Genomic DNA, 55,515 nt, shown 5'->3' with positions numbered 1-55,515 from the left:
GGCCGACATGGAGCGAGGAAGCGGTCGCGTCGAAACCGGCGTAACCGGGAACGACCTGCTTGCCGGCCAGCGCATCGAGAGCGCCCGCGTCGGTAACCTGGTGGATGTAGCCGCGCTCGCTAAGGAGGCGGAGCAGGGAAGAGCTGAATTCGGTCATGGTGGCGCGCGCCTAGCACGGGCGCTGGTGAAGGCAAAGCACCTGTTACATGCGTGATTGCCACTGGATCGAAACGGGCGCTAGATAGAGCGGATGCACACCCTGATCCCCCATCCGGCGCACCCGCCGGTGAGCGTCCGCAGCGTAGAAGCGGAAGTGATCTTTCCCAAACCCGGCATGGCCATGGCCCGGTACCGTATCGAAGGTATCGACGAGTTGATCCTGCCCGAGTTTACGGGGCGCGGAAAGCAGGACGAGCTTTGGCAGACGACCTGTTTCGAACTGTTTCTGCGGCGCGGGGACGGATCGTACCGCGAATTCAACTTTGCCACGTCGGGCCGCTGGGCGATCTACGATTTCGAAAGCTACCGAGCGGGGATGAGCGAGTTCAACCCCACAACGATGCCCGAGGTGTCTGCCCGCGCCGGCGATCGCATACTGGCGGTGAACGTGACGCTGAGCGCGCGGGATCTGGCCGGGTTCGAGGCGATGGGACTGAGCGCGGTGCTGGAGGAGAACGGTGATACCAAGACGTTCTGGGCACTCGAACAATCCACCGATCGCCCTGATTTCCATGATGCGGCTTGCTTTGCACTGCCGGTTGAAGCAGCAGCAGCCAAATGAAGTTCGGTATCGATCGCCTGCTCGCCGACGCGAGCCTTCGCGCGCCCCTTGAAGGAAAGCGTGTCGCTCTCGTCGCCCATCCCGCCTCGGTCACCGAGGACCTGACCCATTCGCTCGACGCGCTGATCGCGGCGGGGGTGAATGTGACCTCCGCGTTCGGCCCGCAACACGGGCTCAAGGGCGACAAGCAGGACAACATGGTCGAAACCGAGGACGAGACCGATCCCGTCTACGGCATCCCGGTGTTCAGCCTTTACGGCGAGGTCCGGCGTCCGTCGGGTCAGATGATGTCGTCGGCCGATGTCTTCCTGTTCGACCTTCAGGACCTCGGCTGCCGGATCTATACCTTCGTCACCACGCTGCTCTACCTGCTGGAAGAAGCGGCGAGGGCGGGCAAGGAAGTCTGGGTCTTGGACCGTCCCAATCCCGCGGGTCGACCGGTCGAAGGCACATTGCTTTTGCCGGGGCAAGAGAGCTTCGTCGGGGCAGGACCAATGGTCATGCGCCACGGACTGACGCTGGGTGAAATGGGCCACTGGTTCATCAAACATTTCGGCCTAGACGTCGGATACCACGTGATCGGGATGGAAGGCTGGGAGCCTGAGGGCGCCGGTTTCGGCTGGCCCGACAGCCGCATCTGGATCAACCCGAGCCCGAACGCCGCCAATCTCAACATGGCGCGCGCCTATGCCGGCACCGTCATGATCGAGGGCGCGACGCTGAGCGAGGGTAGGGGCACGACCCGGCCGCTCGAAGTCCTGTTCGGCGCGCCCGATGTCGATGCGAAAGCGGTGCTGGCGGAGATGAATTCGTTCGCGCCCGAATGGCTGGAAGGCTGCGCCATCCGTGAATGCTATTTCGAACCGACGTTCCACAAGCACGCAGGCCAGCTTTGCAACGCGCTGATGGTCCATGCCGAGGGCGCCTTCTACGACCACCATGCCTTCCGCCCGTGGCGGCTTCAGGCGCTGGCCTTCAAGGCGATCCGGCGGCTCTATCCCGACTATCAGATCTGGCGCGACTTCCCCTACGAGTACGAGTTCGACCGGCTCGCTATCGACGTCATCAACGGCGGTCCGGCCTTGCGCGAATGGGTTGATGATGCGGGAAGCCTGCCGGGCGATCTGAACGCGATTGCCGGTGCGGACGAGGAGAAATGGCGCGAAGTGATCGCGCCGCTGCTGCTCTACTAGAGCCCTTCGACCAGCGCGGCATCGCCCCAGATGACCGAAGTCATCGTCAGCGCGCCGTCCATCGTGTCGTTGAAGACAGCAACGTCGTCATCCGTCTGACGCGTGCCGAGCGGGTAGAGCAGGGGCACGTAATGTTCCCCGCTGTTGATCGCGGCCTGCGCGGCCTTGTCGTCAGGCGCAAATCCGGTGAGCGCCGCGTCCCGACGTTCCAGCAGGGCCGTATTAGTCCGCTTGCGGAAGTCGACGGCCCAGTCGGGCTCCGTACCCGCGGTCTGGCGCCAGAGCATCAGGTTGTGAATCACGTTGCCGCTACCCACGATCAGCACGTTCTCGTCACGCAGCGGAGCTAGCCGTTCACCGATCTGGCGGTGGCCTTCGCCGTTCAAGGTCATGTCCACGCTCATCGCGACCACGGGGATGCAGGCATCGGGGAACATCGGCATCAGGGTGCCCCAGACGCCGTGGTCAAAACCATGCGTTTCGTCGAGGACCGCATCGTCGCCGATCAGCTCGGCAGCACGGCGCGCCAGGTCGGGCGATCCGGGTGCGGCATAGCGCATGTCGTAGAGCTCTTGCGGAAAACCCCGAAAGTCGTGGATCGTGTGCGGGGCGGTGCCCGAAGTCAGCCGCGTTTCTCCGCGTGTTTCCCAGTGGGCGGTCACGGCAAGGATCGCGTCGGGCCTCGTAAGGCGGCGGCCAAGCTCCTCCATGCCGCGACGTTCGACGTTTTCGGTGATCATGGTCATCGGTGAACCGTGGCCGATGAAAAGGGCAGGTTGTCGTGTCATGCCGCCGATATAATCGGACCCGCAACCATCCCCAAGAAGGTACAGCAGTGTGCCTATTCCAGCTCGAGGTAGCGTCCTTCGTCCTCCCACCATCCGAAATGGCTGTCGTAAGGCGCATCGATCAGGTCGATCCAGCGGTCGTCGGCGTTCAGCACTTTGCCGATTGCGATATAGTGCGGCTCCCGTCCGTTCTTCTCGTCATCCTCGACCGCGGCTTCGGTACCCCGGATGCGCCAGCCGCTATCGGGATACTTGTCACCCTCGCGCGTCATGTCGGGTTCCTCGCGGTAGAGGTAATCGACATGGCTGCGGCCCGCGAGGACGCAGTCGTCGACGAAGCACCGCTCCCAGTATTCGCGGCGCTCTGGCGCTGCGGGGCGCGGATTGTCCTTGTGGAAGGCTGTTGAAATCGCGTGGGTGAGGGGAATGCGGACCCTGTCGCCCAGCTTGATGCGGTCCATTCCCGAAGGCTCGTTGTCGAGCGTGCCGATCACGTCGCCGTCCTCTATCCTCTCGATCAGCACCCACATCCGCTCGGCCGGAAAACCCGGCTCACCGACGGTCTGCCGGAAAATGGCTTTGATGCCGTCGAGCGGCTTCAGCGCGGCCAATTCGATCTCGAAGGGCATGAAGAACGTGTAAGGCGCGTCCGCCACGATGGGACGCGGATCGTCCAGTTCGATGCCTTCGGGTAGCTCGATCATCCCTGCTTCCGGCTCAACTCGCGCATGGCATCGTCGAGCCCCTCCAAGGTCAGCGGATACATCCGGTCGTTCATCAGCTGGCGAACCATTTTGTTCGACTGGCTGTAGTCCCAGATTCGCTGCGGCTCGGGGTTCAGCCATACGCAGGCGGGGTAGGTATGGGTCACGCGCGAGAGCCAGACGTGTCCGGCTTCCTCGTTCATATGCTCCACGCTGCCTCCGGGGTGGCTGATTTCGTAAGGACTCATCGTCGCATCGCCGACGAAGACGATCTTGTAGTCGTGCCCGTACTTGTGAAGCACGTCCCATGTCTTCGTCCGCTCGGCCCAGCGGCGGCGGTTGTCCTTCCAGACGCCTTCGTAAAGGCAGTTGTGGAAGTAGAAGAACTCAAGGTTCTTGAACTCTGCATTGGCCGCGCTGAACAATTCCTCGCACAGCTTGATATGAGGGTCCATCGAGCCACCGACGTCGAGGAAAAGCAGCAGTTTTACCGCATTATGCCGCTCGGGCCGCATATGGATGTCGAGGAATCCCTGACGCGCCGTGCCGCGGATCGTGGCATCAAGGTCAAGCTCGTCCGCAGCCCCTTCACGCGCGAACCGGCGCAGACGGCGCAGCGCCATCTTGATGTTGCGGGTGCCCAGTTCCTTCGTGTTGTCGAGGTTCGCGAACTCGCGCTTTTCCCAGACCTTGATCGCGCGCTTGTGCCGGCTTTCCCCGCCGATCCGCACGCCTTCGGGATTGTAGCCGCCGTTGCCGAAGGGGCTGGTCCCGCCCGTTCCAATCCACTTGTTCCCGCCCTGGTGGCGTCCCTGCTGTTCCTCGAGCCGCTTTTTCAGCGTCTCCATGATCTCGTCCCAGTCGCCCAGCGACTTGATCTTCTCCATCTCCTCGGCGCTGAGGAATTTCTCGGCGACGGCTTTCAGCCAGTCCTCGGGAATGTCGACGGCTTCCTGTCCATAGTCGGTGAGGACGCCCTTGAAGACTTTCTGGAACACCTGGTCGAACCGGTCCAGCAGCCCTTCGTCTTTCACGAAAGTAGCGCGGGAGAGGTAATAGAACGCCTCGGGCGTCTGCTCGATAACCTCGCGGTCGAGCGCCTCGAGAAGCGTCAGATGCTCCTTGAGACTGGCGGAAATACCCGCGGCGCGCAGTTCGTCGAGGAAGTTCAGAAGCATGTCGGATCCACAGCTGGATAGAACGTGGTTTTATGATCCGGGGATAGAGACATTGCTGTTGCCTTCCGCGTCGCGTGCGTAACTGGCTTTCGGGTCTTCGGACTTCAAGGCAGAAGCGAGTTGATCTGGGCTGGGAAGCGACCGGTATGGATCGAAGAAATAAGTGATCTGTCCGTTACTGAGCATGGGCCAGAACTTCTTGCCGCCACCAAGAAGTTCGGCGGTCTCGATGCGAAGTGCCTGACCGGTGAACCCGGAATCGCCAAAAACGATAACCGTCTCGTCGCCCGATTTGTTCTGATACGCGAGAAGGGGCGCGCTCATTTTCGTGTCGCGGCACCATTCACGGCTGGCCGGACCATCATCCTCATCGGTCGAATCGAGATATGCCTTCCATAGCGTGGTCACCATCAACCATTGTGTGGCATCGGCCTTGGACCGTTTTGCTGGCTTGAGGTCAGCATCCGTATCGCAACTTTCGATCAATTGGGCGACCGGCGCGCGGCGTTTTGGATCGTGCAATGACATCATGGCCACGAATTGGGCCAAGGCCTGGTCCAGTTCGTCAGTCGAAAGAGTTTCGGATGTCATGCGCGTCTTCATGACCCACTCATCGGTAGTGAAGACCGCGACACCGGTTGCTGTCGATCGGCTTTCCGGCGTTGGTATCGAAATGCGAACGCCACTGTCCGGCCCGATCGCATCAGTCCCGAAGCGTGTAAGCACCTGACCATCCGCATCGACGCTCGAATACCTGTCATGCGCCATGATAGCCTGAATCGCGCGATCTGCCTCGATGCTCGCGTCCGCGACACCCATCGAATAGATGTACAGGCTCACGTCGGTCTTCGTCGTCTCAGACCAGTACCGGATGTAGAGGTTTATCTCGTCATCGCCAAAATCGACAACTCTGTTGCGCTTATAATCGAGCAAGGCAGGCGGCGCGACAAGACCCGTATCGGCGTGGGTATAGACTTCGTTCTCCACGCCGATCTGCCGAGGCTCCGCTGATGCTGGAGCCGAAATCAGGGCCGCTGCGAGAGCAAGCAGAACCTTGCCTTTCAAGTTCACCGGCCCTGCCTCCGCGCCATGAAGGCGAGGCGTTCGAACATCATCACGTCCTGCTCGTTCTTCAGCAGCGCGCCATGCAGCGGCGGGATTGCCTTGTTCGGATCGCGATCCTGCAGGATGTCCAGCGGCATGTCCTCGACCAGGAGCAGTTTCAGCCAGTCGAGCAGTTCGCTGGTCGACGGCTTCTTCTTCAGCCCCGGCACTTCACGCAGTTCGTAGAAGATCTCCATCGCCTTGGTGACGAGGTTCTTCTGGATATCGGGGAAGTGCACGTCGATGATTTCGCGCATCGTGTCAGCGTCGGGGAACTTGATGTAGTGGAAGAAACAGCGACGCAGGAACGCGTCGGGCAGTTCCTTTTCGTTATTTGACGTGATGACGACGATCGGGCGCTCCTTGGCCTCGATCCGCTCTCCGGTTTCGTAGACGTCGAAGCTCATCCGGTCGAGTTCCTGAAGCAGGTCGTTCGGAAACTCGATGTCCGCCTTATCAATCTCGTCGATCAGCAGGACGGGCAGTTCGGGCGATGTGAAAGCTTCCCACAACTTGCCCTTGCGGACGTAGTTCGAAATGTCGTGAACCCGCTCGTCGCCAAGCTGGCCGTCGCGCAGGCGGGCAACAGCGTCGTATTCGTAAAGGCCCTGCTGCGCCTTGGTCGTGGATTTCACGTTCCATTCGATGAGCGGCGCGCCGGTCGCCTTGGCAATTTCGTGGGCCAGCACGGTCTTGCCGGTGCCCGGTTCGCCCTTGACGAGCAGGGGACGGCGCAAGGTGACCGCCGCGTTTACCGCGACTTTCAGGTCATCGGTTGCGACGTAGTTCTTCGTGCCGGTGAATTTCTGATCCATGCCCAATAGCAGTCCTTGCGCTTTGTTTGTTCCTGTTTGACCGCACGCTAGATTGTGCAGTGCAACCAGACAAGGCGCATAGGTGACAGGTCGGGCTCAGGCGTCGATCAGATCGCGGTCGATCTCGCTGGCGCGGTTCTGGATGAAGTTGAACCGGTGTTCCGGATTGCGACCCATCAGTTCGTCGACAAGGCGGCTGACGCTGGCGCGCTGTTCGAATTCCTGCGGCAGCGTGATGCGGATGAGGCTGCGACTCTCAACGCTCATCGTCGTTTCGCGAAGCTGCTGCGGGTTCATTTCGCCAAGACCCTTGAAGCGCGCGACTTCGACCTTCTTGCCCTTGAACACCGTTTCTTCCAGTTCGGCGCGGTGTGCGTCGTCGCGGGCGTAGCGGCTCTCCTTGCCCGCAGTCAGGCGGTAAAGCGGAGGCTGGGCGAGGAAGAGGTGACCGCGCCGGACGATTTCAGGCATTTCGCGGAAGAAGAAGGTCATCAACAATGTCGCGATATGCGCGCCGTCGACGTCCGCGTCGGTCATGATGATGATTCGGTCGTAGCGCAGGTTTTCCGTGTCGCAGTCCTTGCGAATGCCGCAGCCTAACGCGAGCGTCAGGTCCGCGATTTCCTGGTTGGCGCGAATTTTGTCCGCACTGGCCGATGCGACATTCAGGATCTTGCCGCGGATCGGCAGGATCGCCTGTGTCTTGCGGTTACGCGCCTGCTTGGCGCTGCCGCCTGCGCTGTCGCCTTCAACGATGAACAGCTCGGTCTCGCCATCGCCTTCACCCGAACAGTCGGTGAGTTTGCCCGGAAGGCGCAGCTTCTTCGCATTCGTTGCGGTCTTGCGCTTGACCTCGCGCTCCTGCTTGCGGCGCAGCCGTTCGTCCATCCGCTCCATCACCGCGCCGAGCAGCGCCTTGCCGCGCTCCATGTTGTCGGTGAGGAAGTGGTCGAAGTGATCGCGGATCGCGTTCTCGACAAGTCGTGCAGCCTCGGGCGAGGTCAGGCGATCCTTCGTCTGCGACTGGAACTGCGGGTCGCGGATGAAGAGCGAGAGCATGACCTCGCTGCCGGTCACCACGTCGTCGGGCGTGATGTCCTTGGCCTTCTTCTGGTTCACCAGTTCGGCAAAAGCGCGCAGCCCCTTGGTGAGCGCAGCACGAAGACCCTGTTCGTGCATACCGCCATCGGGAGTTGGAATCGTATTGCAGTACCAACTGTAAGACCCGTCCGACCATAGCGGCCAGGCGATGGCCCATTCGACGCGGCCCATCTGCTGGCCCTGTTCGTTGGCGGGGAAGTCCTGAGACCCGGCAAAGAAATCGGTCGTCACGCACTCGCGGCTGCCGACCTGTTCCTTCAGGTGATCGGCAAGACCGCCGGGAAACTGGAATACCGCCTCTGCCGGAACGTCCTCGCTTGCCAGTTCGGGCGCGCATTTCCAGCGGATTTCAACACCTGCGAACAGGTAGGCCTTGGAACGGGCAAGGCGGAACAGGCGGGCAGGCTTGAACTTCTGCGCGCCAAATATCTCCGGGTCGGGCGTGAAAGTGACGGTGGTGCCGCGCCGGTTGGGGGCTGCACCGATCTTCTCGATAGAGCCCTGCGGCAGACCCTTGGAGAAGACCTGCGCGAACAGTTCCTTGTTGCGTGCAACCTCGACCCGCGTCTCGATCGACAAAGCGTTGACGACCGAGACGCCGACGCCATGCAGGCCGCCGCTGGTAGCATAGGCCTTGCCCGAGAACTTGCCGCCCGAATGCAGCGTGGTGAGGATGACTTCCAGCGCCGACTTGCCCGGATATTTCGGATGCTCGTCCACCGGAATGCCGCGGCCGTTGTCGCTGATCGTCACCGTGCCGGCTGTGCCATCGGGCCCGACGTCGAGCGAGATCTCGATACGGTTGGCATGTCCCGCGACGGCTTCGTCCATCGCGTTGTCGAGCACTTCGGCAACGAGGTGGTGCAGTGCGCGTTCGTCGGTGCCGCCAATATACATGCCGGGGCGGCGGCGGACGGGTTCGAGGCCTTCGAGAACCTCGATCGCAGAGCCGTCATAAGCCTCGCCGGAGGTGGCGGGTGCGTTCTCGAAAAGGTCGTCGGACATAATAGGAACGCTAACGCCCGGCGCGCCTGTCAGGCAAGCGCGCCGGGGAAGTTATCGCCAGTGCCGAGGGTCGGCGGTCGTTCGGATCAGAACTTGGCCGGGGCAGGTGCGATGACCTTCACGCCCGTCGAAGTCACTTCGCGCACCTCGAAAGCGCGTTCGATCACGCCATCGTCGAAGCGGAATGCGCCGTCCAGGCCGATGAAGCCGTCGTCTGCCGAAAGGCCGCTGACAGGGAAGCGCGAACCGACTTTCCAGTCGCGGGCGATATTGATCGTCAGCAGAACCGCGTCGTAGCCCAGCGTCGAGATGCGGTAGGGTGCCGCGCCGAACCGGCTGCGATAGCTGTCGGAATAACGCTTGAACCGGCCGTCGCTGATCGCAGAGAACCAGGCTCCTCGCAGCGCTGCGGACTGGGCGATCTGTTCCTCGCCGCTCCACAGTTCGGTGCCGATGATCTTCGCAGCCTTTTCGGCATCGCGGATCATCGGGCCGGCGCGGACGGCCATGCGCGAACCATCGGCGATTACCACGGCCTGATAGTCGCCCTTGTCGGCGAGCCGCCTGATCGCATTACCAAGCGAAGTCGCGTCGCGGTCGTAGGTTTCGATCGCGAGGACGCGCGCACCCGTATCGCGGGCGGTCTCGAGGATCGCATCAGATGCGCTGCGACCATATTCGCCGCTTGGCACGATGGCGCCGAAGGTCTTCATGCCCTGACCGACCGCGTACTTCATGGACCGTTCGAGCGACTGCGAAGGCACCTGGCCCATGATGTAGACGCCGTCGCCCGCGATCTCCTTGTTGTTGGAGAAGCTGATGATCGGCACCCGCGCAGGGGCCGCAACCGATTTCACCGCCTCGACATTGTCGGACAGCAGGGGGCCTAGAATAAGGCGGTTGCCGTCCGCGATCGCGCGCTGCGCGGCGGCGCGGGCACCGCTGGCGGTGTCATAGGTCGTGATGCGGATATTGGCGGTGTTCGTGTCGAGCAACGCCATCGTCGTCGCGTTGGCAAGGCTCTGCCCCACGCCGGCGTTCGACCCCGACTGCGGCACGAGAAGAGCGATCCGGTGGCGGGTTTCGTCCTGATCGGGAAGCTGACCGGCGGTCGGCCCCTGATCTGTCGGCGGGGGCGGCGGGGCCGTGCTGTCCGGAATGACGCCGGCGCAACCGGCCAGCATCATTGCCGTGAAAGCAACGACGCCGTTGCGGATCATGCCCCTGCGATTGGCGGTGGTCCGCGTGTTCATGCTTGCATCTCCCTGAAAATCCCGTGCAATGCGTTTCCATATGGCTGATGCACAAGAAAAGTCCGTGACTGAACCCGGCCTGTATATAGTGGCGACCCCGATTGGCAATCTCGGGGATTTGACTGCGCGCGCGCTTGCGGTGCTTGGAGAGTGTAGCGCGGTAGCGTGCGAGGATACGCGCGTTACCGGCAAGCTGCTGCACCACGCAGGGCTGAAAAAGCGGCTGATCCGGTACGACGACCACGCGGACGAGGCGGTGCGCGAACGCCTGCTGGCAATGGCGGCGGAACAGCCGGTTGCGCTGGTTTCGGACGCGGGCACGCCGCTTATTTCCGATCCGGGTTATCGGCTCGTGCGTGATGCGCGGAACCGGGGAATCGCAGTTACCAGCATTCCGGGGCCGAGCGCGCTGATTGTGGCGTTGACGCTGTCGGGGCTTCCGACGGACCGGTTCCTGTTCGCAGGTTTTTTCCCCGCCAAGGAGAAAGCGCGAGCCGAGACCTTGGCCGACCTTGCGCCGATCAAGGCAACGCTCGTTTTTTACGAGACCGCGCCGCGACTGGTCGCCAGCCTCGACGCCATCGCCGAGGCATTGCCCATGCGCGAAGTCGCCGTCGCCCGCGAACTGACCAAGAAGTTCGAGGAATGCCGGACCGGCGTCGCGTCCGAACTCTCCGCACATTACGCGGATACACCCGCCAGGGGCGAGATCGTCCTGATGATCGGCCCGCCGAACGAGGACGAGGGCAAGGTCGATCTCGACATCGATGCCCTGCTTAGGGCCGAGCTGGCCGATCACAAACCCTCGCAGGCGGCGGCCCGGCTCGCCAAGGCACATGGACTAGACCGCAAGACGCTCTATGCCCGAGCCATGGAACTGAAGTGAGCGAGGGCGCACCCAGCCGCGTCCGCGCGGAGCGGCAGGGTCGCAAGGGAGAGGCCGCCGCTGCGATGTACTTGCGCGCGAAGGGCTGGCGCATTCTGGCCGAGCGTGTCCGCAATCCCGCTGGCGAGATCGACCTGATCGCCAGGCGCGGTTCGATGGTGATCTTCGTCGAAGTGAAATGGCGCGCCAAGGCAGAGGCCCTTGATCTCGCCATCGATCAACGCCGCCTGATGCGCGTCTGCGCAGCCGCCGAAGCAGAGGCGCACAAGTATTTGATGGACGGTGACGACATGCGTATCGACGTCCTCCTCCTTGCGCCCGGCCGCCTGCCTCGCCATCTGGCCAATGCCGGACAGTTCTGACCGGCGATCATAGGGAAATAATCGTGACCAAACCGCTGCGCGTCGCCGTCCAGATGGACCCGATGGATTCGATCAACATCGGCGGGGATTCAAGCTTCGCGCTCATGCTATCGGCGCAGGCGCGCGGTCATGAACTCTATCACTATGATGTTCGCACGTTGGCATGGAAGTCGGACGGGAAGGGAGGAGGCCGCGTTACCGCATGGGCCGCGCCTGTAAATGTTCAACGCGTCGAGGGCGATCATTTCGAATTGGGCGAGCATCGGACCGTCGACCTTGGTAGCGAGATCGACGTCATCCTCATGCGCCAGGATCCGCCGTTCGACATCGGCTATCTCACCGGCACCTGGCTGCTCGAAAGGATCAGGCACGAAACCCTGATCGTGAACGATCCCGTCTCGGTAAGGAATGCACCCGAGAAGGTCTATGTACTCGATTTTGCACGATTCATGCCGCCGACACTCATCACCCGCCGGATCGAGGATGTGCGCGACTTCATGGCCGAGCACGGCGGCATCGTGATCAAGCCGCTCCACGGCAATGGCGGCAAGGCTGTCTTCCGCGTGGGCGAGGACCGGGCAAACCTTTCCGCGCTGGTCGAAATGTTCCTCCAGACCTGGCCCGAGCCCTTCATGGTCCAGCCGTTCCTTCCCGACGTATCCAAGGGCGACAAGCGCATCGTTCTGGTCGACGGCGAAGTCGCGGGCGCGATCAATCGCAAACCGGGCGAGGGCGAATTTCGCTCCAACCTCGCACAGGGCGGTTATGCCGAAGCGACGGACCTTACCGAGACCGAGAGGGAAATCTGCGCCGCCATGGGCCCGCAGCTGAAGGAACTGGGCCTCGTCTTTGTCGGCATCGACGTCATCGGCGGCAAGTGGCTGACCGAGATCAATGTGACCAGCCCAACCGGCATCGTCGCGATCGACAAATTCAACGGCACCGACACCTCGGGCATGATCTGGGACGCGATCGAAGGCCGCGTAGCAGCGCGGCAGGCGGACTGAACTTCGGGGCAGGGCGCCGGAGCTTTCTGCGCTCTTGCCCGTTGGAACGGTTATGAACGACCTAATCGTCCAGCTTATCGAAGGCGGAGGCTATCTCGGCATCGCCATCCTGATGGCGCTGGAAAACGTGTTTCCACCGATCCCCAGCGAAGTCATCATGGGCGTCGCCGGTGTGGGCGTTCATGCGGGTCGTTTATCGTTCTGGCCGGTCCTGTTCTGGGGCACGCTTGGCGCGACGGTCGGCAACTACATGTGGTTCTACATTGGCCACAAGCTCGGTTACAAACGGCTCCAGCCCTTCGTTGAAAAGCACGGCCGCTGGCTGACGCTGGAGTGGTCCGATATCGAACGCAGCTCTCGGTTCTTTCAGAAGCATGGCCAGTGGGTCGTGTTCTTCCTGCGTTTCTCGCCATTGATGCGTACCATCATCTCTCTCCCGGCTGGCCTTGCCTGCATGGGGACCTGGCGTTTCCTGATCTTCACGTTCCTTGGCTCGGCGATCTGGAACGCTGCCTTGATCGGCAGCGCGACGCTGCTAGCCGGCTGGATTACCGGGTTCGAAGATGTGCTCGGTTACATCGTTCTCGGCCTGATCGTGCTCGGAGCCATCTGGTACGCCTACCGCGTGATCACATGGCAGCCAAAGTCGCCCCCGGGCGAGCCTGCGGAGTAATCAGTCCGCGTCCTCGCGCGGATGCGCGTTGCGATAAACGTCCAGCAAGGTCGCCGCGTCTACTTTCGTATAGATCTGGGTCGACCCAAGGCTTGCATGGCCCAGTAGCTCCTGCAGGCTCCGCAGATCCGCGCCCGCCGCCAGAAGGTGTGTCGCAAAACTGTGCCTGAGCGCATGGGGCGTGGCCGAGGGTGGGAGACCCAGCGCCTGCCTCGCCCGTGCCGTTGCGCGCTGAACCACCCCCTGGGCAAGCCTTCCGCCCCGTGCGCCGCGGAACAGCGCCTGTTGCGGATTGAGCGTATAGGGCGTCGCCTGAACGTAAGCGGCAACGGCATCGCGGACGAGGGGGAGGATCGGAACCGTGCGCTCTTTCCCGCCCTTGCCCTTCACGACCAGCGTATCGCCCAAAGGCAAGGCATCGCCGTTCAGCGATAGCGCCTCGGCAATACGAAGTCCCGAACCGTAGAGCAGCAGTAGAACCGCCCGATCCCGCGCGCCGATCCAGGGTTCGGCGGCGTCTTCCTCGACCGTCATCGCAAGGTTCACGGCGTCGTCCGGCGTTACGGCACGGGGAATGCCCTTTTTCACGCGCGGCCCGCGCATACGCGGCGGAGAAAGACGTTCCAAACCAGTCTGTTGTTGGCAGAACTTTACAAAACTTCGAATTGCGGACAATTCTCGGGCTGCCGATGTGTTTGATAGTCCATCGACGCGGCGGGCCGCCATAAAGCGGCGCAGCAGGGTCTGATCAGACATTCCGAGGGGCTGCCATTCGGGCTCGACACCGTCGAATCGCAAGAGCCGCTCTGCCGCTGCAACATAGGCGCGCACCGTATGTTCGGACCGGCGCAAGTTGTGAGAGAGGTGGCTGTGCCAGGTCGACAAGATACGCTCGGCTCGAAAGTCCAGGTCGGGCCCGGTCATCGCGTATCCATGAGGTCCGGTCCGGCGATCTCGGCCAGCACGCTATCGAGAACTACCATGCCCCTGCCGGTCACGCGCAGACGACCACCTTCACGCGCAATAAGGCCGAGCCTGGTGCAAAGCTCTGCGCGCATCTGGTCGACGACCGCATCCTCTCGCAAGCCGAATCTGCGGGCGAGGGCGGGGGCGTCTATCCCCTCTGCAAGGCGCAGGCCCATCATCAGCGCCTCTGCCGCCTGTTCGGCAGCGGGAAGGGCGCGTTCCTCGGAAATGCCGTGGCCCATTTCAGCGGCTGCCTTGAGGTAGTTTTCGGGCTTGCGATGGCGCTGCGTTGCCACCCCGCCACGCCGGCCATGCGCGCCGGGGCCGATCCCGGCATAGTCCCAGTAATGCCAGTACGTCAGGTTGTGGCGGCTCTCTTCGCCGGGCCTTGCGTGATTGCTGATTTCGTAGGCTGGCAGTCCCGCTGTCTTTGTGCGCGTGCGGGTCATTGCATAAAGATCGCTGGCCAGATCCTCGTCCGGAAGCTCGAATTTGCCCTGCCTGAAGTCGGTCGCAAAGCGCGTGCCCGGTTCGATCGTCAGCTGATAGAGCGAGAGGTGCCCCGTGCCGAATGCCAGCGCCGTGCCCAGTTCCGATTGCCATTGCGCCATCGTCTGACCCGGGCGGGCATAGATGAGGTCGAAGCTCACCCGCTCGAAGTGGTTCTGCGCGACTTCGAGCGCGGCAATGCCTTCCTTGGCATCGTGCAAACGACCAAGAAATTTCAGAGCGTTGTCATCAAGACTTTGCAGGCCGAGTGAAGTCCGATTGATCCCAGCAATGGCCAGATCGGCGAAGCGCGCTGCCTCCACGCTCGACGGGTTTGCTTCCAGCGTGATCTCGATATTCGGGGCAAAGTCCCAGAGTTCGCTGGCCCGCTTGATCAGTTTCTCGACCAGCGCCGGAGGCATCAGCGAAGGTGTGCCGCCGCCAAAGAAGATCGAGCCCAGTTTCTGCCGGCCGGTGATCGCGGCCTCATGGGCCATGTCGGCCAGCAGCGCCATTTCCCATGTGCCGGTGTCGACTTCTGCGCGCACGTGGCTGTTGAAGTCGCAGTACGGGCATTTCTTCAGGCAGAAGGGCCAGTGAATGTAAAGCGCGAGCGCCATGAGTTCCTTTCAGCGCCTGTTAACCGGCTGGAGTCAATATCCTAGCCCATGGGACGGGTCACAGCAAAGACGCTCGCCGTGGCGGGCGCAGTCGCAATCATATCGACATTTGCAGCCGGCGTCGCATCGTCGCGCGAACGGGGCTGGGTTGAAGAAGTCGGTCCCGGCAATTTCGCCGATCGCCTGCTCGAAGCCCACAACGAGGAACGCCGCCGCGTCGGTGTGCCCCAACTCCGCTGGAGCCCCAAGCTCGCTGCTGAGGCACAGGGCTATGCACGCAAGTTGTCCAAGGGCAAGACGCTCGTCCACGCCAACCACGCCGAACGAGGCGGGGCGGGCGAGAACCTTTGGGCAGGCCGTGCCGGTTTCTACTCCGCCGAGGAGATGATCGAGGGCATGGTCGACGAAAAGCGCCACTTCAAGCGCGGTAATTTCCCCAACGTCAGCCGCACCGGCCAGTGGCGCGATGTCGGCCACTACACCCAGCTGATCTGGCGCGAGACGACCGAAGTCGGCTGCGCCGTCGCGCCGGGTGGCGGCAACGACTGGCTCGTCTGCCGCTACTGGCCCGCCGGTAACACTTACGGGAAACCCGTTCTCTAGGCTCCGAACTGCTCGGCGACGAGCTTGCGGAATGCGTCGGCGCGGTGGCTCATGCCGTGCTTTTCCTCGGGCTGAAGCTCGGCGAACGTCACGTCGCGGCCTTTTGGCACGAAGACCGGATCGTATCCAAAGCCCATCGTTCCCCGCGGCGGCCAAGTGAGCGTGCCATCGACACGGCCCTCGTAAACCGCCTCGCACCCGTCGGGCCATGCGATGGCCAGAACGCACGAGAACCAAGCATCGCGCGGCGCATCGGGGCCTTGCTCGGCCAGCATACCCTCGACCTTTCCCATAGCCATGTACCAGTCGCGGCCCGCCGATCCTTCGAACCACTGACGCTCCGCCCAATCGGCGGTATAGACGCCGGGGCGCCCGTCGAGCGCTGCGACTGACAACCCCGAATCGTCGGCAAGGCTGACAATCTGCGAAGCCTGAGCCGCCGCCCGCGCCTTGATCAGCGCGTTTTCGACGAAAGTCGTCCCCGTCTCGGGCGGTTCGGGCAGGCCCAGAGAGCCTGCCGAGATGCAGTCGACGCCATAGGGCGCAAGCAGGGCCGAGATTTCCTTCAGCTTGCCCGCGTTGTGCGTGGCGATGACCAGCTTGCCGGAACCGAGACGGGGATTATCGGTCATCGAACCGCGGCGTCCTGTGCCTTGAAGATGTCGTCACAGCCGGTGCGGGCCAGACGCAGGAGGCGCAGCAGGCCTTCCTCGTCGTAAGTCGCGCCTTCCGCGGTTGCCTGAACTTCGGCGATCTGGCCGCCTTCGATCAGGACGAAGTTCGCGTCGGCATCGGCGTTCGAATCCTCGTCATAGTCGAGGTCGAGGACCGGCGTGCCCTTGAAGATGCCGCAGGAAACCGCCGCGACTTTCCGGGTCAGCGGGTCTTCCTTGATCGCGCCACTGTCCATCAGGCCTTGAACCGCAAGGCGCAGGGCAACCCAGGCACCGCTGATCGAAGCGGTACGTGTGCCGCCGTCGGCTTGCAGAACGTCGCAGTCGAGCGTGATCTGGCGCTCGCCCAGCTTCTTGAGGTCGGTCACGGCGCGCAAACTACGGCCGATCAGACGCTGGATTTCCTGCGTGCGGCCCGACTGCTTGCCCTTGGCCGCTTCACGGCTGCCGCGGGTATGCGTGGCGCGGGGCAGCATCGAGTATTCGCCCGTGACCCAGCCTTCGCCCTTGCCGCGCAGCCAAGGCGGTAGACGCTCTTCGATGCTGGCGGTGCAAAGCACGCGGGTTTCGCCAAAGCTGATCAGGCAGGAGCCTTCAGCGTGCTTGGTGAAGCCGGTTTCGATGGTGATCGCCCGCATCTCGTCTGCGGCGCGGCCGGATGGGCGCATTTTCAGTGATTCCTTGTGATGTCCTCAGGTATTCCACGCGGCGTTAGGCTACACGGGCTTGAGGCCGCAAGGGGAGGCCTTAAATAAGGCCTATGCCAAGCTTGCCGCTCAACGAGATGAACGACCGTGCACGCGAGATCTTCCGTCTCGTGGTCGAGGGCTACCTCGATTCCGGTCAGCCGGTCGGATCGAAGGCGCTGGCAACGGCGGAGGGGATCAACCTGTCGCCTGCCTCGATCCGCTCGGTCCTTGCCGATCTTGAACGGCTTGGGCTGCTCGCCGCGCCTCATACCAGTGCGGGCCGGATGCCGACCGAATCGGGGCTGAGGCTGTTTGTCGATGGCATGATGCAGGTGGCAGAGCCCAGTCAGGCAGAGCGTATCGCGATCGAGCGCGAACTGGCGCGGCCCGGTCCTGTCGAAGACGCGTTGGCAAAGACGTCGGCTATGCTGTCGAGCCTTTCGGCATGTGCGGGTGTCGTCATGGTCCCGGCGTGCGAACCGAGCCTTTCGCAGATGAGTCTCGTACCGCTGGGCAATGGACGTGCGCTCGCAGTTCTCGTCGGGGAAGACGGCGCGATCGAGAACCGCGTTTTGGACCTGCCGCCGGGCACCGATTCTTCGGCGCTGGAGCAGGCGGGGAACTACATTTCCGCGCAGATGGCAGGGCGCACGCTGGCTGAGGCTGTTGCGGCGGTTAAGCGCGAGTTGGCAGGAGAGCGCGCCTCGCTCGATGCCGCGGCTCGCGATCTTGTCGAGCGGGGGCTGGCGGTCTGGACCGAGGATGCGGCGCGGCGTCCCGTGTTGATCGTGCGCGGTCAGGCGAACCTTCTAGATGAAACTGCGATCGAGGATCTGGAGCGCGTTCGTTCGCTGATCGACGATATCGAACGCTCGGAGCAGGTGGCCGCGCTCCTCGCTTCGGCGCGCGATGCGGATTCGGCGCGGATTTTTATCGGGTCGGAGAACAAGCTGTTCTCGCTTTCCGGCTCGTCCGTGATCGCTTCACCCTATCGCGACAGGGAAGGGCGAGTGATCGGAGTCGTTGGCGTGATCGGCCCCACGCGGTTGAATTACGCGCGGCTCGTCCCCATGGTGGATTTCACTGCACGGAGCCTCGGGCGAAGCCTCGGGCGTTTTTCCGGTCCCGGCTGAGTTCGGGGCAGATTTTAGTTACAGGACATATCTAGAGCGATGAGCGAAGAACGCACCCGCGACGAAGCGGTTGAAAACGAACTCAAGGGCGTGCCCGAAGAGATGCTGGACGATACCGAGGCGACCGAGGAACTGGCCGCGGACGAAGAACGTATCGCAGCGCTTGAGGAAGAGCTGGCAGAGGCCAAGCAGCAGGTTCTTTACGCCCGCGCCGAAACACAGAACGTGCGCCGCCGGATGGAAAAGGACGTGGCGGACGCGCGCGCCTATGCCGCGACCGGCTTTGCCCGCGACATCCTTTCGGTCTCGGACAACCTTGCCCGCGCGCTCGATGCGATCCCCGCCGATATGCGCGAGGACGAGAAAATGAAGGGTCTTGTCGCAGGGATCGAGGCCACGGGCCGCGAGATCGAGACGGTTTTCGGCCAGCACGGCATCACGCGCATCGCCGCAATGGGCATGCCGCTGGACCCGAATCAGCACCAGGCGATGGTCGAGATCCCGAGCGACGATGCCGAACCCGGTACGGTCATCCAGGAAATGCAAGCCGGCTACATGATCAAGGACCGCCTGCTCCGCCCCGCCATGGTCGGCGTCGCGCGCAAACCTTGATCGCTTCGCAAGGCTGATACAAAAAAGTCCGGTCTTTTTCGGAACTTCCCTGGCCCCGTTCCGTAAGGTTCATGAACGGGGGCGAAGGAGACGTTACGATGAAGACCAGGACTTTTGCCATTCCCGCCCTTGCCGCCGCCGCGCTGGCGACAGCAGGCTGTGCGGATAACTACGCCGTCGAAGGCGCCGCTGTCGGCGCCGCTGCGGGTGCTGCCGTTGGTGCCGTGACCGGCGCCGATGTCGGTACGGCGGCTGCAGTCGGTGCCGCCGCTGGTGCAGCGGGCGGCTATTTCATCGACAAGGACGACAACTGTGACGGCTACGACCGTGATGGCCGTCTTGACGACGATTGCTACGGGACCGCGGGCTATCCGGTCGATCCGCGTTATTGAGCTTCGACGCGAATTGGAATGACGGTAGGGGCGCCGCTTTGCTGCGGCGCCTTTGCTTTTGGTTTGGTGGGCAAACCAAGCTTCTTGAGCTGGTCTGCAAGCTTGTTTGCGCGTGCCGCGGCCTGAGAAAATCCATCGAGGGAAATCATGCGGACCAGTTGTGACTGGTCTGTTTTCGCAGACTGCGGATTGCTGAAAAGAGCCATGGCCTCGCCATCGATCTTCACGATACGTAATTGACCATGAACGATGTCGGCGCGTTCCTCGAGGATTGAGGCGAGTTCCTCCGCGATCCCTCCCAACTTGGCGAAATGTTCTTTTGAAAGCCTGCAGGACGGTTTGGCGTTCTTCAAGCTGCGAAGGTTCAAGCCAAGTCCAAGCTTTTCGACCTTGAGATCGGCAAGGCGCATTATGCGCACAATCTGCTGTTCGACCTTCGAGATCGAGTTCAGATAACGGCTACGGCTCACATGGAAATCGTCTTCGGTCATGACCGAACGTGTGCGCGGCTATTCTTTAAGCCCCAGTAAACGGCAGAATAGATTCTAGCTGCGCCAATGGCGGAGCGCCCCGCAACTTGTAGCCATTGCGCAACAGGAACGCGTGACGCACGATTTCCGCCTGCTGCTCGATGCCGTATTTATGAAGCGGTTGCCCAGGGCGCACCGCGTAGTCGTAGCGGCAGAACGGATGCCGCATAAGGGGAAGCCAGAATCGTCCCTTTTCCTGCGCCTGCCAGACATGCGTCATCTCGTGAATGAACAGGCCCTGTGAAGTCACCGGTCCGGCAGAAAAGTCGTCGTGATAGGCGACATGCTCTGCCGGAAAGTGGATGTGTCCCATCGGGGCCATCGCGGTGTTGGCGGGCTGAAACGGGAACCAGCGTTTGCGCCTGATCGTCACCGGTTCGACATCGACCGCCGCGCCGAAGACCGAGCGGACGAGGGCTTTCTCCCCGTCCGTCAGTCCCCGCGTTCCGCCGGCAGGGCAGGCGTGAACCGGCTTCGTCATGCCGCTCAGTCCATGCCCTCCATGGCGGAGTGATCCATCCCGCCAGCGCCGGTGACCGGCGCCTGGATTGAGGCCTTGTCACCGTCGGCGAAAGAAATCGTGACATCGGCGGTACTGCCGGGGGCGATCGTCGCGTCCATGTCGAACAGCATCACGTGATAGCCGCCGGGCTGAAAGTTCAGCGGCTCGCCCGGCTGCAGATCGATCGTATCGACTACGGCCATCGTCATTTTGCCATCGACCATATTGGTTTCGTGAATCTCGCTACGCTCTGCCCCCAGCACGCTGACCGATGCGATCGTGCGCGGCGTTTCCGATGCTATGGTGAAATAGGCGACGCCCGGTCGGCCCGAAACGGCGGGCATGCGGACCTCGGCGCCGGTCAGCGAAACGCCTTCTGGCGCATCCGCAGCGACAGGAACGTCGACGGCTTCGGTCTCCACCGGCTCTGGCGCGTCCGATCCGCAGGCCCCGAGGGCGAGCGGCGCGCACAGGGTCAGAAGAAGCGTCGCGGTCTTGGTCTTCAATAGCATTTTCAAAGGTTCCACAGCCTGTTCCAATTGGTTCCCAAATAGGACGTGCACAGGTCTTGTGCCACTGAAAAGCGCCCCTATATCGCCGTTGCAGTCACGAGCCGCGCGGCGGGCCTGCCCGCTATAGGGGGGCCCCGAAAGCGCGGTGTCAAACAAAGGATGGAAAGTACAAGATGGCTAAAGTTATCGGCATTGACCTCGGCACGACCAACAGCTGCGTCGCGGTGATGGACGGCGACAAGCCCAAGGTTATCGAGAACTCGGAAGGCGCGCGCACCACGCCCTCGATCGTTGCCTTTACCAAGGACAACGAGCGTCTGATCGGCCAGCCGGCAAAGCGCCAGGCCGTGACCAACCCGGACAACACGCTTTTCGCGATCAAGCGCCTGATCGGCCGCCGCTTCGACGACCCCATGACGAAAAAGGACATGGAACTGGTCCCCTATGACATCGTCAAGGGCAAGAACGGCGACGCATGGGTCAAGGCCGGCGGCGAAGACTATTCGCCCTCGCAGATCAGCGCCTTCATCCTTCAGAAGATGAAGGAAACCGCCGAGAGCTACCTTGGCGAGACCGTTTCGCAGGCGGTCATCACCGTTCCTGCATACTTCAACGACGCGCAGCGCCAGGCAACCAAGGACGCGGGCCAGATCGCTGGCCTTGAAGTCCTGCGCATCATCAATGAACCGACCGCGGCCGCGCTTGCCTATGGCCTCGACAAGGAAGACGGCAAGACTATTGCCGTTTATGACCTTGGCGGCGGTACATTCGACGTTTCGATCCTCGAGATCGGCGACGGCGTGTTCGAAGTGAAGTCGACCAACGGCGACACTTTCTTGGGTGGTGAAGATTTCGACACTGCGGTCGTAGAATTCCTCGCCGACGGTTTCAAGAAGGACGAAGGCATCGACCTTCGCGGCGACAAGCTCGCCCTGCAGCGCCTTAAGGAAGCGGCCGAAAAGGCCAAGATCGAGCTGTCGAGCGCGCAGTCGACGGAAGTGAACCTGCCGTTCATCACCGCCGACCAGAACGGTCCGAAGCACCTCGTGAAAACGATCAGCCGCACCGACCTCGAAAAGATGGTCGAGCACCTGATCGCCCGCACGAAGGAGCCGATGAAGAAGGCGCTGGCCGACGCTGGCGTCACGGCGAAGGAAATCGACGAGGTCGTTCTTGTCGGCGGCATGACCCGCATGCCCAAGGTTCGTGAAGCCGTGAAGGACTTTTTCGGCAAGGAACCGCACACCGGCGTCAATCCGGACGAAGTCGTTGCCATGGGTGCAGCGATCCAGGCTGGCGTGCTTCAGGGCGACGTCAAGGACGTGCTGCTTCTCGACGTTACCCCGCTCTCGCTGGGTATCGAGACGCTGGGCGGCATCATGACCAAGATGATCGACCGCAACACCACGATCCCGACCAAGAAGAGCCAGGTCTACTCGACTGCCGACGACAACCAGCAGGCCGTGACGATCCGTGTCTTCCAGGGCGAGCGTGAGATGGCGAGCGACAACAAGCTGCTCGGCCAGTTCGACCTTGTCGGCATTCCGCCCGCACCGCGCGGTGTTCCGCAGATCGAGGTCACGTTCGACATCGACGCCAACGGCATCGTGAACGTGTCTGCCAAGGACAAGGGCACCGGCAAGGAACAGCAGATCCGCATCCAGGCATCGGGCGGCCTGTCCGACGCCGACATCGATCAGATGGTGCAGGACGCGGAGAAGTTCGCCGAGGAAGACAAGAAGCGCAAGGAGCGTGCCGAGGCCCGTAACCAGGCCGACAGCCTTGTCCACTCGACCGAACAGCAGCTCAAGGAACATGGCGACGCGATCGACGCTTCGCTGAAGTCCGAGATCGAATCTGCCGTTGCCGAGGTGAAGACCGCGCTTGAAGGCGACGATGCCGACGCGATCAACGCCAAGTCGCAGGCTCTGGCCGAAAAGGCCATGAAAATGGGTCAGGCGATCTACGAGAAGCAGCAGGCCGAAGCGGCACCGGCAGACGGAGCGGCAGCGGGCAGCGAAGGCGCTGACGAAGAAGTCGTCGACGCCGAGTTCTCCGAAGTCGACGAAGGCGAAGGCAAGAACTGATCGGCTCAGGCCGACGGTGAAACCGTGATAAGTCCGGCCCGTTTCTTCCAGAGGATACGCAGCTGCGTTAACCAACGGGAGAGCGGGCCGGAATTATATGACGAAGGGCCAGATGCGCGGACTGCCCCGATGGGCGATCCGACGTACGCCGGCACGCTGCGACAGGGCAGTGTTTGTGATGAATTCCAAATCATGAGGACGGGTTAGTCAGTGGAAACCGAGGTCGACTTTTACGAGCTTCTCGAAGTCGAGCGAACGGCGGACGACAAGACGATCAAGTCCGCGTACCGCAAGCTTGCGATGAAATATCACCCCGACCGCAATCCGGGTGATGCCGGTTCAGAGGCTCGGTTCAAGGCGATCAGCGTCGCCTACGACTGCCTTAAGGATCCGCAGAAGCGCGCAACTTACGACCGGTACGGCCATGCAGCCTACGCGCAAGCCCAGCAGGGCGGAGGCGGCGGTGGGGGCGGCGGCTTCTCGGACATCGGCGACATCTTCGAGACGATCTTCGGTAGCGCCTTCGGTGGCGGTGCCGGCGGTCGTCCGCGCCGCGGTGCAGACCTTCGCTATGACATGGAAATCAGCCTTGAAGAGGCGTTCCACGGCAAGGAAACCGAGATCGAGATCGAGGTTTCGCAGACATGCGAGCCGTGCTCCGGCTCGGGCGCCGAACCCGGCACCGACCGTACCCGTTGCCCAACCTGCCAGGGCCACGGCAAGGTCCGTGCGCAGCAGGGTTTCTTCATGGTCGAGCGTCCCTGCCCGACCTGCCATGGCCGCGGCGAGATCATCGAGAAACCTTGTGCCGCCTGCCGCGGCGAAGGCCGTATCGATCAGGCACAAAGGCTTGAAGTCACGATCCCGCCGGGCGTCGAGACAGGCACCCGCATCCGCCTTTCGGGCAAGGGTGAAGCCGGTCCGATGGGTGCGCCTCCGGGCGATCTCTACATCTTCATCCACGTGCGCCGTCACGACGTTTACGAGCGTGAGGGCACGACCCTTCTGACCCGCGTGCCGATCACGTTCACCAAGGCTGCACTTGGCGGCACGGTCGGGCTTCCGGGCCTTGACGGCGAATGGGTGACGATCAACATCCCCGCTGGCATCCAGTCAGGAGAGCAACTGCGCAAGCGCGGTGACGGGATGCCCGTCCTGCAAGGTCGTGGACGCGGTGACCTTGTCGTTGAGGTGAAAGTCGAAACTCCGCGCAAGCTCTCGACCAAGCAGAAGGAGCTTTTGCGCGAGTTTCAGCAGAGCGAAACCGATGCCCAGTGTCCCGAATCGCAGGGCTTCTTCGAACGCATCAAGGCCGGTTTTTCAAAGCGCTAACCCAGCGTTTCGATGATCTCGTGTTCGATGCGCGAGATCAGGTGGCGATTGAGATGTCCGGCCTCGCGCTCCTCGGCCAGAACGCCGAGGAAAGCCTCACGCTTGATCGCGTTGATCTCGCCGATCGGCACCGGTCCTTCGCTACCTAGCGTTGATGCCGTGATGTCGATCAGGCGCTCCGCACCGTGCAGACGTCCCCACAGATAGTCGTTCTCCCGGTAGGCGCGGCTGAAGAAAGCCCCGAAATTGTAGAACTCGATGCCTCTCAGGGTGTCGACCGCACCGCCCTTGCGGATCGCGCTCGCATCTTCGGGCGAGATGCGGTCGACCTTCACGGGATCGAATTCGTCCATGCCCCTTGCGCCCAGCAGGGGCAGTGTGGCGAGGTCGTAGAATGGAAAGCCGAGGTAGGCGAGCAGCAGCTTGCGGCGTTGTTCGCGGGGCAGGGGGGCAAGCCCTTCGGCCAGCAGGGCGTCGACCTGGGGGTCCGTTTTCGCAAGGTCGCGGCGCTCGGCAATAACGGACAGTACCGCTTCGGGATCCTCGAGGATGCTCTCGGCGATAGCGGGGAAGTCGGGGCCGAGGGATTCTGCCTGCTCAAGCCGCGTATACATTGCCAGCGCCTTATAGATCGCGTCGCGGGCCACCTCGCGATCTTCAGGATTGAGTTCTCCGCCGATATCGCCCGGTGCCAGCCTTCGTGCCAGAAGGCGCAGCCGGCGTATGCGAAATCCGATGTCATGCGTGCGGAAGAACGAGATCGCCTGTTCATTCGCGCCGCCGCCTTGTGCTGATAGCGTCGCCAGGCCCTGGCCGTCGAGAAAGCGCGTCAGGCTGGTGACGATGTCGACGCGTTTGGGCGGTTCGCTGTCGATCGCGCGTCTCACGAGATGCGAAATATGGTCCAGGATCTGCGCGTACTTTGCCTGTGCGTAGCTGTGGAAGGCATAGCCCGCTTTTTCCGCGGCCTCTTGCTGCGCCTTTTTGCGCCACTTGCCGAGCCGTTCCCGATTGGGCCGGTCGAGAAACAGCGTGCGCCCAAGCAGCTTGTCGATCGTCGCCTCGACCTCCGGGCGCAGGGCGTCGACGATGTTGCGCGCCCTTATCGCCTCTGCCGAGTGTCTGGCGATGCGTTCGATGTCGTCGCGGATCGGCTGTTCGCGGGGGATCGACGACAGCGCTCCGAAGATCGCGCTGAAGAACCCGATTGGGCGGTTGTCGGTCGTCGTCTCGGCCATGCGGAAGTCGGGGTGAGGGTCGATGTAGACGAAGCGACGGTCGACCTCGCGCGTCGCGGGACGGTTCTCAAGCGCGCGGATAGCCTCGGCAAAGGGAGCGCCGACCAGCACCGCTCCGTCGATCAGCGCCACGCTGTCTAGGTCGCCTGCGTGGACGTGGTGAGGCATCACGCGCCGCAGGAATTTGTCGCGATCCGGCCAACCGATCCCGCGTTCGTCGGCCAATTCGTCGATCTCTTCCAACTGCAGCGGTGGGAAGGCGCCGGGGAAGCTGGCCGTCGCCCGTGCGGCCAGGACCAGTTCGGGCCGGTCGGCCAGGACTTCGTCTCCGCCATGAGCGCGAAACGCGATGGGCAGGCGGTGTTCGGCCTCCGACGCATCGGCGGGGCTATGAACTTGCAAGGGCGCGCGATAGCCGCGGAAATCGGTGGTCGTGACGAAGAGGTCGATCGGATGGCCTGCCGGGATAAGCGGGCGACCGGCGGGCTGGGCCTGCATCGCGACAAGCGCATCGTCGATCAGGCGCGAGAAGCCGGGACCGGAAAACGGCGGCGCGAACCAGCGGCTGCGCATGAGGCGGGAGAGCTTGGCACGGACTTCTGCCCGAGTTTCAGGGGCGACCGTGCGCGACACCGCGTTGCCGGGGCGGCGCAAGGTCCACTCGACAAGCGGTTGGGCCCAGATCTTGGAGAACTTGTGGCCGGGCCGAGCCTCCGGCGCGAGCAGAACGTCGCTGTCCGCACATTGGAGCCAGAGGTGCGTCAGCGGATCGAGCGAGCGGCCCGTCAGCAGGGCCTGTCCGAGGAAGATGGCGTTCATTCCGCCCGCACTTGCGCCGGATAGGATGTCGGGCACGACGCGCAGGCGTGTGTTGCCGTATTTCTCGATCGCCGAAAGCAGCCGGTAATATGCACCTTCGGTTCCGTCCGGTTGCGGCTCCCGATCACGGTGCTTCTGGCTGGCTGCGGCGATCTTGAAGACCTCTTTCGTCACGCCATGCATGTAAACGGCGAGGCTTACCCCACCGTAACAGACGAGCGCGATGCGCAGTTCCTTCTCCCGCATTCGCAGACGATGGCACGGCAAGGCGCGGGATGGAAAGCGCTTTTCCCCAGCCAATCGCTATTGCGTTCCATTTATGTTCCGGTTACGCGAACGTCATGGCCAAACCAAAGCGTCGATACGTCTGCCAGGCATGCGGCAGCATCAGCCACCGATGGCAGGGCCAGTGTCCGGACTGTGCGGAATGGAACACGCTGATGGAAGAGGCGCCGGCCACGGTGTTTTCGGCCAAGCACGACTTGTCCGGCGGCGGCAGGGCCATTGATTTCGTCGCGCTCGACGCGCCGACGCCTTTGCCGGTGCGGCGCAAGACGGGCCTTCCGGAATTTGACCGTGCGCTGGGCGGCGGGTTGGTACCGGGAAGTGCGGTCCTGATGGGCGGCGATCCGGGGATCGGTAAATCCACGCTGCTCCTGCAGACCGCCGCCAGCATCGCGCGCGGCGGTGGCAACGTCGTTTATATCAGCGGTGAGGAAGCCGCCGGCCAGGTCAGGTTGCGGGCGGAACGGCTTGGCCTTGCCGATGCGTCGATCAAATTGGCGTCGGCGACCTCGGTTCGCGACATCCTGACCACGCTCGGCAGCATGGAATCTCCAGACCTCTTGGTGATCGATTCAATCCAGACCATGCACTCAGACCAGATCGAGGGCGCGCCGGGCACGGTCAGCCAGGTGCGCGGCTGCGCACTCGAACTCATTCGCTATGCCAAATCCAGCGATTGCGCACTGGTGCTTGTCGGTCACGTGACGAAGGACGGCAACATCGCGGGCCCGCGCGTCATGGAGCACATGGTCGACGTGGTTATGAGCTTTGAGGGAGAACGCTCGCACCAATACCGTGTTCTGCGTGCTCTCAAGAACCGTTTCGGCGCGGTGGACGAGATCGGGGTGTTTGCGATGGAAGGGCAAGGGTTGGCCGAGGTATCGAACCCCTCTAGCCTTTTCCTGTCGGGCCGTGACGAACCTTTGGCTGGCAGCGCCGTCTTCCCCGCGCTTGAAGGCACACGTCCCGTGCTGGTCGAGATACAGGCGTTGATCGTGAGATTGCAATCGGGCGCAACGCCGCGCCGTGCCGTTGTCGGGTGGGACAATGGCAGGTTGGCCATGCTTCTCGCGGTTCTGGAGGCGCGGTGTGGACTGAATTTCTCGTCCGCCGAAGTGTATCTCAACGTTGCCGGTGGCTACCGGCTTACCGATCCGGCAGCGGACCTTGCCGTGGCAGCGGCATTGGTGTCCGCTTTATCCGACAGGGCGCTCCCGCGCAGGTCCGTTTGGTTCGGCGAAGTTTCGCTTGCTGGTGAGATCCGTCCGGTGGCTCATGCCAATCTCCGGCTGCGTGAATCGGCAAAACTGGGGTTCGACAGTGCTGCAGGCCCGACGAACGGAGCCGGTAAGGAGGGGAAAGGAGATTTTCCCGACTACCGCCCCATGTCGAGTTTGCTTAACTTGGTGGACAGGGTCGTAGGTAGTTCATAGCGTTCCATCATGATGTATTTCGATATCGCGGTCCTCGTGATCGTCGGGCTTAGTGCGCTCGGGGGACTTTCGCGCGGCTTCGTACACGAGGTCCTGGCGCTGGCCGCGTGGGTTGCGGCTATTGCCGCCGTTTATGTGCTGCATGCGCCGCTCAGCGACATCATCATGGGGTTCTTTCGGGACAACCAGACGAACGCGGCTCTGCTTTCGTTCGTGATCCTGCTGATCGTGCCTTTGGTCGTTATGCGGCTTATCGCGCGCTGGGCGGGCTCGAAAATGCGGCAGTCGGCGCTGGGCTTCATCGATCGCGTTCTCGGTTTCGGGTTTGGCCTCGTTAAAGGTTTCATTCTCGTCGTCCTGACCTTCACAATCATTACCCTGGGCTACGACACGGTCTGGAGTGCGGAGGGCCGCCCTGAGTGGGTGACCGAGGCCCGTTCCTATCCATTCGTCAACGCGGCAAGTGCGGCATTGGTCGACACCGTGTCCGAGCGCGAGGAACAGCTGGCGGAACAGGACCTGGAAGCCGAGGCGTGAGCGGCCACCGGCTCTACACTTCCGATGTGCTTGCAGCCGCCGTTTCGCTTGCTGCACATCCGCTGACAGATGACCTGCCGTTAAGGGGTTCGGCACGCTCTGCGTCGTGCGGGAGCCGGATCGAAATCGGCATCGCACTCGATTCCAATGGCCGGATCGAGAAAGTGGGCATGGCATCGCACGCTTGCGCGATCGGACAGGCGAGTGCGGCGATATTTGCCGATGGTGCGGTTGGCAGGAACCGGGAACAGATATCCGATGCACGCGATAACCTTGCAGCCTGGCTGTCAGGCGATGGCGAAATGCCGGACTGGCCCGGCCTCGGCCTTGTGGAGTCCGCCAAGGAATATCCCGGGCGGCACGGTGCCATGCTGCTCGCGTGGAACGCCGCGTGTGAGGCTCTGGCGCTCTGAAGTCAGGTAAAACCGCGCCTGTGCATCTTGGCAAAGGTCCGTGCCCCCGCATAAGTCTCTGGCACAGGGATTGCGGGAGGTATGAATGACAACGGCGCAAGCTGCCGAAGGGAATGAAAACGACCTGAGCGGATCGGAAGTCCGGCTTGTTGTCGGCGCATCGTCTGTCGGCACGATCTTCGAATGGTATGATTTCTTCATCTACGGCACACTTTCGGGCCTGATCGGAGCGGCCTTCTTCCCCGGGGAGAACGCGATCCTGCAGACACTGCTGGTCTGGGCCGGTTTTGCCATCGGCTTCGGCTTTCGTCCGCTCGGCGCGATCCTCTTCGGCTTTCTGGGCGACAGATTGGGGCGCAAGTACACGTTTCTCGTCACCGTCACGCTGATGGGTGTGGCGACTGCGGGGGTCGGTCTCGTGCCCTCTGCCGAGAGTATCGGCCTGTTCGCACCTGCCATCGTGATCGTCCTTCGCATCCTGCAAGGGCTGGCCCTCGGTGGCGAGTATGGCGGCGCGGCCATCTATGTCGCCGAACATGCCGCGCCTAGCCGGCGCGGGTTCTACACCTCGTTCATTCAGGCCAGCGTGGTGGGCGGGTTTGTCCTATCGATCGTCGTCGTGCTCGCCTGTCGGATATTGATTCCCGAAGATGCATTCGCAGACTGGGGCTGGCGCGTTCCTTTCCTTCTTTCGCTGCTGCTGCTTGCGGTTTCGCTGTGGATGCGGTTGCGCCTGTCGGAAAGTCCGGTCTTCAAAGCTATGAAAGAAGCGGGCGAAACGTCGGGCAATCCTTTTGTCGAAAGCTTCACCTATCCCGGCAACATCAAGCGGATCATTGTCGCGCTAGGCGTCACGGCGGGCCTGACGACGATCTGGTACACTGCCTTTTTCACGACGCTGTCGTTCCTGAAAGGACCGATGCGCATGGAGGACCGGCCGGTCGAGCTAATCCTGCTTGTCGCCGCGGTTCTGTCGATGGGGTTCTACATCTACTTCGGGCGGCTGTCCGACCGGATCGGGCGAAAGATTCCCATCCTGTGGGGTAACGTCGCGATTTTGGTGCTTCTCTTCCCGGTGATGTGGGGCATAGGCGCGCTGGCCAATCCGCAACTTGCCGAAACTTCGCGAACCGCACCCGTGAGCGTAAGTGGCCCCGAATGCGTGTACAATCCCTTTGCCGATCTGACGGGTGCCGACCAGTCACAGTGCGGTCAGCTGCTCGAAGTGCTGACGGGGTACGGCATCAGCTATGAACTGGAAGCGGCGGACTCCGTCGGTATGCGCGTTGCGGACCGGGCCGTCGCTTTCGACGGGGTGGACTGGCAGGACGGCGCTGCGCGGAAAGCTGCGATCACCGTGGCGCTCGAGAGCGAGGGATATTCCTTTGCCAAGCAGACGCCCCCGTTCATCAACGTCATCGGGATCGTCGCGCTGATCGTGGTGCTCGGCATCCTTTCGGCCGCGAATTACGGACCGGTCGCTGCGCTGTTGTCCGAAATGTTTCCGGCCAAGATCCGCTACAGCTCGATGTCGATCCCCTATCACATCGGCGCGGGGTATTTCGGCGGATTCCTGCCGCTGATCGCCGCATATATCGTAGCGCGCACGGGTAATGTCTATGCGGGGCTCTGGTACACTTGGGGCTTCGTCGCTATGGCCGTCGTCATCTGCGCATGGGGCCTGAAAAGCGGCCCGCCGCGCGATTTCGAAGACAGCGAACCGACCACCTGATGCCTTCCGATCCCGTACTGCCTCCCCCTGCGCTGCGCCTTCGTATCGACAGCGGGGCGATTGGCGCCAACTGGCAGGCACTCGACCGTATGTCGGGCTCTGCCGATGCAGGGGCTGCGGTAAAGGCTGATGCCTACGGGGTCGGCGTGGACCGGGCAATGCCTGCCCTGTTGAAGGCCGGTTGCCGGAACTTCTTTGTCGCCCACTGGTGTGAAGTGCCAGAAGTGCTGCAGCATACCAGCGGCGCGAATATCTCGGTCTTGCACGGTCCGACGTCGCAGGCCGACGGCGTATTTGCCCGCGATGCAGGTGTGCGTCCGGTGCTGAACAGCCTTGCGCAAGTCAGGAACTGGCAGGCGACGGGCGGCGGGGCCTGCGACCTCATGGTCGATACCGGCATGAACCGGCTCGGACTGCGTGTTGAAGAACTGGGCGATTCGCTCCTCGACGGGCTCGAGGTAGAGGTTCTCATGTCGCATCTCGCCTGTGCGGACGAGGACGGTCCGCAAAGTGCGCAGCAACTCGCCAGGTTTCGCGATGTCCTGGCCAAAGTGCCCCATCGGCGGGCCAGCCTTGCAAACTCTGCAGGTCTTGCGCTTGGCAGCGAATACGCATTCGATCTGACCCGCCCCGGCCTCTCGCTCTACGGCGGGATTGCCCGACCCGAACTGGCAGGCCGCATCCGGCAGGTCGTCACTCCGCAGGCCGCGATCATCCAGACGCGGACGGTGCCGGCGGGGGAATCCATAGGATATGGAGGGACTTACCGCGCAGAACGCGACACGCGCATTGCCATTCTCTCGATCGGTTACGCCGACGGATACCTTCGCTGCTGGAGTGGGAAGGGCGCGTTTCGGCATGGCGAGGCGGTTCTGCCCGTGCTTGGCCGCGTCTCGATGGACATGACCGCCATCGATATTTCTGCCGCACCGCACCTAGCAGAGGGTGACTGGGTCGATGCGGAATATGACCTTGCCGAGGCTTCGGCGCGTACCGGATTGACCCAATACGAATTGTTGACGCTATCCGGCCCCCGATTGCGCGGGTAATTGGTTGCCGCAGATATTGTGCGTGTGCTAATAGCAGTTGCAGCATAATCGCGGCACCAATGCTGCAAGAACAGGAGGCACGGATATCTGTGGCTGAGTCCGAGAAGAAAGATGATGTCATCATCATCAAGAAATACGCCAACCGGCGCCTCTACAACACGGATTCGTCCAGCTACATCACGCTGGATCACCTTGCAGAAATGACGCGGAACGGCGTCGACTTCCAGGTGATCGACGCGAAGAGCGGCGCAGATATCACGCACCAGATCCTGACCCAGATCATCATGGACGAGGAAGCGGGCGGCTCGCAGATGCTGCCGGTCTCGTTCCTGCGCGATCTCATCGGCATGTACGGCAATTCGATGCAGTCGATGATTCCGCACTATCTCGAAATGTCGATGCAGCATTTCCGCGAAAATCAGCTCAAGATGCGCAAGGCGCTGGAGGACAGCCTCGGCACTAATCCGCTGGCAAAGCTGGCGCAGCAGAACATGGCGATGTTCCAGGCCGCGACCGAGGCTTTCATGGCCGCGCGCCCCGGCATGCCCGGCGCGGAAGGTTCGGCGGGAGAGCCCGAGAAGAAAACCGACGACATCGACACCCTGCGCAAGCAGATGGAAGAGATGCAGAAGCAACTCGACAAGCTGGGCAAGTAGCGAGAGCGCTTGGCAAACGGCTTCGCCCCGCATAGGGGCGAAATGCCGGCAAGACGGGGCGGCTTCGGCTGCCCCGCGTTCTTTTTCGGCCTTACAGGTTCACACGAGAATTCAGGCAGACCAACCCCGTGTCCAATTCCAAGATCCGACATGCCCTCGACATCACGCGCGAGGCCGATTTCGCCGGTTGGTACCAGGCCGTCGTCGCCCAGGCAGATATGGCCGAAGAGTCGGGCGTTCGCGGCTGCATGGTCATCAAGCCGTGGGGCTACGGTATCTGGGAACGCATCCAGCGCGTACTGGATGATGCGATCAAGGCGACGGGTCATCAGAACTGCTATTTCCCGCTGTTCATCCCGCTATCCTATTTCGCAAAGGAAGCCGAACACGTCGAAGGCTTTGCCAAGGAAATGGCGGTGGTCACGCACCACCGTTTGAAGGCGGAAGATGGCGGTCTCGTCGTTGATCCCGACGCAAAGCTGGAAGAACCGCTTGTCGTGCGCCCGACGTCCGAGACCGTAATCGGGCAGGCGATGAGCCGCTGGATCCAGTCGTGGCGCGATCTGCCGCTGCTGACCAACCAGTGGGCGAACGTCGTGCGCTGGGAAATGCGGACCCGCATGTTCCTGCGGACCAGCGAGTTCCTCTGGCAGGAAGGGCATACCGCCCACGCGACCCGGGAAGAGGCGATGGAGCATACGCTGCAGTCGCTGGAGATCTACCGCAGCTTTGCCGAAGACGTGATGGCCATGCCAGTGATTGCGGGCGAAAAGCCGGAGAATGAACGCTTCCCCGGCGCTGTCTCGACCTTCTCGATCGAGGCGATGATGCAGGACGGCAAAGCGCTTCAGGCAGGTACATCGCACTACCTTGGCACCGGTTTCGCCAAAGCCGCCAACATTCAGTACCAGGACAAGGAAGGCCAGCAGACGCTGTGCCACACGACCAGCTTTGGCATGTCGACCCGCATGATCGGGGGCATGATCATGACGCACGGTGATGATGACGGCCTGCGCGTGCCGCCGCGTCTGGCGCCGCACCAGATCGTGATCCTGCCGATGCTGCGCGAAAAGGAAGGCGATGCCGAGGTGCTCGCCTATTGCGAACACGTAAGGATGGCACTGGCCGAACAGGATGCTTTCCGCGAGCCCGTTCGCGTTCTTCTCGACAGCCGCCCGGGCAAGGCCGCGCAAAAGCGTTGGGACTGGGTCCGCAAGGGCGCGCCGATCATCGTTGAAGTCGGCCCGCGGGACATGGAGAACAGCAAGCTTGCCGTCCTGCGGCGCGATCGGCTCTGGCGCGAAGACGGCAAGCCCGACTTCGATTTTGTCGATCGCGACGACTTCATCTTTGGCGCAGCATCGATGCTCGAAAGCATCCAGTCTTCGCTTTACGAAGAAGCCCGCAAGCGCCGCGACGAGAACATCCGCCACGATATCGAAACGTTCGAGGCGCTGGCCGAGCATTTCAGCGAAACCGCGAAGAAGCCGGGCTGGGTGAAGATAGCATGGTCGAGGCCGAGCGGCGACGCGCTGGAAGCCGTGGTCGAGAAGCTGAAGAGCCTGAAGCTGACCATCCGCAACACGCCGATGGATGAAGACAAGCCCGAAAAGCCGTGCTTCTTCACCGGCGAAGACGCGGTCGAAACGATCTACGTCGGGCGATCCTACTAATCGCCTGGCTCAGGCAGTAAGGGCGACCCCCTCCGCCTGGGCTGCGTAAAGTTCGAACATGTCGCGTACGGGGCAGCCAAGTGCCGCCTCGAACGCGGCTTGCGTGCCGCCCTGCATTGCATTGTCGCGTGCATCGTCGCCGAGATTCGACTGGAAAATGCCCGCCGCGCTGACGGGCAGGAAGTCTTCCCAAACGATCGGCACGACGCCGCTCTCGTCCTCGCGGAAATAGGCGAGGCCTTCGCTGCGCAGCATATCCCAGTCATCGGGGAAGTCCGCAAAGGACGCGGCAAGTGCTTGTTCGTAGTCACCGTCTGCAGCAAGCGCGCGGTTGAGGCAGGTGTCATAGAGATCGCGCCCCTTGGGCGTCAGTGCAGCGCCGCGCTGCTCGATCTCGCCGAAACGTGCGGTATGCGCGCCTTCGCTGCCATCCTTGAACGTGACCGCTTCGGAAAGCGCCTTGAAGCTCGTCTGGCGCAGCAGGATGGGGCATTTCCGGCGTGGCGGGCCTTCGATACGGTCTTTCGCATCGATACCGCGCGCAATCATTTCGCCCTGTACCGCGTCGATGTCGAGAGTGCGCGGCGTCAGGTGATTGATGTGCGGCCCCTTGAAGCAGACGATGTCGGCAACAAGGCCATGCTGCGCTTTCATTGCGCGGTAATCGGCTGACGACACCTGCGCTTCGGAGTGCCAGCGGAACACCGCCAACCCCTCGGCCAGAAACGCTGTGCCGTCGTCATCGCCAAGCCCGCCATCGCTTTCGGTCTTGGCGATGAGGTCGAGCAGACGGTCGGAACAGATCTGTCGTTTCGACAGGGCTTCTGCGGCACGGTCCCGAAGCCCAGCATCGTCGATCAGTTCCAACCGCAGCAACGAGCAGAACATGCGAAACGGATTGGCGGCCAGCGCCTCGTTCGTCACCGGACGGAACGCGGTTGAGTGGACCGGAACGCCCGCGGGCGACAAGTCGTAATAGCCGACCGGATCCATTCCCATGACCGCGAAGAACCGCCGCATCTGCGACAGCTCTTCCGCCGTGCCCACACGGATCGCGCCGTGACGCTCCGCCGAAAGGCGCGCACCATCGCGGCTTGCAAGATCCGCGTCGGTCTTCGCATTCACGTCCGCCACGATGTCCAGAAGGGTCGCGTAAAGCGGCACTTCCTCGCGGTACATAGCCGACATTGCCGCGCTGAAACGGGCGCGCAGCAGATCGCTGGAAACGAAGGTCATTCAGATCAGTCCTTCTTCGTGCCTTGCGCGACTTCTTCTGAGAAAGCCTCGAAGCTGACGGGACGACCAAGGAAATCTTCGACCAGTTCGGCCGCGGGACGCGTACCGCCTGCACCCAGAACCTTTACGCGGTAATCCATCGCGGTCCGCGGATCGCGCAGCCCCGCGGTCTTGAAACGGGTGAACAGGTCAGCCGCGATCACGCGCGACCAGCCGTAAGTGTAATAGCCCGCAGAATAGCCGTTGAGATGCCCGAAACGGCCCTCGCTATGGGTACCTTCGGGGAAGGGCAACATCGAGTATTCGTTGACCCAGGTGCGGTATGCTTCCGAAAGATCGTCGGGCGCAGGGCCGCGATAATAGTTCAGCGAGGCGTTCGAATAACCGGCCTGGCGGCGTTCGTACTGTCCGCGCCCGAAATAGCGGGCGGCTTGCATCTTCTCGACCAGTTCGCGCGGGATCGTCTCACCCGCCTCGTTTTTCGCAAACCGTGCCAGCGTGTCGTAGTCGTAGACCCAGTTTTCGAGCATCTGCGAGGGGGCTTCGACGAAATCCCGCTCGGTCGCGACGCCAGCCTGTCCGTACCAGCGCTGGTTGCCGCCGAGGATGTTATGAATGAGGTGGCCGAATTCATGGAGGAAAGTCTCCACGTCGGCATGTTCCATCAGGCCGGTGTCATAGCCGCCCTTGGGCAGGTTCATGACCAGCGCCGACACCGCAGGGGCATCGCCCACGCCGTCGCGCATCGTGACATGGTTCGCGTGGCTGTACTTGCCGTCGCGCGGATGGGAATCAAGGTAGAAGCGGCCCAGCACGGCTCCGGCTTCGCGGACCTGCCCGCGATCGCGGATTTCAAACGTCTCGACATCTTCGTGCCAGACATCAGTTTTCCACGGCACGATGTCGACCTGGAACAGGTCTTCGACCAGGCGGAATACACCGTCGCGCACGTTGTCGTAATTGAAGTACTGGCGCACTTCCTGCGGATCGAGGTCGAACCGGTCCTTTTTCACCTGGGTCGCGACATAGCTGGTGTTGAAGATGTTGAGGTCGACACCCGGCTTCAATTCGGCCAGGACCTCCTTTTTAAGCGCGATGTCGGCTTCTGCGGCGGGCAGCGCGGCGGCGGCGACCTGTTCGATCTGTGCTGCGGCCTTTTCTGGCGTGTCGATCATTCGCGGCTCAAGCGCGAGAGCGGCGAAGTTTTCACGGCCCAGCGCCTTTGCCAGTTCGTCACGCTTGTTGATCAGGCGCCGCAGGGCTTCCTGATTTTCTGGATATGCGCGCGAATAATAGACCCGCATCAGGCGCTCACGCAGGATTTCGCTTTCGGCGTAGGCGAGTACCGGCGTCACGTCCGTGTTGGACGTCGTCAGCGTCACGAGGCCGTCAGGGCCGACCGGGTGCGCATCGATGAAGTCCTGCGGCAGACCGGCCAGTTCCACGGGCAGCGCCTTGATGGAGCCGGTGCTCTCGGCAATATTGCGGTCGAACTCGGTGCCGGCCTTGGTGATCTCTTCCTGAAGAGCGGCGATCTTGGCGCGTCCTTCTGCGTCCTGCGACACGCCATTGCGGTCGAAAGATGCGAGGATCTGGGACATGTAGTACTTGGTCTTGTCATCCTCCCCGCTCACGTCGACGGCCTTCAAACGGTCGTAAAGCGGGCGGGACAGGCTGATCGTGCTGTCGAAATTATCGATACGGCTCTCGCAGTTTCCGGCAGCCTCGCGGCGTTCGGCATCGAGCATGACCTCGCGGTAGACCACGAATTCACCGCCAGCAGCATAGAGCAGGCCGATCAGCTCGTCATAAGGCTGGAGGGTATTGGCGACGGTCGCGGCACCTTTGGCCTTTTCAAGCGCGCCCAGCTGACGCTCCAACTCGGTCATCACCTTTTCGCATCGCGCGTCCAGCGTGGCGGCATCCTTGGCCGTGGCGATCGGCTCGCCGAGGAAATCCTCGACCGTTCCGGCTTGTGCTGGGATGGCAGTCAGCGCCGTTGCGGACATAAGCGTTGCAGTGATGAGGGTCTTCATAGGGCCTGTCATGCTCTTTCAGCGTGCGTCAGCGCACGGGAATGGTTTTACCTGAAACCGGATACATCCGCGCGCATGACTGCGCAATGAAGGGTTCCTGCTTGCGCACGGGCGTGGGCGGGGCCACATGGGGCGGATATGGCGAAATCTCCCAAGCGCACTCCCGGAATGCCCACCAAGAAGCAGGTCATGGACTTCATCAAGTCGTCCGAGACCCCTGCCGGAAAGCGCGAGATCGCGCGTGCCTTCGGGCTCAAGGGGCAGGAGAAGATCGCGCTCAAGGCGCTGCTGAAGGACATGGCTGACGAAGGTCTGATTGATGGTGACCGTCGCGCGTTTCACCGAATGGGTGGCGTACCAACGGTGACAGTCCTGCGCGTCGTCGACATCGAAGAGGGCGAGGCCATCGCCATTCACGATGCGTGGGAGCCGGACAGCGGCACCCCGCCACCGCGCCTGCGCATGGTGGAGACCAAGGCCCGCGGAAAGGCGAGGCAGATGCCCGCGTTGCGCAAGGGCGACAGGGTGCTGGCCCGTACCGAGGAAACCACCAACGGCTGGCTCGCCCACCCGATGAAGAAGCTGCCCGACTCCCACGAATCGATCATGGGAGTGGTCGAGATCGACGGCAGCGGGAAGGGCTGGCTGGCCCCGATCGAAAAATCGATGCGGTCTTCGTTGCCCATCGCAAACCTTGGCGAGGCGGAAAAGGGCCAGCTCGTCCTTGCCGAGCCGGCAGGCAAGTCGCCGCGTTCTGGCGTGAAGGTGACGCAGGTTCTGGGCGATCCGCTGGCGCCGAAGTCCTATTCGCTCATCGCGATCAACAAGTACGACATTCCCTTCGAATTCTCGTCCGACACACTGGAAGAGGCGGAAGTTGCGGCGAAGCTACCGCTGAGCGAGGACAAGCGCGAGGATCTGCGTACCCTGCCGATCGTCGCGATTGACCCTGCCGATGCGCGCGATCACGATGACGCGATCTGGGCCGCGCCCGATGACGACCCGAAGAACGCCGGTGGCTGGAAGGCGCTTGTCGCGATTGCCGACGTTTCGTTCTACGTGCGTCCGGGCAGCGCCATCGACCGCGAGGCGAGAAAGCGCGGCAACTCGGTCTATTTCCCCGACCGCGTCGTGCCGATGCTGCCTGAAATCCTGTCCGCCGACGTCTGTTCGCTGGGCGAGGGCGAGGCGAGGGCGGCAATGGCCTGTCATCTCGTCATCGACAAGACGGGGCGGATCAAGGACTGGCGCTTCACCCGCGCCATCGTACAGATCAGCGAAGTGATCGCCTATGAGGAGGCACAGGTCCGTATCGATGCGGGTGAGGCTGGCGACAATCTCAAGCATCTCTGGGCCTGCTGGAAGGCGCTGAACTCGGCGCGCGACGATCGCGATCCGCTCGATCTCGACCTGCCTGAGCGGCGGGTCGTTCTGGACGAGCAAGGGCGGATCGCCGAAGTCGCCGTTCGCGAACGGCTCGATGCGCATCGCGTGGTCGAAGATTTCATGATCGCGGCCAACGTCGCTGCGGCGAAGGCGCTGGAGGCCAAGGCCGCGCCCGTCGTCTACCGCATCCACGAGCCGCCGAGCCGTGAAAAGCTGATCGCGCTCAAGGACTATCTTGCGACAATGGATCGCAAGCTGTCGATGGGGCAGGTCATCACGCCCGGGCTGTTCAACCGCCTCCTGAAGGATGTTGCCGACGATACCGAAAAGGCGCTGGTGATGGAGCAGGTGCTGCGTACGCAGACGCAGGCCTACTACGGACCGAAGAATGCGGGCCACTTCGGCCTTGCGCTTGGGTCCTACGCGCACTTCACCTCGCCGATCCGTCGCTATTCGGACCTTCTGGTCCACCGCGCGCTGGTGGATGCTTACGATCTGGAACAGCCGCGGCCCAAGGATCACTCTATTCCTCCCACGTCGGGACTGTCGGACCGCGACCGCGCCTCGCTCGATCGCGTCACAGAAGCAATCAGCCGGACCGAGCGACGCGCGATGGAAGCCGAGCGCGACACGATCGACCGCTATGTCGCGGCTTGGCTCTCGGGGCGCGTAGGCGAAGTGTTCGAGACCCGCGTCACCGGCGTCCAGAAATTCGGCCTCTTCGCCACGATCATCGGGTTCGGCGGTGACGGATTGGTGCCGGTTTCGGTACTGGGTGACGAGCGGTTCTTCTACGATGAAAAGGCACAGGTCCTGCGCGGGGACCGGACCGGAACCGAGTACCGTTCCGGCGACCGGCTGAAGCTGCGCCTTGCCGAAGCGAACCCGCTAACCGGTGCCTTGAAGTTCGAGCCGCCGGAATTCGAAGGCCGCATCGAGCCGCGCGGCGGCAGGCCCGAACGGCGCGGATCCAAGCGCCAGGACAAGACCGGCTATTTGAAGGGCAAGCGCGGCAGGCCGGGCAATATCCGGCACCAGAGCCGCAAACGCTGAAAGCCTAGCTCAGCGCGTCCACCTCTTCTTCAGTCAGGCTGCCGGGCACGATCATCAGCGGGCAGGGCAACTGTCCTGCGCGCGAGCCTGCGAAGTGAGCGACCAGCGGACCGGGGGCGCCATCGGCAGCAGCGCCCAGCACGAGTGCGGCGATATTGCCGTGCTCGACCAAGTATTCTTGCACGACCTTTGCACCATCGCCGACCTTCACCGAAATCGTCGGCATGCGCCCGCTTTCCTGCAGCAGGCTGCCGGCTGCGGCCATGACCAGCACTTCAGCCCGGCTCTTCGCCTCTGATTCGATAGTTGCCTGAACGCCGCCGAAGGCCACAAACTGCTGTTTGGGGACGAGGGCGATGATGTGGACCGTGCCGCCCGTTTTCGCTGCGCGGCGCGAGGCGAAACGCAAGGCGACGCGCGCCTCGGGCGTTTCGTCCATGATCACCAGATAGACGCGCATCGTAATGGCGGCGGTTCCTCAATTACCCATCCTGCGGGGATGGATGGGCGAAAGGTTCGCACTTCGCAAGAAAAAGGCGCGCCGCCTGTCTTGACCGAAAGGCCCATGCTGCCCCAAAACGCCCGTAAAAGCTCCCTCGCTAAAAAGACAATAAGGAAATCGATGGCAATCCAGCTCAAGATGCCGGCTCTCTCCCCGACGATGGAGGAGGGCACCCTCGCCAAGTGGCTTGTGAAGAAGGGTGACAAGATCGAGCCGGGCGACATCATCGCCGAGATCGAAACCGACAAGGCGACGATGGAGTTCGAATCCATCGATGAAGGCATCGTCGCGGCCATCGCTGTCGAAGCCGGTACCGAGGGCGTGAAGGTCGGCACCGTGATCGCGACGCTGGCCGAGGAGGGCGAAGATCCCGACAGCGTGGATGCACCCGCTGCCGCGGCATCACCGGCACCTGCGCCTGCAGCCAGCGAGGAGAAGGCGGAAGCGGCTGCCCCGGCACCTGCGCCAGCCCCCGCTCCTGCCGCTGCAGCAGCTCCGGACGGCGACCGCGTAATCGCATCGCCGCTTGCAAAGCGCATTGCGCAGAACCGCGGCATCGACCTGTCGGCCATCAAGGGCAGCGGTCCGAACGGCCGTATCGTGAAGGCCGATGTTGAAAACGCCAAGGCTGGCGCCGCTCCTGCCGCTGCGTCGCAGGCATCTGCACCCGCTCCGGCACCGGCCTCGACGCAGGATTTCGGCATTCCGCACACGGCGGAAAAGCTGTCGAGCATGCGCAAGACGATTGCGCGCCGCCTGACGGAATCGAAGCAGCAGGTTCCGCACATCTACCTGACGGTTGATATCCGGCTCGACGCGCTGCTCAAGCTGCGCGCCGAACTGAACGATAGCCTTGCCAGCAGCGGCGTTAAGCTTTCGGTTAACGACCTGCTTATCAAGGCTCTTGCCAAGTCGCTGGTCGCGGTCCCGTCATGCAACGTGCAGTTCGCGGGCGATCAGCTCTTGAGCTTCAGCCGCGCGGACATTTCGGTCGCCGTCTCGATCCCGGCCGGTCTCATCACTCCGATCATTGTCGATGCGGGGGACAAGACGGTCTCGAAGATCTCGACCGAGATGAAAGACCTCGCCACCCGCGCGCGCGATGGCAAGCTTCAGCCGCATGAGTTCCAGGGCGGCACGGCCAGCCTGTCCAATATGGGCATGTACGGCATCAAGCAGTTCGAAGCGGTCATCAACCCGCCGCAGGGCATGATCATGGCCATCGGCGCGGGCGAAAAGCGTCCTTACGTTATCGATGACAGCCTGCAGATCGCATCGGTCATGTCCGCGACCGGCAGCTTTGACCACCGCGCCATCGACGGTGCGGATGGTGCGCAGCTGATGCAGGTGTTCAAGGACCTGATCGAAAAGCCGATGGGGCTGCTGGCCTGATGAGCGGCGGGATGGGGGAACCCGTCATCCGCGTCACCGCGATGCCTGCCGATACGAACCCCTATGGCGGGGTGTTCGGGGGCTGGCTGATGAGCCAGATGGCCTTGGGCGCAGGTTCCACTGTCTCGCGCTATGCCAGCGGGACGGCGGTTGTGATCGGGGCGACGGACTTCCGGTTTCCGGGCGCGATGGACGTGGGCGACGAGTTGTCGATTTACACGACCATCGCGAAAGAGGGGAATACCTCCCTTAATATCGAGGTGCGCGGCATTGCGCGCGAACGTAACACCGAAGCGACGAAGGAAGTGTGCAGCGGCACCTTCACATTCGTGGTGATTGATGAAACAGGGCGCCCGCGCGCGGTCAAGGACCGCCCGGCGCTTAAGACTGGGCAGGAGCTTTGAAAGATGTCGGCAAGCTATGACGTGATCGTCCTCGGTTCGGGACCCGGCGGCTATGTCGCGGCCATCCGGGCTTCGCAACTGGGTTTGAAGACCGCGATTGTCGAGCGTGAACTGCTCGGCGGTATCTGCCTCAACTGGGGTTGTATCCCGACCAAGGCGCTGCTGCGGTCGGCAGAGATCAAGCATTTCGCGGAACACGCGGGGGATTACGGCCTGAAAATCGCGGGCAAGATCGAGGCGGACCTCGAAGCGGTTGTGAAGCGCAGCCGCGGCGTCGCCTCGCAGCTCAACAAGGGTGTCACACACCTGATGAAGAAGAACAAGGTCACGGTGCACATGGGTGAGGGGACGCTGAAGTCGCCCACCAGCATCGAGGTCAAGGGCAAGGACGGCGCCGATACGATTTCGGCCAAGCACATCATCGTCGCCACCGGCGCGCGTGCTCGCGAGCTTCCGTTCGCAAAGGCGGACGGCGAGAGGATCTGGACCTATCGCCACGCGATGACGCCCAAGGAAATGCCGACCAAGCTGCTTGTCATGGGTTCTGGCGCGATCGGGATCGAGTTCGCCAGCTTCTACAACGACATGGGCGCGGACGTGACCGTGGTCGAGATGCTGGACCGCATCGTTCCGGTCGAGGACAAGGACGTTTCCGCGTTCCTCGAAAAGGCACTGACCAAGCAGGGCATGACGATCATGACCGGCGCGGGTGTCGAGGCGATCGAAGCTGGCACCAAGGGCGTGAAGGCCAAGATCAAGGGCAAGGACGGCAAGGTCGCCGAACACGAATTCAGTCACGTCATTTCGGCTGTCGGCATTGTGCCGAACACCGAAAACATCGGCCTTGAGGCTGTCGGCGCAAAGCTGGACCGCGGTTTCATCCAGATCGACGAACTGGGCCGCACCGGCGTCAAGGGACTTTGGGCCATCGGTGACTGCACCCCCGGACCGTGGCTCGCCCACAAGGCAAGCCACGAGGGCGTCACTGCTGCAGAAGCCATCGCGCAGGAACTCGGCAACAAGGACGTCCACCCGCACGGTCTTGATCGCAACAACATCCCGGGCTGCACTTACTGCCACCCGCAGATTGCCAGCGTCGGCATGACCGAGGAAAAGGCCAAGGAAGCCGGCTTCGAAGTGAAGGCGGGCACGTTCCCCTTCATCGGCAACGGCAAGGCCATCGCCCTGGGCGAACCCGAAGGGTTCGTGAAAACGGTGTTCGATGCCAAGACAGGCGAACTACTGGGCGCACACATGATCGGTGCGGAAGTGACCGAGATGATCCAGGGCTATGTCGTCGGCAAGACGCTGGAAACCACCGAAGCGGAACTGATGCAGACCGTCTTCCCGCACCCGACGATCAGCGAATCCATGCATGAAAGCGTGCTCGCGGCATATGGACGCGCGATCCATATCTGATGCTTAAAATCCGCCTGCCGCATGGCCGGATCGATCCGGCGCGGCGGGCGGAACGCAAAAGCTCTCTCGGTGGTATAGTCCTCAGAAAGGACCGATGGAGAGAGCCGATGGAATTCGAAATTCTCGATCACGAGACGCTCCCCAATCATGGCGAGCATGCCGCATTTTCACAGCTTGAGCGTCAACGCACCATTGCGCAGCGAACGCGTGAGGCCAAAGCCAGTCGGAAAATGGGCGTGCAATACATCGAAGAGCATCCTGTAGCGCCTTCCTGACGGACTTGTCCGGCTCTGCGTGAGCGTCTAGCGCTGCGCGATGGAAAAGCAGACGACCGCAAGAGATGTTGGGAAAACCGTACCCGAGACGGCTTTTCCCGAAGCTATACCTCACAGCATCGCCGAAGACGTTTATGGACTGGTGACGGGGTCGACTCTGTTTGCCATTGGTCTCACGCTAATGAAGGCCAGTGGCATCGTCACGGCCGGTATGGGAGGTCTCGCGCTCCTCGCATCCTATCTCAGCCCGCTAACCGTCGATCAGGCCTTCTGGCTCTTCAACATGCCGTTCTTTGTCCTGGCGTGGAATGCGCTGGGGAAGAACTATTTCATAAAATCCGTGGTCGCGGTCGGGCTTGTTTCCATCATCACGGCCATAACCCGGTTTTCGATGGAAATCGGCTCGATCCACCCGGCTTTCGGTGCACTTGCCGGCGGGACGGCGGCAGGCGCTGGAATCCTCGCCATTCTTCGCCACAAGGCCGGCGTGGGCGGCGTGACGATCCTGTCGATCTGGACGGAGAAGAAATTCGGGTGGAGCGTGGGCTGGATGAGCTTCGTGCTCGATGCGGCCATCATCCTGACCGCGATTCTCATGATCCCCTCCGACCTCGCACTATATTCCGTGCTGAGCGTAGCGGCGGTCAGCGGCATTCTCATCGCCTATCACAGGCCGGGGCGTTACACCGGCTACTGACCGCACGCTTCACTGCGTCTTAGCGGCCGGGTTCGACGCGGGTGGTGACGGCACCGTCATCAGTTCGAACGGGCCCGCGCGTATCGTGCATATCGTCTTCGACAGGCGTGACCGTGCCGTCTTTCACATCGGCCACCAGCTTGTCGAACAGCGCTTCATAATGGATCATGGCCTGGCGCAGGTCTTCGGTCGAAGCTTCGCCGCGCGACTGGCGTTCGGCGATTTCGTGACCGGCCAGATAGTGGCGCGCTTCGTCGGCATGGCTGACGGTGAGATCCTCATGACGACGGTCGAAGTCGGCCATCGGGAAGCCCTTGGTCTTCATCGTGCGGGCCAGTAGGCGATCGGCATGCAGCACGGCCTCGGGTGGGCTTTCCACGAAAACGGCTTTAACGTCGTGCCATTCGGCGGCGAACTTGTCGCGTTCTTCCACGGTCAGCGGGCGGATATCGAGTGCGTTGACGCGCTTCTCACGCTCTTCCAGCGCGGCCTCTGCCTTCCCGGTGTGGCCGACATGGTCAACGGTCCGATCGTATTCGTCACCGAACTTGTCGCGAAGATGGGCAGTGCGCTTTCGGGCGGCGAGGTACCATACGATCAGGCCCGCGATCACGAAGACCGCCAGCAAGATCCAGACAATCGGGTTTACGGCTTCCACGGCAATTCTCCTCAGCAGAGCCCCCACCGCCTGTTGCAAGTTCGAACGGATGTCCGGTCAAGTCGTTCCGAAACTGTTCGATCCCGGGACAGCCAACTGCCGGGTATGGTTACCGAAATTGTAACCATCTGCTCGAATCGGCATCAAAGGGGGGTACTCAGCCATCAAGTGACTTCGGGGGGAATGTCATGCAGTGTCGCCAGGAACAGCGTCGTAATCTCAATGCACCGTGCCGTATTCGTACCGGCCCGGGTCTTGCTCGCAGTGCAACGATTAGGGACCTGTCCTCGGACGGGTGCTCGCTGGAACCGACGCGTATTCCGCTGCGCCGGGCTGATATCGTAGAGGTCAATATCGGCGAGGGGTCGCCGATCAGGGCCGAAGTATGCTGGATGCGCTCTGGGGAAGGGATTGGTCTCCGCTTTCTCCGCGCGCTTCAGCCGCAGGTCCTGGACCAGCTGACCCGCAAGGCTCGCGACGCCTCGATCATGGGCGTGGCACCGCGCGAACCGATTCGGTTCGAGCAGACGGCCCTTCGCCCGGTCTGTTGAGGGGGAGAAGGCAGTAGAGCGGCGACCTGGGGAGTGCCGCTCGCTGCCTTCATCGACCTGTCATTACGAAACGACGGCGCCGGATAGTCGGCGCCGTTTTCGTTCATTCGGGCTGTGCCGGATCGAGTTCGGAAGGCTCTCCGTTCGGGCCCTCGATCTTGCGGGTGCTCTGGAGCTGCTTGGCAATCAAAGAGCAGAGCGCGGCCCAGATCGCGCCGACCGACCATCCTGCCAGAACATCGGTCGGCCAGTGCACGCCAAGATATACGCGGGTGAACCCGATCAGCAGGGCAAGCGCTATGGCAATCGCGATGAGATAGACCTGTATCTCGCGCTTCCTTTCGGCCCTCGCCAGCAGCACGGCCAGCGTCAGGTAGACGATGGACGAATTCATGGCATGCCCGCTTGGAAAGCTGGCCGAAGTCACGTCGACCAGATGCGGGACCAGTTCGGGGCGGGGGGCGGGCAAGAACCGCCTTGATTCCCGCACTCAGGATCGCGCCGCCTGCCATGGACAGGGCGACGAAGCCTGCGGTCGCCACCTTGCGCGATGCCACGAGGTAACCGACGGCGAGCGCCGTGATGAGAGTAAGCACTGCGACCCCGCCGAGTGCCGTAAAATCGATCATGGCCGTTTTGAGCCAGGTCGGCCCTACAGGCACGGAAACATCGGCCGCGGTGCGCAAGGCGCACAGGATGTGCTTGTCGAAGGCGAAGGTATCTCCCTCCGCGACTTCTGACGCGAGCTTCAGGAAGCCGAACAGCGCAACTGCGATGGCAAGAAAGCCGATGAGGATGAAGCTGTCGCGTCGGTGTGGCCGCATGAATTCGGCGACATCGTGTCCGTCGGTCATGCTTTCGCTCCGCGATCGGCGGGAGAAGATCGGGAAGTGGCCACGGCCATCCAACGATCTCCCGTTGGATTGGTGCCTGATACGCACTGGGGAGCGGTGAAGAAATTGGCGGACAGGGTGGGATTCGAACCCACGGTACGGTTGCCCGCACGGCGGTTTTCAAGACCGCTGCCTTAAACCACTCGGCCACCTGTCCGCGACGCAAAGCCCGCTAGCGACAAACATTCCGTTTGTCACGCGCATGCGTGCATGTACCGCATGGCGGGATTTATCATCGGCGCTTGCTGTGTCATTCTGCCTGCATGAAATTTCCCAGACGATTCATTCCGCTCCTTCAATCGCTTGCTCTTGTGTTCGGGGGTGCCGGCATGGCTGTCCCCGCCTCGGCGCAAGTCTATACCCAAAGTGGCTTCGAGAATTATCTCGAGCAGGTCCGGTCAAGGGCGAGGGCGGAAGGCGTATCGGAACGGGCAATCGCATCGGGCCTGTCGGGACTGACGCTGAACCAGCGAGTGATCGAACTCGATCGCCCCCAGGCCTATGACCCGAATTCGGTTCCGCCACCGTTTGAGCCCTATCGCCAAAAGCATGTCGACGCGGCGCGTATTGCGGGCGGTCAGCGCACTTATGCTGCCAATTCCTCGATCATACCTGCGATCGAGAGAGAATATGGCGTCCCGGGCCAGATCCTTGTCGCAATCTGGGGGCATGAGACGAACTACGGCTCTTTCATGGGCGGGTTCGACACGATCCGTTCGCTCGCGACGCTTGCCTATGAAGGCCGCCGGCGCGAACTGTTCGAGGATGAGCTTATCGCCTCGCTCAAGATGATCGACCGCGGCGTGGCTCGCTCGCAGCTTGTCGGCAGCTGGGCCGGGGCCATCGGCAATCCGCAGTTCCTGCCGTCTGTCTGGCTGCGCGTCGCCCAGGACGGCGATGGCAACGGCACGCGCGACATCTGGAACAGCCGGGCCGATACGCTGGCCTCGATCGCAGCCTACTTCCGCTCTGCCGGGTGGCGCCCGGGTGAACCGTGGGGTGTACCCGCCTATGTTCCGTCAGGCTTCAACCGCGACAGCGTGAAGACCCAGTTGTCCTCGCCCCGCTGCCCGCGCGTTTTCGCGCGGCACAGCCAGTGGCGTACGGTGGCGGAATGGAAGGCGATGGGTATACGGCCTCAGAAGGCGATCGCGGACGACACGATGGCTATCCTGTTCGAACCTGATGGCGAGGGAAGCACCGCGTATCTGCTGACAGGTAATTACCGGGTGATACTCGACTACAACTGTTCCAACTACTACGCGCTTTCGGTAGGCCTTCTGGCAGACGAAATCCGGCGCTGACGCCCGATCAGGCAACGCCGATACCGGGAAATGACGATGAAATTCGCCCACGGGGCCAGCGTCCGTATTGCCAGCGCGCTCTTGGCGGGTGCCGTTCTTGCCAGCCCCGCCCAGACGGTGGCCGAAGTTGCCGCTCCGCCCGCCGCCGAAAATGACGTGCCGACATTGCCCGCCTCGCTCGACGGGGCACCGATCGCGCTGATGATCGATCTTGGGTCGGGGCGAGTCCTCTTCAGCCGAGAGGAAGACCGCCGCTTCATGCCGGCGTCGCTCACGAAGCTGATGACGATCTACACCGCGTTCGAGATGCTGGACGAAGGTCTTTTGCAGCCTCAGCAACGCATGCCGGTTCGTGACGAGACCTTCCGCGAATGGAGCGGCAAGGGATCATCGATGTTCGTGGCGCAGGGGACGACCGTGGGTGTCGACGACCTGCTCCGCGCAATCCCGACCGTTTCCGCCAACGACGGCTGTGTCGTTTTGGCCGAAGGCGCTGCGGGAAGCGTCGCGAAGTTCACCGACATCATGAATGCCAAGGCGAAGGAACTTGGCATGAACGACAGTCACTTCAACACACCGAACGGCTGGCCCGACGAGGGGCGCACCTATACCAGCGCCCGCGACCTCGCGACGCTGGCAAAGGCGCTCATCACCAGGCATCCGCAGAAGTATCAGCGTTATTTCGGTATTCCCCAGTTCACCTGGAACGAGATCACGCAAAAGAACCGTAACCCCATCCTCGGTGTAGTCGATGGGGCGGACGGGCTGAAAACCGGCTTCACGAATGAAGCCGGTTACGGCTTTGTCGGCTCGGCAGAGCGGAATGGCCGCCGGATCGTAATGGTCATCGGCGGGACGCAGAGCGGGAGGGAGCGCAAGGCAATCGCGCGCGACTTCATCGCATGGGGATTCGACAGCTGGCGCGCCCATCAGCTCTATGGAATGAACCAGCCCGTCGCCGAAGTGGCACTTCAGGGCGGTGCCGAACGGCAGGTCGAACTTAAGGCGGAGCGCCCCGTTTTCGTGACTGTGCCGAACGGCGAAGACCCTCAGGCCAGAATCAGCGTACGCTATCTCGGGCCTGCCCAGGCGCCCATTGTGGAAGGGGACCGCGTGGCCAGGCTCGTCATCGAGACTGCTGACGGCCAAAAAAGCTCGGTGCCGCTGATCGCTTCCGAGAGTGTCGAAGAGGCGAACTGGTGGCAGCGGCTGCGCAACGGCCTGTTTTCGTTGGTGACCTGACATGGCGCGGGGGCGTTTCATTACCTTCGAGGGCGGGGAAGGGGTCGGCAAGTCGACCCAGATTGCCTTGCTTGCAAAGGCGCTGGCCGAGCGCGGGATCGATCATGTCGTCACGCGGGAGCCGGGCGGTACGCCCGGCGCGGAAGCGTTGCGGGCACTGCTTCTTTCGCCCGATAACGACTGGGGCGACAGAGCCGAAGCATTGCTTTTCGCGGCGGCGCGTTCCGACCATGTCGAAAAGCTGATCCGCCCTGCGATCGAGTCCGGAAAGTGGGTCCTGTGCGACCGCTATCTGGATTCGAGCCGCGCCTATCAGGGTGGAGCAGGCGGCCTTGGTGACGAGGACATCCTCGAATTGCACCTGATCGGGAGCATGGGCCTTCTGCCTGATCTGACGATCCTGCTTGAACTGGATCCAAGCGAAGCGGCACGCCGTGCCGACGATCGCGATGCAGGGGCTGCGGACCGGATCGGGGCAAAGGCGAGCGATTATCACGCTGATGTGCGCGCCTGTTTCCGAGCACTAGCCGATGCCGATCCTGATCGTTTTGCCATCGTCAGCGCGGATGGAACTGCCGACGATGTGCACGCACGGGTCCTGCACGCGGTCGATTCCATGGCAGCGGCGCGATGAGCGAACTCGTGGGGCACGAAACCCCGTGGCAGGAATGGCGCGCCGCAATGGCGGGTGGCCGAATGCATCACGGATGGCTGCTCACCGGACCTTCCGGTCTGGGAAAAGCCGGATTTGCCTTGGCGGCTGCGGCAGAGCTCGTGGCAGAACCGGGGGTGCCGCAGCCGCCCGCTGAAAGTCACCCCGATATCATCGTGCTTTCGCGCCTGCCTGCCACTGCCGATGACGAGAAGAAGCGTGAGGACGGCAAGCCTTACGCCACAAAGCGAAGCATCAGTGTCGATCAGGTCCGCGCCATGCAGCGGCGTCTTACCACGCGTCCCACTTTGGGTGCAAAGCGCGCGATCATCTTCGATTCCGCCGACGATCTCGAGAAGTCGGCGGTCAACGCGCTGCTTAAAAGTCTTGAGGAGCCGCCGGTCGGCAGCTTCTTCCTGCTCGTTTCGCACCGCCCCGGGGGCTTGCTTCCGACAGTCCGCTCGCGCTGTCGCACCTTGCGCTTCCAACCCCTGCCGGACGCCGAGGTGGAGCGCATCGTGGCCATGAACGAGCCGCAGGCAAGCAGCGAAGCTCGCACTGCAGCCGTCCGGGCAGCACATGGCTCACCCGGCGCTGCCATGAAGTTCATCGAGAACGATCTTGCAGCGATCCGGCGTGAACTGGTGCGGATCGTCGAGGAAGGCGACAATGATTTTTCTCGCCGCGGCGCGCTTGCTGCCGCGATCGGCGCCCGCCCCGATCGCGAACGGCTGCTTGCCAGTGTTGAGCTCGCCCGCACGATCTGTGCAGAGTGCGCGGCACTCGCTTCGCGTCCGTTTCAGGCCCGCCTGATCGAGGCGCATACGCAGCTGACCCGCTTCGGGCGCGAAATCCCCTATGCCAATTTCGATGCCGGACTGGCCGTGGTGGAAATTGGCGGCTTGCTGGCAGCGGCAGCCGTCCCTAAGGATGGCCGCTGACCGGCGTGTTGCAACGCCGCAAACATCCCGCAACGCCTGACGAAAGCAGGGCCTGATGGCCGAACCCTATTACATCACCACAGCGATCCACTATCCGAACGGCAAGCCGCATATCGGCCATGCCTACGAAACCATTGCCGCCGACGTAATCGCCCGGTTTCAGACCGCGATGGGGCGTGAAGTCCGGTTCCAGACCGGTACGGACGAGCACGGCTTGAAGATGGCGCAGAAAGCCCGCGAGCTCGACATGGATGTTCGCGATCTTTGCAACGAAATGTCGCAGCATTTCCGTGATTTGTTCGATCTTCTTGATATCGGATATAGCAACTTCATCCGGACGACAGATGATCGCCATCACGCGGCGAGCCAGGCTCTGTGGAACGCGATGGAGGCGTCGGGCGACCTTTATCTCGACCGGTACGAAGGTTGGTATTCGATCCGTGACGAAGCCTATTACGACGAAAGCGAACTGACCAACGGGGAAGGGGGCGAAAAGCTCTCGCCTCAGGGTACGCCTGTCGAGTGGACGGTCGAGGAATCGTGGTTCTTCAAACTTTCGAAGTACCAGGAGCCGCTTCTTGCGCTCTATCGTGACAATCCGGACTTCATCCGCCCGGCAAGCCGCCGCAATGAGGTCATGCGTTTTGTGGAAGGCGGCCTGCGCGATCTCTCCGTTTCGCGGACCAGCTTTGACTGGGGCGTGAAGGTTCCGGGTGCGGATGATCACGTCATGTATGTCTGGGTCGACGCCTTGACGAACTATCTCACCGGTCTTGGGTATCCTGACGCGACCGAGGACATGGCGAAGTTCTGGCCGGCAGACCTGCACTTGATCGGAAAGGACATCGTCCGGTTCCACACGGTCTACTGGCCCGCCTTCCTTATGAGCGCGAAGATACCGGTGCCGAAACAGGTGTTTGGGCACGGATTTCTGCTCAATCGCGGACAGAAGGAATCCAAATCGCTCGGCAATGTGACCGATCCGGTCGATCTGGCCCACAAATTCGGCGTTGATCCGCTGCGCTATTTCCTGATGCGCGAAATCGCGTTCGGACAGGACGGATCCTATTCCCCCGAAGCGATCGTGACCCGCGCCAACGCCGAACTCGCCAACAGCTTCGGCAACCTGGCTCAGCGTACATTGTCCATGATCTTCAAGAACATGGATGGCGAACTTATCAATCCTACGCAGATTGATGATGCTGACGAAGACCTGTTCGCTAGCGTCGCGGCAGGTGTCGCCGACCTGAAGGCTTCGTTTGCGGACCTCGCGTTCAGTGAGGGTCTCGACGCCTGGATGAAGGCGGTCTTTGCCTGCAACCAATACGTTGACGAAATGGCGCCGTGGGCCCTGCGCAAGACCGATCCTGAACGTATGCAGGCGGTGCTTATGACGCTGTTCAAAGTCGTGCGCGATCTTGCAATCGCAGTCCGCCCGGTCGTGCCCAGTTCGATCGACAAGCTGCTCGACCAGATGGGCGTTCCGGCTGACGCGCGTGACTATGCCGCGATCGAGGATACTGACTGGTTCGGTTCACTCTGTTCAAGCGGGTTCAGGATCGAAAAGCCGGTCGGCGTGTTCCCAAGGTTGGAAATGCCCGAAGAAACCGCTGCCTGATGTTGATCGATTCCCACTGCCACCTGAACTACAAGGGTATCGTCGAACGCCAGAAAGACGTGTTGGACGCTGCTCGCGAGCGCGGCGTCCGGGGATTCCTCAATATTTCGACCCGCCAGAGTGAATGGAGCGACATTGTCGCCACCGCAGAACGTGAGGAAGACGTTTGGGCGAGTGTCGGTATCCACCCGCATGAAGCCGATCGACACCAAGATCTGGGCACCGAGGCGCTCCTTCAGGCTACACGGCACCAGAAAGTTATCGCCATCGGTGAAACCGGGCTGGACTACTACTACGAACATTCGGACCGCGAGGTTCAAAAGGCTCTTTTCCGCGTCCATATCGACGTTTCGCGTCAGACCAGTTTACCTCTGATCATCCATACGCGCAATGCAGAGAAGGACACGCTCAACATCCTGCGGGACGAGATGGGGAAGGGCGCCTTCCCAGCTCTCATCCACTGCTTCACCGCGTCCCAGGAATTTGGCGAGGCAGTGCTGGAACTTGGACTAAGCATTTCACTTTCGGGTATCGTAACCTTCAAGAATGCTAAGGACTTACAGGAAACTGCCAAGATCATTCCTGAAGACCGTATCCTCGTCGAAACAGATTCGCCGTTCCTGGCGCCGGTCCCGCATCGCGGCAAGACTTGCGAACCCGCTTTCGTGGCCGACACTCTGCAATTCGTGGCCGATCTTCGCGGTGTGAGTGCCGATGAGCTGAGCGAGACGACAGGACGCAATTTCGCCGCGCTGTTCAGCAAGGCGCGCGTATGAAGCTTCTGGTTCTCGGTTCCGGTACGTCGACCGGCGTTCCGCGGGTCGGGAATGACTGGGGTGCCTGCGATCCTGACAACCCGAAAAACCGCCGATCGCGCGTTTCCATCATCGTAGAAGCAGACGACGGACAGCGCGTCCTTGTCGACACCTCGACGGACTTGCGCCAACAGCTCTTGGCGAATGATATCGATGCGATCGACGCGGTTTTCTGGACCCACGATCACGCCGATCATTGCCATGGGATCGATGATCTCCGCGTCCTCCGATACGGCCGCGGTGGCCCGATTCCAGGTTACGCCGCGTCTGAGACCGTCCGGCGGCTGCGGCAGCGTTTCGGATATGTGTTTGCCGGGCAACACGGCTATCCGACCATTGTGACCGTCGATACGCTCGACCGACTTCGGCTCGTTGCCGGAATGTCAGTCGAATGGACGCAGTGCCCGCATGGTCCGGCGCAAAGTACGGCATTCCGATTCTCCAGCGGTAACCATTCGATCGGATACGCCACCGACTTCAGCGAGATCACGGGCGATCTGGTCTATACCATGGAAGGTGTCGACATTCTCGTGGTTGATTGCCTGCGGCGAGAACCGCACCCGACACACGCGCATTTGGGCATGGCGCTCGAACTCGCCGAACGCTGCGACGCCAAGCGGGTGATTCTGACGCATCTCGACAAAAGCATGGACTATGATGTGGTTGCGGCTGAAACGCCGGAGCATGTCGAACCTGCCTTTGACGGAATGGTCGTGACGCTGTGACGACGCTCGCGATCGTTTCGATAGTCAGTATGCTTGGTTGGCTGGTGCTCGCCGTCGCCAGTTATCGGTCGTACGATCTGCCGAAGGTCAAGATGCTTAGGCAGATTGCGATGTGGGTGGTTTTGTTCACTATCATAGCCCTGATTCTCAAGGGTCTGGGCTTCTCGTGATCAAAGCCATTATTTAACATAATATATATTATCCAATTTGTATTGTTGTAAGCGCAATTTAGAAATGTCACTCCCCGCAAGTTAGAGATGTCACAACCGGGACGTCTCGCGGTTCCGGTGGCATGTCTTCCTGCAAGGCGGGAGGACTTGGCTATGACGGTGGTGGCGATGAGCCATGGCGAGCTTACACGGCACGATACGCTGCTTCGTTTCGAGCGTGGCGAACTGAGGATCGAAGATGCAGCGGTGCTTCTCGGGGTTTGCCGGCGACAGGTTTACCGATTGCTTGACCGGTGGCACGCAGACGGCCCCGAGGGTCTCGTTTCCTGGAAGCGCGGCCGTCCGAGCAACCGTACGTTCAAGGCGGAGTTGCGCGACCGGGTTCTCAGCCTGATCCGTGAGCACTACCATGATTTCGGTCCGACGCTGGCGACCGAGTATCTTGCGGAGCGGCACCAGATCACCATTTCGCGCGAAACGCTGCGCAAGTGGATGATCCAGGAAGGACTCTGGAAGGACCGCGATGCCCGCCGCCCACGTCCTTATCAGCCCCGTTATCGCCGGGACTGCCGCGGCGAGCTGGTCCAGGTCGATGGTTCGAAGCACTGGTGGTTCGAGGACCGCGGGCCGCAATGCACGCTTTTGGTCTACATCGACGACGCCACCAGCGAGCTGATGCACCTGAAGATGGTCGAGAGCGAGAGTACGTTCGCCTACATGGACGCAACCCGCGAGTATATCGAGCAGCACGGCAAGCCGGTGGCGTTCTATTCGGACAAGCACTCCGTGTTCCGCAACAACACGGCCTCGGCCAAGAGCGACGGCATGACCCACTTCGGGCGGGCGCTCGAGGCGTTGAACATCGAGATCATCTGCGCAAACTCACCGCAGGCCAAGGGCCGGGTCGAGCGGGCAAACGCGACACTGCAGGACCGTCTGGTCAAGGCGATGCGCCTAGAAGGCATCTCGACGATCGGCGATGCCAACGCGTTCCTGCCGGGCTATATGGCGCGGCACAATCAGCGGTTCGCCAGGGCGCCATTCGATCCGCGCGATGTGCATCGCCCCCTCGCCCTGCACGACGATCTCAAGGCGGAGATGGTCTGGCGCGAGTGGCGCACGGTAACGCAGGCACTGGCGCTGCATTACAACAAGGCGCTTTTTATTCTCAAGCCTAACGAGATCAGCCGGTCGCTGGCGGGCAAGCGCGTCGAGGTCTGTGAATACCCGGACGGCCGCCTCGAGATCCGCCATGGCGAGCACGTCCTTCCCTACCGCATGCACGACAAGATCCGGCAAGTGAACCAGGCGGCAATCGTCGAGAACAAGCATCTCGATGCGGCGCTGGCGGTGGCGAAGGCGATGCAGGAGTTGCTGCCCCCGCGGAAGCGAAACAAAAATGAGCCGTGCCGCAGCTCGCAGGGGGCGCACATGTTCCCCTCGCCTGCGCCGCAGGACCAACCGACGGTTAAGCGCAAGCGTGGGCGCCCTCCGCTCCGGCGCCTGACCCCGGCTGAACGGGCCCAGCGCATGGGCGAAAGGGTCTGAGAGGGCCCACTGCTGACGCAGCGGGTCCGAAGACTGACATCTGATAGACCAGCGCACCAGCAGGGGCAGCGCTGCGCAGGATCGCAGGGCTACGCGCTACCCCTGCTGCATCAAACGGTGACATCTCTATCTGGCGGAAATAGGGTCTTCTCTAAGTTGCACGAACATATTG

General features: G+C 62.1%; 56 protein-coding genes and 1 tRNA gene (1 of these 57 only partly in view). 35 read left to right on the top strand and 22 right to left on the bottom strand.

Going from position 1 to position 55,515, the window contains the following annotated elements:
- A protein-coding gene (tyrS, locus tag A9D15_RS03735; protein WP_066761901.1) for a tyrosine--tRNA ligase crosses the window boundary here: on the bottom strand, positions 1–157 show its 5' end (the start). It extends 1,073 nt beyond the left edge of the window; the window shows 157 of its 1,230 coding nt (coding positions 1–157); its start codon is at positions 155–157; its stop codon lies off the left edge, out of view.
- Positions 158–250: 93 nt separating this feature from the next.
- Between tyrS and A9D15_RS03730 the strand changes: the two genes are divergently transcribed.
- Both A9D15_RS03730 and A9D15_RS03725 read left to right on the top strand, forming a co-directional pair.
- The gene (locus tag A9D15_RS03730; protein WP_066761900.1) at positions 251–781 is read left to right on the top strand and encodes a DOMON-like domain-containing protein; all 531 of its coding nucleotides are present in this window, start codon (positions 251–253) and stop codon (positions 779–781) included.
- Positions 778–1,974 (top strand): exo-beta-N-acetylmuramidase NamZ family protein, encoded by a 1,197-nt coding sequence (locus tag A9D15_RS03725; RefSeq protein WP_066761899.1) that lies wholly within the window; start codon positions 778–780, stop codon positions 1,972–1,974. Before A9D15_RS03730 ends, A9D15_RS03725 begins: the two co-directional genes overlap by 4 nt.
- On the opposite strand, the gene ygiD is transcribed toward A9D15_RS03725, so the two are convergent.
- The 7 genes from ygiD to A9D15_RS03690 form a co-directional block, all read right to left on the bottom strand.
- Complete coding sequence (ygiD, locus tag A9D15_RS03720; RefSeq protein ID WP_066761897.1) at positions 1,971–2,762, bottom strand: 4,5-DOPA-extradiol-dioxygenase; 792 nt, start codon at positions 2,760–2,762, stop codon at positions 1,971–1,973. The two genes, A9D15_RS03725 and ygiD, sit on opposite strands and share 4 nt — an antisense overlap.
- A 53-nt stretch (positions 2,763–2,815) precedes the next feature.
- Positions 2,816–3,466 carry an immunity protein Imm33 domain-containing protein gene (locus A9D15_RS03715; protein WP_066761895.1) on the bottom strand — a complete coding sequence of 217 codons (651 nt, stop codon included), beginning with the start codon at positions 3,464–3,466 and terminating at the stop codon, positions 2,816–2,818.
- Positions 3,463–4,644: a vWA domain-containing protein gene (locus A9D15_RS03710; protein WP_066761893.1), complete on the bottom strand. Its 1,182-nt coding sequence runs from the start codon at positions 4,642–4,644 to the stop codon at positions 3,463–3,465. Before A9D15_RS03710 ends, A9D15_RS03715 begins: the two co-directional genes overlap by 4 nt.
- Positions 4,645–4,674: 30 nt before the next feature.
- Positions 4,675–5,715 carry a hypothetical protein gene (locus A9D15_RS03705; RefSeq protein ID WP_156521633.1) on the bottom strand — a complete coding sequence of 347 codons (1,041 nt, stop codon included), beginning with the start codon at positions 5,713–5,715 and terminating at the stop codon, positions 4,675–4,677.
- Complete coding sequence (locus A9D15_RS03700) at positions 5,712–6,563, bottom strand: AAA family ATPase (protein WP_066761889.1); 852 nt, start codon at positions 6,561–6,563, stop codon at positions 5,712–5,714. The genes A9D15_RS03705 and A9D15_RS03700 overlap by 4 nt, the downstream gene beginning before the upstream one ends.
- Before the next feature lie 96 nt (positions 6,564–6,659).
- Positions 6,660–8,669, bottom strand: coding sequence for a DNA topoisomerase IV subunit B (gene parE / locus A9D15_RS03695; protein WP_066761887.1), 2,010 nt, complete (start codon positions 8,667–8,669; stop codon positions 6,660–6,662).
- 86 nt (positions 8,670–8,755) lie between these two features.
- Positions 8,756–9,922, bottom strand: coding sequence for a penicillin-binding protein activator (locus tag A9D15_RS03690; RefSeq protein WP_229660367.1), 1,167 nt, complete (start codon positions 9,920–9,922; stop codon positions 8,756–8,758).
- A gap of 40 nt (positions 9,923–9,962) precedes the next feature.
- Between A9D15_RS03690 and rsmI the strand changes: the two genes are divergently transcribed.
- Genes rsmI through A9D15_RS03670 form a run of 4 tightly spaced genes read left to right on the top strand, consistent with a single transcriptional unit; the run spans position 9,963 to position 12,850 of the window.
- Entirely contained in the window at positions 9,963–10,808 is an 846-nt protein-coding gene (rsmI, locus tag A9D15_RS03685) for a 16S rRNA (cytidine(1402)-2'-O)-methyltransferase (RefSeq protein ID WP_082924237.1), read from the top strand.
- Positions 10,805–11,170 carry a YraN family protein gene (locus tag A9D15_RS03680; protein WP_082924236.1) on the top strand — a complete coding sequence of 122 codons (366 nt, stop codon included), beginning with the start codon at positions 10,805–10,807 and terminating at the stop codon, positions 11,168–11,170. The genes rsmI and A9D15_RS03680 overlap by 4 nt, the downstream gene beginning before the upstream one ends.
- 23 nt (positions 11,171–11,193) lie before the next feature.
- On the top strand, positions 11,194–12,177 hold the full coding sequence (gene gshB, locus A9D15_RS03675) for a glutathione synthase (RefSeq protein ID WP_268237095.1): 984 nt from the start codon (positions 11,194–11,196) through the stop codon (positions 12,175–12,177).
- A gap of 52 nt (positions 12,178–12,229) precedes the next feature.
- Positions 12,230–12,850, top strand: a complete 621-nt coding sequence (locus A9D15_RS03670) for a DedA family protein (RefSeq protein ID WP_066761882.1) — start codon at positions 12,230–12,232, stop codon at positions 12,848–12,850.
- Here A9D15_RS03670 and A9D15_RS03665 read toward each other — a convergent pair whose 3' ends face one another.
- Entirely contained in the window at positions 12,851–13,774 is a 924-nt protein-coding gene (locus tag A9D15_RS03665; protein ID WP_066761880.1) for a tyrosine recombinase XerC, read from the bottom strand.
- Positions 13,771–14,925: a radical SAM family heme chaperone HemW gene (hemW, locus tag A9D15_RS03660; protein ID WP_066761878.1), complete on the bottom strand. Its 1,155-nt coding sequence runs from the start codon at positions 14,923–14,925 to the stop codon at positions 13,771–13,773. The genes A9D15_RS03665 and hemW overlap by 4 nt, the downstream gene beginning before the upstream one ends.
- Before the next feature lie 48 nt (positions 14,926–14,973).
- On the opposite strand from hemW, the gene A9D15_RS03655 reads away from it, so the two are divergent.
- Positions 14,974–15,528, top strand: a complete 555-nt coding sequence (locus tag A9D15_RS03655; protein WP_082924235.1) for a CAP domain-containing protein — start codon at positions 14,974–14,976, stop codon at positions 15,526–15,528.
- On the opposite strand, the gene rdgB is transcribed toward A9D15_RS03655, so the two are convergent.
- Entirely contained in the window at positions 15,525–16,160 is a 636-nt protein-coding gene (gene rdgB, locus A9D15_RS03650) for an RdgB/HAM1 family non-canonical purine NTP pyrophosphatase (protein ID WP_066761877.1), read from the bottom strand. The genes A9D15_RS03655 and rdgB overlap by 4 nt on opposite strands.
- Positions 16,157–16,870, bottom strand: coding sequence for a ribonuclease PH (gene rph, locus A9D15_RS03645; RefSeq protein WP_066761876.1), 714 nt, complete (start codon positions 16,868–16,870; stop codon positions 16,157–16,159). Before rph ends, rdgB begins: the two co-directional genes overlap by 4 nt.
- A gap of 92 nt (positions 16,871–16,962) precedes the next feature.
- On the opposite strand from rph, the gene hrcA reads away from it, so the two are divergent.
- From hrcA to A9D15_RS03630, 3 genes are all read left to right on the top strand, one after another.
- The gene (gene hrcA, locus A9D15_RS03640) at positions 16,963–18,024 is read left to right on the top strand and encodes a heat-inducible transcriptional repressor HrcA (RefSeq protein ID WP_066761875.1); all 1,062 of its coding nucleotides are present in this window, start codon (positions 16,963–16,965) and stop codon (positions 18,022–18,024) included.
- A gap of 39 nt (positions 18,025–18,063) precedes the next feature.
- Positions 18,064–18,636, top strand: a complete 573-nt coding sequence (gene grpE / locus A9D15_RS03635; RefSeq protein WP_066761874.1) for a nucleotide exchange factor GrpE — start codon at positions 18,064–18,066, stop codon at positions 18,634–18,636.
- A gap of 98 nt (positions 18,637–18,734) precedes the next feature.
- Positions 18,735–19,028: a YMGG-like glycine zipper-containing protein gene (locus A9D15_RS03630; protein WP_066762143.1), complete on the top strand. Its 294-nt coding sequence runs from the start codon at positions 18,735–18,737 to the stop codon at positions 19,026–19,028.
- Here A9D15_RS03630 and A9D15_RS03625 read toward each other — a convergent pair.
- Genes A9D15_RS03625 through A9D15_RS03615 form a run of 3 tightly spaced genes read right to left on the bottom strand, consistent with a single transcriptional unit; the run spans position 19,022 to position 20,572 of the window.
- On the bottom strand, positions 19,022–19,519 hold the full coding sequence (locus A9D15_RS03625; protein WP_066761872.1) for a hypothetical protein: 498 nt from the start codon (positions 19,517–19,519) through the stop codon (positions 19,022–19,024). The two genes, A9D15_RS03630 and A9D15_RS03625, sit on opposite strands and share 7 nt — an antisense overlap.
- Positions 19,520–19,544: 25 nt before the next feature.
- Positions 19,545–20,039 (bottom strand): vgr related protein, encoded by a 495-nt coding sequence (locus A9D15_RS03620; RefSeq protein WP_066761871.1) that lies wholly within the window; start codon positions 20,037–20,039, stop codon positions 19,545–19,547.
- A gap of 5 nt (positions 20,040–20,044) precedes the next feature.
- The gene (locus A9D15_RS03615) at positions 20,045–20,572 is read right to left on the bottom strand and encodes a copper chaperone PCu(A)C (RefSeq protein ID WP_066761869.1); all 528 of its coding nucleotides are present in this window, start codon (positions 20,570–20,572) and stop codon (positions 20,045–20,047) included.
- Positions 20,573–20,745: 173 nt separating this feature from the next.
- Between A9D15_RS03615 and dnaK the strand changes: the two genes are divergently transcribed.
- Positions 20,746–22,659, top strand: coding sequence for a molecular chaperone DnaK (dnaK, locus tag A9D15_RS03610; RefSeq protein WP_066761867.1), 1,914 nt, complete (start codon positions 20,746–20,748; stop codon positions 22,657–22,659).
- Positions 22,660–22,869: 210 nt separating this feature from the next.
- Positions 22,870–23,991, top strand: coding sequence for a molecular chaperone DnaJ (gene dnaJ / locus A9D15_RS03605; protein WP_066761866.1), 1,122 nt, complete (start codon positions 22,870–22,872; stop codon positions 23,989–23,991).
- On the opposite strand, the gene A9D15_RS03600 is transcribed toward dnaJ, so the two are convergent.
- Positions 23,988–26,294, bottom strand: a complete 2,307-nt coding sequence (locus A9D15_RS03600) for a patatin-like protein (RefSeq protein WP_066761864.1) — start codon at positions 26,292–26,294, stop codon at positions 23,988–23,990. The two genes, dnaJ and A9D15_RS03600, sit on opposite strands and share 4 nt — an antisense overlap.
- Before the next feature lie 95 nt (positions 26,295–26,389).
- Here A9D15_RS03600 and radA point away from each other — a divergent pair, with 95 nt between their 5' ends.
- The 7 genes from radA to proS all read left to right on the top strand — a co-directional run bounded on the left by radA (position 26,390) and on the right by proS (position 33,826).
- Positions 26,390–27,766, top strand: a complete 1,377-nt coding sequence (gene radA / locus A9D15_RS03595; RefSeq protein ID WP_066761862.1) for a DNA repair protein RadA — start codon at positions 26,390–26,392, stop codon at positions 27,764–27,766.
- A gap of 9 nt (positions 27,767–27,775) precedes the next feature.
- Positions 27,776–28,303 carry a CvpA family protein gene (locus tag A9D15_RS03590; RefSeq protein ID WP_066761859.1) on the top strand — a complete coding sequence of 176 codons (528 nt, stop codon included), beginning with the start codon at positions 27,776–27,778 and terminating at the stop codon, positions 28,301–28,303.
- On the top strand, positions 28,300–28,716 hold the full coding sequence (locus A9D15_RS03585) for an iron-sulfur cluster assembly scaffold protein (protein WP_066761858.1): 417 nt from the start codon (positions 28,300–28,302) through the stop codon (positions 28,714–28,716). The genes A9D15_RS03590 and A9D15_RS03585 overlap by 4 nt, the downstream gene beginning before the upstream one ends.
- An 85-nt stretch (positions 28,717–28,801) precedes the next feature.
- Positions 28,802–30,448 (top strand): MFS transporter, encoded by a 1,647-nt coding sequence (locus A9D15_RS03580; RefSeq protein WP_066761857.1) that lies wholly within the window; start codon positions 28,802–28,804, stop codon positions 30,446–30,448.
- On the top strand, positions 30,448–31,497 hold the full coding sequence (gene alr, locus A9D15_RS03575; RefSeq protein ID WP_066761856.1) for an alanine racemase: 1,050 nt from the start codon (positions 30,448–30,450) through the stop codon (positions 31,495–31,497). Before A9D15_RS03580 ends, alr begins: the two co-directional genes overlap by 1 nt.
- An 89-nt stretch (positions 31,498–31,586) precedes the next feature.
- Positions 31,587–32,153 carry a polyhydroxyalkanoate synthesis repressor PhaR gene (phaR, locus tag A9D15_RS03570; protein ID WP_229660369.1) on the top strand — a complete coding sequence of 189 codons (567 nt, stop codon included), beginning with the start codon at positions 31,587–31,589 and terminating at the stop codon, positions 32,151–32,153.
- A 128-nt stretch (positions 32,154–32,281) separates the two neighbouring features.
- A complete protein-coding gene (gene proS, locus A9D15_RS03565; RefSeq protein WP_066761848.1) occupies positions 32,282–33,826 on the top strand; it encodes a proline--tRNA ligase in 1,545 nt (514 codons plus the stop codon).
- Between the two features lie 9 nt (positions 33,827–33,835).
- Here the strand turns inward: proS and A9D15_RS03560 are convergent, their stop codons facing one another.
- On the bottom strand, positions 33,836–35,062 hold the full coding sequence (locus tag A9D15_RS03560; RefSeq protein WP_066761846.1) for a VOC family protein: 1,227 nt from the start codon (positions 35,060–35,062) through the stop codon (positions 33,836–33,838).
- Positions 35,063–35,067: 5 nt separating this feature from the next.
- Positions 35,068–37,098, bottom strand: coding sequence for a M3 family metallopeptidase (locus A9D15_RS03555; protein WP_172807457.1), 2,031 nt, complete (start codon positions 37,096–37,098; stop codon positions 35,068–35,070).
- A 138-nt stretch (positions 37,099–37,236) separates the two neighbouring features.
- Here A9D15_RS03555 and A9D15_RS03550 point away from each other — a divergent pair, with 138 nt between their 5' ends.
- Entirely contained in the window at positions 37,237–39,537 is a 2,301-nt protein-coding gene (locus tag A9D15_RS03550; protein WP_066761841.1) for a ribonuclease R family protein, read from the top strand.
- A gap of 4 nt (positions 39,538–39,541) precedes the next feature.
- On the opposite strand, the gene A9D15_RS03545 is transcribed toward A9D15_RS03550, so the two are convergent.
- Complete coding sequence (locus A9D15_RS03545; protein WP_066761839.1) at positions 39,542–39,997, bottom strand: universal stress protein; 456 nt, start codon at positions 39,995–39,997, stop codon at positions 39,542–39,544.
- Positions 39,998–40,159: 162 nt separating this feature from the next.
- Here A9D15_RS03545 and A9D15_RS03540 point away from each other — a divergent pair, with 162 nt between their 5' ends.
- The 5 genes from A9D15_RS03540 (at position 40,160) to A9D15_RS03525 (ending at position 44,226) form a co-directional block, all read left to right on the top strand.
- Complete coding sequence (locus A9D15_RS03540) at positions 40,160–41,431, top strand: pyruvate dehydrogenase complex dihydrolipoamide acetyltransferase (RefSeq protein WP_066761837.1); 1,272 nt, start codon at positions 40,160–40,162, stop codon at positions 41,429–41,431.
- 11 nt (positions 41,432–41,442) lie between these two features.
- Positions 41,443–41,835 carry an acyl-CoA thioesterase gene (locus A9D15_RS03535; RefSeq protein WP_066762141.1) on the top strand — a complete coding sequence of 131 codons (393 nt, stop codon included), beginning with the start codon at positions 41,443–41,445 and terminating at the stop codon, positions 41,833–41,835.
- A 3-nt stretch (positions 41,836–41,838) separates the two neighbouring features.
- The gene (gene lpdA, locus A9D15_RS03530; RefSeq protein ID WP_066761835.1) at positions 41,839–43,254 is read left to right on the top strand and encodes a dihydrolipoyl dehydrogenase; all 1,416 of its coding nucleotides are present in this window, start codon (positions 41,839–41,841) and stop codon (positions 43,252–43,254) included.
- A gap of 107 nt (positions 43,255–43,361) precedes the next feature.
- The gene (locus A9D15_RS16400) at positions 43,362–43,529 is read left to right on the top strand and encodes a hypothetical protein (protein WP_156521632.1); all 168 of its coding nucleotides are present in this window, start codon (positions 43,362–43,364) and stop codon (positions 43,527–43,529) included.
- 40 nt (positions 43,530–43,569) lie between these two features.
- A complete protein-coding gene (locus A9D15_RS03525; RefSeq protein WP_082924233.1) occupies positions 43,570–44,226 on the top strand; it encodes a YitT family protein in 657 nt (218 codons plus the stop codon).
- A 19-nt stretch (positions 44,227–44,245) separates the two neighbouring features.
- On the opposite strand, the gene A9D15_RS03520 is transcribed toward A9D15_RS03525, so the two are convergent.
- Positions 44,246–44,884 carry a hypothetical protein gene (locus A9D15_RS03520; protein WP_066761833.1) on the bottom strand — a complete coding sequence of 213 codons (639 nt, stop codon included), beginning with the start codon at positions 44,882–44,884 and terminating at the stop codon, positions 44,246–44,248.
- Positions 44,885–45,072: 188 nt separating this feature from the next.
- Between A9D15_RS03520 and A9D15_RS16155 the strand changes: the two genes are divergently transcribed.
- Positions 45,073–45,435, top strand: coding sequence for a PilZ domain-containing protein (locus A9D15_RS16155; protein ID WP_082924232.1), 363 nt, complete (start codon positions 45,073–45,075; stop codon positions 45,433–45,435).
- Between the two features lie 103 nt (positions 45,436–45,538).
- On the opposite strand, the gene A9D15_RS16395 is transcribed toward A9D15_RS16155, so the two are convergent.
- On the bottom strand, positions 45,539–45,904 hold the full coding sequence (locus A9D15_RS16395; RefSeq protein WP_172807456.1) for a phosphatase PAP2 family protein: 366 nt from the start codon (positions 45,902–45,904) through the stop codon (positions 45,539–45,541).
- Positions 45,905–46,395: 491 nt separating this feature from the next.
- Positions 46,396–46,485 (bottom strand) — tRNA-Ser (locus A9D15_RS03510).
- A 172-nt stretch (positions 46,486–46,657) separates the two neighbouring features.
- On the opposite strand from A9D15_RS03510, the gene A9D15_RS03505 reads away from it, so the two are divergent.
- The 9 genes from A9D15_RS03505 to A9D15_RS03470 all read left to right on the top strand — a co-directional run bounded on the left by A9D15_RS03505 (position 46,658) and on the right by A9D15_RS03470 (position 55,343).
- Positions 46,658–47,632, top strand: a complete 975-nt coding sequence (locus A9D15_RS03505; RefSeq protein WP_229660370.1) for a lytic murein transglycosylase — start codon at positions 46,658–46,660, stop codon at positions 47,630–47,632.
- A 36-nt stretch (positions 47,633–47,668) separates the two neighbouring features.
- Complete coding sequence (locus tag A9D15_RS03500; protein WP_229660371.1) at positions 47,669–48,874, top strand: D-alanyl-D-alanine carboxypeptidase family protein; 1,206 nt, start codon at positions 47,669–47,671, stop codon at positions 48,872–48,874.
- 1 nt (position 48,875) lies between these two features.
- Entirely contained in the window at positions 48,876–49,508 is a 633-nt protein-coding gene (tmk, locus tag A9D15_RS03495) for a dTMP kinase (protein ID WP_066761827.1), read from the top strand.
- Positions 49,505–50,467: a DNA polymerase III subunit delta' gene (locus A9D15_RS03490; RefSeq protein ID WP_066761826.1), complete on the top strand. Its 963-nt coding sequence runs from the start codon at positions 49,505–49,507 to the stop codon at positions 50,465–50,467. The genes tmk and A9D15_RS03490 overlap by 4 nt, the downstream gene beginning before the upstream one ends.
- 55 nt (positions 50,468–50,522) lie before the next feature.
- Positions 50,523–52,085, top strand: coding sequence for a methionine--tRNA ligase (gene metG, locus A9D15_RS03485; RefSeq protein ID WP_066761824.1), 1,563 nt, complete (start codon positions 50,523–50,525; stop codon positions 52,083–52,085).
- A complete protein-coding gene (locus A9D15_RS03480; protein WP_066761823.1) occupies positions 52,085–52,861 on the top strand; it encodes a TatD family hydrolase in 777 nt (258 codons plus the stop codon). The genes metG and A9D15_RS03480 overlap by 1 nt, the downstream gene beginning before the upstream one ends.
- Entirely contained in the window at positions 52,858–53,625 is a 768-nt protein-coding gene (locus tag A9D15_RS03475) for an MBL fold metallo-hydrolase (RefSeq protein WP_066761822.1), read from the top strand. The genes A9D15_RS03480 and A9D15_RS03475 overlap by 4 nt, the downstream gene beginning before the upstream one ends.
- Positions 53,622–53,795 carry a hypothetical protein gene (locus tag A9D15_RS16715; RefSeq protein ID WP_172807455.1) on the top strand — a complete coding sequence of 58 codons (174 nt, stop codon included), beginning with the start codon at positions 53,622–53,624 and terminating at the stop codon, positions 53,793–53,795. The genes A9D15_RS03475 and A9D15_RS16715 overlap by 4 nt, the downstream gene beginning before the upstream one ends.
- Before the next feature lie 153 nt (positions 53,796–53,948).
- Positions 53,949–55,343 carry an ISNCY family transposase gene (locus tag A9D15_RS03470; protein ID WP_066761594.1) on the top strand — a complete coding sequence of 465 codons (1,395 nt, stop codon included), beginning with the start codon at positions 53,949–53,951 and terminating at the stop codon, positions 55,341–55,343.
- The last annotated feature ends 172 nt before the right edge of the window (positions 55,344–55,515 follow it).

The sequence above is a fragment of the Croceicoccus pelagius genome (genome assembly GCF_001661915.1).
GTDB lineage: Bacteria > Pseudomonadota > Alphaproteobacteria > Sphingomonadales > Sphingomonadaceae > Croceicoccus > Croceicoccus pelagius.
This window is presented reverse-complemented; position numbering and strand designations above follow the sequence as displayed.

What these genes read in the sequence shown, in the direction of transcription:
- A9D15_RS03725 (WP_066761899.1), top strand. Translation starts at nt 778, where the DNA reads ATGAAGTTCGGTATCGATCGCCTGCTCGCCGACGCGAGCCTTCGCGCG.
- A9D15_RS03475 (WP_066761822.1), top strand. Translation starts at nt 52,858, where the DNA reads ATGAAGCTTCTGGTTCTCGGTTCCGGTACGTCGACCGGCGTTCCGCGG.
- A9D15_RS03600 (WP_066761864.1), bottom strand. Translation starts at nt 26,294, where the DNA reads ATGCGGGAGAAGGAACTGCGCATCGCGCTCGTCTGTTACGGTGGGGTA.
- lpdA (WP_066761835.1), top strand. Translation starts at nt 41,839, where the DNA reads ATGTCGGCAAGCTATGACGTGATCGTCCTCGGTTCGGGACCCGGCGGC.
- A9D15_RS03480 (WP_066761823.1), top strand. Translation starts at nt 52,085, where the DNA reads ATGTTGATCGATTCCCACTGCCACCTGAACTACAAGGGTATCGTCGAA.
- A9D15_RS03665 (WP_066761880.1), bottom strand. Translation starts at nt 13,774, where the DNA reads ATGACCGGGCCCGACCTGGACTTTCGAGCCGAGCGTATCTTGTCGACC.
- parE (WP_066761887.1), bottom strand. Translation starts at nt 8,669, where the DNA reads ATGTCCGACGACCTTTTCGAGAACGCACCCGCCACCTCCGGCGAGGCT.
- metG (WP_066761824.1), top strand. Translation starts at nt 50,523, where the DNA reads ATGGCCGAACCCTATTACATCACCACAGCGATCCACTATCCGAACGGC.
- hemW (WP_066761878.1), bottom strand. Translation starts at nt 14,925, where the DNA reads ATGGCGCTCGCGCTTTACATTCACTGGCCCTTCTGCCTGAAGAAATGC.
- rdgB (WP_066761877.1), bottom strand. Translation starts at nt 16,160, where the DNA reads ATGACCGATAATCCCCGTCTCGGTTCCGGCAAGCTGGTCATCGCCACG.
- A9D15_RS03535 (WP_066762141.1), top strand. Translation starts at nt 41,443, where the DNA reads ATGGGGGAACCCGTCATCCGCGTCACCGCGATGCCTGCCGATACGAAC.
- A9D15_RS03580 (WP_066761857.1), top strand. Translation starts at nt 28,802, where the DNA reads ATGACAACGGCGCAAGCTGCCGAAGGGAATGAAAACGACCTGAGCGGA.
- A9D15_RS03555 (WP_172807457.1), bottom strand. Translation starts at nt 37,098, where the DNA reads ATGAAGACCCTCATCACTGCAACGCTTATGTCCGCAACGGCGCTGACT.
- A9D15_RS03505 (WP_229660370.1), top strand. Translation starts at nt 46,658, where the DNA reads ATGGCTGTCCCCGCCTCGGCGCAAGTCTATACCCAAAGTGGCTTCGAG.
- A9D15_RS16400 (WP_156521632.1), top strand. Translation starts at nt 43,362, where the DNA reads ATGGAATTCGAAATTCTCGATCACGAGACGCTCCCCAATCATGGCGAG.
- A9D15_RS03700 (WP_066761889.1), bottom strand. Translation starts at nt 6,563, where the DNA reads ATGGATCAGAAATTCACCGGCACGAAGAACTACGTCGCAACCGATGAC.
- dnaK (WP_066761867.1), top strand. Translation starts at nt 20,746, where the DNA reads ATGGCTAAAGTTATCGGCATTGACCTCGGCACGACCAACAGCTGCGTC.
- A9D15_RS03630 (WP_066762143.1), top strand. Translation starts at nt 18,735, where the DNA reads ATGAAGACCAGGACTTTTGCCATTCCCGCCCTTGCCGCCGCCGCGCTG.
- rph (WP_066761876.1), bottom strand. Translation starts at nt 16,870, where the DNA reads ATGCGCCCATCCGGCCGCGCCGCAGACGAGATGCGGGCGATCACCATC.
- grpE (WP_066761874.1), top strand. Translation starts at nt 18,064, where the DNA reads ATGAGCGAAGAACGCACCCGCGACGAAGCGGTTGAAAACGAACTCAAG.
- A9D15_RS03615 (WP_066761869.1), bottom strand. Translation starts at nt 20,572, where the DNA reads ATGCTATTGAAGACCAAGACCGCGACGCTTCTTCTGACCCTGTGCGCG.
- A9D15_RS03710 (WP_066761893.1), bottom strand. Translation starts at nt 4,644, where the DNA reads ATGCTTCTGAACTTCCTCGACGAACTGCGCGCCGCGGGTATTTCCGCC.
- A9D15_RS03590 (WP_066761859.1), top strand. Translation starts at nt 27,776, where the DNA reads ATGATGTATTTCGATATCGCGGTCCTCGTGATCGTCGGGCTTAGTGCG.
- ygiD (WP_066761897.1), bottom strand. Translation starts at nt 2,762, where the DNA reads ATGACACGACAACCTGCCCTTTTCATCGGCCACGGTTCACCGATGACC.
- tmk (WP_066761827.1), top strand. Translation starts at nt 48,876, where the DNA reads ATGGCGCGGGGGCGTTTCATTACCTTCGAGGGCGGGGAAGGGGTCGGC.
- A9D15_RS03730 (WP_066761900.1), top strand. Translation starts at nt 251, where the DNA reads ATGCACACCCTGATCCCCCATCCGGCGCACCCGCCGGTGAGCGTCCGC.
- A9D15_RS03545 (WP_066761839.1), bottom strand. Translation starts at nt 39,997, where the DNA reads ATGCGCGTCTATCTGGTGATCATGGACGAAACGCCCGAGGCGCGCGTC.
- hrcA (WP_066761875.1), top strand. Translation starts at nt 16,963, where the DNA reads ATGCCAAGCTTGCCGCTCAACGAGATGAACGACCGTGCACGCGAGATC.
- A9D15_RS03690 (WP_229660367.1), bottom strand. Translation starts at nt 9,922, where the DNA reads ATGAACACGCGGACCACCGCCAATCGCAGGGGCATGATCCGCAACGGC.
- rsmI (WP_082924237.1), top strand. Translation starts at nt 9,963, where the DNA reads ATGGCTGATGCACAAGAAAAGTCCGTGACTGAACCCGGCCTGTATATA.
- A9D15_RS03670 (WP_066761882.1), top strand. Translation starts at nt 12,230, where the DNA reads ATGAACGACCTAATCGTCCAGCTTATCGAAGGCGGAGGCTATCTCGGC.
- A9D15_RS03620 (WP_066761871.1), bottom strand. Translation starts at nt 20,039, where the DNA reads ATGACGAAGCCGGTTCACGCCTGCCCTGCCGGCGGAACGCGGGGACTG.
- alr (WP_066761856.1), top strand. Translation starts at nt 30,448, where the DNA reads ATGCCTTCCGATCCCGTACTGCCTCCCCCTGCGCTGCGCCTTCGTATC.
- A9D15_RS03715 (WP_066761895.1), bottom strand. Translation starts at nt 3,466, where the DNA reads ATGATCGAGCTACCCGAAGGCATCGAACTGGACGATCCGCGTCCCATC.
- A9D15_RS03540 (WP_066761837.1), top strand. Translation starts at nt 40,160, where the DNA reads ATGGCAATCCAGCTCAAGATGCCGGCTCTCTCCCCGACGATGGAGGAG.
- A9D15_RS03550 (WP_066761841.1), top strand. Translation starts at nt 37,237, where the DNA reads ATGGCGAAATCTCCCAAGCGCACTCCCGGAATGCCCACCAAGAAGCAG.
- A9D15_RS03500 (WP_229660371.1), top strand. Translation starts at nt 47,669, where the DNA reads ATGAAATTCGCCCACGGGGCCAGCGTCCGTATTGCCAGCGCGCTCTTG.
- A9D15_RS03560 (WP_066761846.1), bottom strand. Translation starts at nt 35,062, where the DNA reads ATGACCTTCGTTTCCAGCGATCTGCTGCGCGCCCGTTTCAGCGCGGCA.
- A9D15_RS16155 (WP_082924232.1), top strand. Translation starts at nt 45,073, where the DNA reads ATGCAGTGTCGCCAGGAACAGCGTCGTAATCTCAATGCACCGTGCCGT.
- A9D15_RS03470 (WP_066761594.1), top strand. Translation starts at nt 53,949, where the DNA reads ATGACGGTGGTGGCGATGAGCCATGGCGAGCTTACACGGCACGATACG.
- radA (WP_066761862.1), top strand. Translation starts at nt 26,390, where the DNA reads ATGGCCAAACCAAAGCGTCGATACGTCTGCCAGGCATGCGGCAGCATC.
- A9D15_RS03655 (WP_082924235.1), top strand. Translation starts at nt 14,974, where the DNA reads ATGGGACGGGTCACAGCAAAGACGCTCGCCGTGGCGGGCGCAGTCGCA.
- A9D15_RS03625 (WP_066761872.1), bottom strand. Translation starts at nt 19,519, where the DNA reads ATGACCGAAGACGATTTCCATGTGAGCCGTAGCCGTTATCTGAACTCG.
- A9D15_RS03525 (WP_082924233.1), top strand. Translation starts at nt 43,570, where the DNA reads ATGGAAAAGCAGACGACCGCAAGAGATGTTGGGAAAACCGTACCCGAG.
- A9D15_RS03490 (WP_066761826.1), top strand. Translation starts at nt 49,505, where the DNA reads ATGAGCGAACTCGTGGGGCACGAAACCCCGTGGCAGGAATGGCGCGCC.